The sequence below is a fragment of the Cohnella sp. GbtcB17 genome, from assembly GCF_019091135.1.
Lineage (GTDB): Bacteria > Bacillota > Bacilli > Paenibacillales > Paenibacillaceae > Cohnella.
The window spans coordinates 1-47039 of sequence record NZ_JAGXJW010000062.1 but is presented as its reverse complement, the minus strand read 5'-3'; the positions used below and the strand labels follow the sequence as shown (position 1 = coordinate 47039).

Annotated in this window: 42 protein-coding genes and 1 pseudogene; 36 read left to right on the top strand and 7 right to left on the bottom strand. The window is 60.9% G+C overall.

Features of this window, described 5'->3' with window-relative positions; genetic code table 11:
- The 23 genes and pseudogenes from KVT38_RS27200 to KVT38_RS27090 form a co-directional block, all read left to right on the top strand.
- Nucleotides 1–224: pseudogene (locus KVT38_RS27200) on the top strand (phospho-N-acetylmuramoyl-pentapeptide-transferase); the annotation flags it as partial.
- Nucleotides 221–1660, top strand: a complete 1440-nt coding sequence (gene murD, locus KVT38_RS27195) for a UDP-N-acetylmuramoyl-L-alanine--D-glutamate ligase (protein ID WP_217596890.1) — start codon at nucleotides 221–223, stop codon at nucleotides 1658–1660. The pseudogene KVT38_RS27200 and the gene murD, both read left to right, overlap by 4 nt.
- A 46-nt stretch (nucleotides 1661–1706) precedes the next feature.
- Nucleotides 1707–2804, top strand: a complete 1098-nt coding sequence (spoVE, locus tag KVT38_RS27190; RefSeq protein ID WP_217596889.1) for a stage V sporulation protein E — start codon at nucleotides 1707–1709, stop codon at nucleotides 2802–2804.
- A gap of 4 nt (nucleotides 2805–2808) precedes the next feature.
- On the top strand, nucleotides 2809–3927 hold the full coding sequence (gene murG, locus KVT38_RS27185; RefSeq protein WP_217596888.1) for an undecaprenyldiphospho-muramoylpentapeptide beta-N-acetylglucosaminyltransferase: 1119 nt from the start codon (nucleotides 2809–2811) through the stop codon (nucleotides 3925–3927).
- A 180-nt stretch (nucleotides 3928–4107) separates the two neighbouring features.
- Nucleotides 4108–5013 carry a UDP-N-acetylmuramate dehydrogenase gene (gene murB / locus KVT38_RS27180; protein WP_217596887.1) on the top strand — a complete coding sequence of 302 codons (906 nt, stop codon included), beginning with the start codon at nucleotides 4108–4110 and terminating at the stop codon, nucleotides 5011–5013.
- A 17-nt stretch (nucleotides 5014–5030) separates the two neighbouring features.
- Nucleotides 5031–6290, top strand: a complete 1260-nt coding sequence (murA, locus tag KVT38_RS27175) for a UDP-N-acetylglucosamine 1-carboxyvinyltransferase (RefSeq protein ID WP_217596886.1) — start codon at nucleotides 5031–5033, stop codon at nucleotides 6288–6290.
- Nucleotides 6291–6462: 172 nt separating this feature from the next.
- Entirely contained in the window at nucleotides 6463–7221 is a 759-nt protein-coding gene (locus tag KVT38_RS27170; protein WP_217596885.1) for a cell division protein FtsQ/DivIB, read from the top strand.
- 316 nt (nucleotides 7222–7537) lie between these two features.
- On the top strand, nucleotides 7538–8785 hold the full coding sequence (ftsA, locus tag KVT38_RS27165; protein WP_217596884.1) for a cell division protein FtsA: 1248 nt from the start codon (nucleotides 7538–7540) through the stop codon (nucleotides 8783–8785).
- 49 nt (nucleotides 8786–8834) lie between these two features.
- Nucleotides 8835–9968 (top strand): cell division protein FtsZ, encoded by a 1134-nt coding sequence (gene ftsZ / locus KVT38_RS27160; RefSeq protein ID WP_217596883.1) that lies wholly within the window; start codon nucleotides 8835–8837, stop codon nucleotides 9966–9968.
- A gap of 184 nt (nucleotides 9969–10152) precedes the next feature.
- Nucleotides 10153–11424, top strand: coding sequence for an HD-GYP domain-containing protein (locus KVT38_RS27155; protein WP_217596882.1), 1272 nt, complete (start codon nucleotides 10153–10155; stop codon nucleotides 11422–11424).
- A gap of 348 nt (nucleotides 11425–11772) precedes the next feature.
- Nucleotides 11773–12633, top strand: coding sequence for a transposase (locus tag KVT38_RS27150; RefSeq protein WP_254639596.1), 861 nt, complete (start codon nucleotides 11773–11775; stop codon nucleotides 12631–12633).
- A gap of 463 nt (nucleotides 12634–13096) precedes the next feature.
- Nucleotides 13097–14068, top strand: coding sequence for a sigma-E processing peptidase SpoIIGA (locus tag KVT38_RS27145; protein ID WP_217596880.1), 972 nt, complete (start codon nucleotides 13097–13099; stop codon nucleotides 14066–14068).
- Between the two features lie 36 nt (nucleotides 14069–14104).
- Nucleotides 14105–14806 (top strand): RNA polymerase sporulation sigma factor SigE, encoded by a 702-nt coding sequence (sigE, locus tag KVT38_RS27140; RefSeq protein ID WP_254639594.1) that lies wholly within the window; start codon nucleotides 14105–14107, stop codon nucleotides 14804–14806.
- Between the two features lie 86 nt (nucleotides 14807–14892).
- Nucleotides 14893–15675 (top strand): RNA polymerase sporulation sigma factor SigG, encoded by a 783-nt coding sequence (sigG, locus tag KVT38_RS27135; protein WP_217596878.1) that lies wholly within the window; start codon nucleotides 14893–14895, stop codon nucleotides 15673–15675.
- A 188-nt stretch (nucleotides 15676–15863) separates the two neighbouring features.
- A complete protein-coding gene (locus KVT38_RS27130) occupies nucleotides 15864–16139 on the top strand; it encodes a YlmC/YmxH family sporulation protein (protein WP_217596877.1) in 276 nt (91 codons plus the stop codon).
- Between the two features lie 55 nt (nucleotides 16140–16194).
- Nucleotides 16195–17034 carry a peptidoglycan editing factor PgeF gene (pgeF, locus tag KVT38_RS27125; RefSeq protein WP_217596876.1) on the top strand — a complete coding sequence of 280 codons (840 nt, stop codon included), beginning with the start codon at nucleotides 16195–16197 and terminating at the stop codon, nucleotides 17032–17034.
- A gap of 14 nt (nucleotides 17035–17048) precedes the next feature.
- Nucleotides 17049–17744 carry a YggS family pyridoxal phosphate-dependent enzyme gene (locus KVT38_RS27120; protein ID WP_217596898.1) on the top strand — a complete coding sequence of 232 codons (696 nt, stop codon included), beginning with the start codon at nucleotides 17049–17051 and terminating at the stop codon, nucleotides 17742–17744.
- A 13-nt stretch (nucleotides 17745–17757) separates the two neighbouring features.
- A complete protein-coding gene (locus tag KVT38_RS27115) occupies nucleotides 17758–18216 on the top strand; it encodes a cell division protein SepF (RefSeq protein WP_217596897.1) in 459 nt (152 codons plus the stop codon).
- 17 nt (nucleotides 18217–18233) lie between these two features.
- Nucleotides 18234–18518 (top strand): YggT family protein, encoded by a 285-nt coding sequence (locus KVT38_RS27110; protein WP_483298196.1) that lies wholly within the window; start codon nucleotides 18234–18236, stop codon nucleotides 18516–18518.
- 20 nt (nucleotides 18519–18538) lie between these two features.
- Nucleotides 18539–19324 carry a YlmH family RNA-binding protein gene (locus KVT38_RS27105; RefSeq protein WP_217596875.1) on the top strand — a complete coding sequence of 262 codons (786 nt, stop codon included), beginning with the start codon at nucleotides 18539–18541 and terminating at the stop codon, nucleotides 19322–19324.
- Between the two features lie 99 nt (nucleotides 19325–19423).
- Nucleotides 19424–19942: a DivIVA domain-containing protein gene (locus tag KVT38_RS27100; protein WP_217596874.1), complete on the top strand. Its 519-nt coding sequence runs from the start codon at nucleotides 19424–19426 to the stop codon at nucleotides 19940–19942.
- A gap of 434 nt (nucleotides 19943–20376) precedes the next feature.
- A complete protein-coding gene (gene ileS, locus KVT38_RS27095; protein WP_217596873.1) occupies nucleotides 20377–23478 on the top strand; it encodes an isoleucine--tRNA ligase in 3102 nt (1033 codons plus the stop codon).
- Nucleotides 23479–23641: 163 nt separating this feature from the next.
- Nucleotides 23642–24007, top strand: a complete 366-nt coding sequence (locus KVT38_RS27090; RefSeq protein ID WP_217596872.1) for a DUF5665 domain-containing protein — start codon at nucleotides 23642–23644, stop codon at nucleotides 24005–24007.
- Nucleotides 24008–24048: 41 nt separating this feature from the next.
- Here KVT38_RS27090 and KVT38_RS27085 read toward each other — a convergent pair whose 3' ends face one another.
- Complete coding sequence (locus KVT38_RS27085; RefSeq protein ID WP_254639592.1) at nucleotides 24049–24792, bottom strand: TraR/DksA C4-type zinc finger protein; 744 nt, start codon at nucleotides 24790–24792, stop codon at nucleotides 24049–24051.
- 220 nt (nucleotides 24793–25012) lie between these two features.
- Here KVT38_RS27085 and lspA point away from each other — a divergent pair, with 220 nt between their 5' ends.
- From lspA to KVT38_RS27020, 13 genes are all read left to right on the top strand, one after another.
- Nucleotides 25013–25543, top strand: coding sequence for a signal peptidase II (gene lspA / locus KVT38_RS27080; protein WP_217596871.1), 531 nt, complete (start codon nucleotides 25013–25015; stop codon nucleotides 25541–25543).
- A gap of 52 nt (nucleotides 25544–25595) precedes the next feature.
- Complete coding sequence (locus tag KVT38_RS27075; RefSeq protein ID WP_217596894.1) at nucleotides 25596–26546, top strand: RluA family pseudouridine synthase; 951 nt, start codon at nucleotides 25596–25598, stop codon at nucleotides 26544–26546.
- Nucleotides 26547–26664: 118 nt separating this feature from the next.
- Nucleotides 26665–27918, top strand: coding sequence for an LL-diaminopimelate aminotransferase (locus KVT38_RS27070; RefSeq protein WP_217596870.1), 1254 nt, complete (start codon nucleotides 26665–26667; stop codon nucleotides 27916–27918).
- A gap of 240 nt (nucleotides 27919–28158) precedes the next feature.
- Entirely contained in the window at nucleotides 28159–28761 is a 603-nt protein-coding gene (pyrR, locus tag KVT38_RS27065; RefSeq protein WP_217596869.1) for a bifunctional pyr operon transcriptional regulator/uracil phosphoribosyltransferase PyrR, read from the top strand.
- Between the two features lie 53 nt (nucleotides 28762–28814).
- Nucleotides 28815–30134 carry a dihydroorotase gene (locus KVT38_RS27060; protein ID WP_254639591.1) on the top strand — a complete coding sequence of 440 codons (1320 nt, stop codon included), beginning with the start codon at nucleotides 28815–28817 and terminating at the stop codon, nucleotides 30132–30134.
- Between the two features lie 5 nt (nucleotides 30135–30139).
- A complete protein-coding gene (carA, locus tag KVT38_RS27055; protein ID WP_217596868.1) occupies nucleotides 30140–31285 on the top strand; it encodes a glutamine-hydrolyzing carbamoyl-phosphate synthase small subunit in 1146 nt (381 codons plus the stop codon).
- On the top strand, nucleotides 31272–34487 hold the full coding sequence (gene carB, locus KVT38_RS27050; protein WP_217596867.1) for a carbamoyl-phosphate synthase large subunit: 3216 nt from the start codon (nucleotides 31272–31274) through the stop codon (nucleotides 34485–34487). Before carA ends, carB begins: the two co-directional genes overlap by 14 nt.
- Before the next feature lie 128 nt (nucleotides 34488–34615).
- Nucleotides 34616–35359 carry an orotidine-5'-phosphate decarboxylase gene (pyrF, locus tag KVT38_RS27045; protein WP_217596866.1) on the top strand — a complete coding sequence of 248 codons (744 nt, stop codon included), beginning with the start codon at nucleotides 34616–34618 and terminating at the stop codon, nucleotides 35357–35359.
- Nucleotides 35356–36009 (top strand): orotate phosphoribosyltransferase, encoded by a 654-nt coding sequence (gene pyrE / locus KVT38_RS27040; protein ID WP_306795367.1) that lies wholly within the window; start codon nucleotides 35356–35358, stop codon nucleotides 36007–36009. The genes pyrF and pyrE overlap by 4 nt, the downstream gene beginning before the upstream one ends.
- Before the next feature lie 222 nt (nucleotides 36010–36231).
- The gene (locus KVT38_RS27035) at nucleotides 36232–36477 is read left to right on the top strand and encodes a hypothetical protein (RefSeq protein WP_217596865.1); all 246 of its coding nucleotides are present in this window, start codon (nucleotides 36232–36234) and stop codon (nucleotides 36475–36477) included.
- A gap of 366 nt (nucleotides 36478–36843) precedes the next feature.
- Nucleotides 36844–37887, top strand: a complete 1044-nt coding sequence (locus tag KVT38_RS27030; protein WP_217596864.1) for an ABC transporter ATP-binding protein — start codon at nucleotides 36844–36846, stop codon at nucleotides 37885–37887.
- Complete coding sequence (locus KVT38_RS27025) at nucleotides 37884–38702, top strand: ABC transporter permease (protein ID WP_254639590.1); 819 nt, start codon at nucleotides 37884–37886, stop codon at nucleotides 38700–38702. Before KVT38_RS27030 ends, KVT38_RS27025 begins: the two co-directional genes overlap by 4 nt.
- Nucleotides 38703–38706: 4 nt before the next feature.
- Nucleotides 38707–39492, top strand: coding sequence for an ABC transporter permease (locus KVT38_RS27020; protein ID WP_217596863.1), 786 nt, complete (start codon nucleotides 38707–38709; stop codon nucleotides 39490–39492).
- A 53-nt stretch (nucleotides 39493–39545) separates the two neighbouring features.
- Here KVT38_RS27020 and KVT38_RS27015 read toward each other — a convergent pair whose 3' ends face one another.
- The 6 genes from KVT38_RS27015 to glnS form a co-directional block, all read right to left on the bottom strand.
- On the bottom strand, nucleotides 39546–41501 hold the full coding sequence (locus tag KVT38_RS27015) for an FtsX-like permease family protein (protein ID WP_217596862.1): 1956 nt from the start codon (nucleotides 41499–41501) through the stop codon (nucleotides 39546–39548).
- Nucleotides 41476–42252: an ABC transporter ATP-binding protein gene (locus tag KVT38_RS27010; protein WP_217596861.1), complete on the bottom strand. Its 777-nt coding sequence runs from the start codon at nucleotides 42250–42252 to the stop codon at nucleotides 41476–41478. Before KVT38_RS27010 ends, KVT38_RS27015 begins: the two co-directional genes overlap by 26 nt.
- Before the next feature lie 109 nt (nucleotides 42253–42361).
- On the bottom strand, nucleotides 42362–43477 hold the full coding sequence (locus KVT38_RS27005) for a sensor histidine kinase (RefSeq protein WP_217596860.1): 1116 nt from the start codon (nucleotides 43475–43477) through the stop codon (nucleotides 42362–42364).
- On the bottom strand, nucleotides 43470–44201 hold the full coding sequence (locus KVT38_RS27000) for a response regulator transcription factor (RefSeq protein WP_217596859.1): 732 nt from the start codon (nucleotides 44199–44201) through the stop codon (nucleotides 43470–43472). Before KVT38_RS27000 ends, KVT38_RS27005 begins: the two co-directional genes overlap by 8 nt.
- A 67-nt stretch (nucleotides 44202–44268) precedes the next feature.
- Nucleotides 44269–45672: a beta-N-acetylhexosaminidase gene (gene nagZ / locus KVT38_RS26995; RefSeq protein WP_217596858.1), complete on the bottom strand. Its 1404-nt coding sequence runs from the start codon at nucleotides 45670–45672 to the stop codon at nucleotides 44269–44271.
- A gap of 105 nt (nucleotides 45673–45777) precedes the next feature.
- Nucleotides 45778–47039 (bottom strand): glutamine--tRNA ligase (glnS, locus tag KVT38_RS26990; RefSeq protein WP_217596857.1); only part of this gene is annotated, 1262 nt, incomplete at its 5' end.

Genomic DNA, 47039 nt, shown 5'->3' with positions numbered 1-47039 from the left:
TCATCGTCATCGGCGGCGTGTTCGTGCTCGAGATGCTGTCGGTCATCATCCAGGTCGGGTCGTTTAAGACGCGCGGCAAAAGGGTATTCAAAATGAGTCCCATCCATCATCACTTCGAGCTGACGGGCTGGTCCGAATGGCGCGTAGTGACGACCTTCTGGCTGGCCGGGCTCGTTTTCGCTGCGATCGGTCTGATTTTGTATAAGGGGATTGGGAACCTATGATGCCACTTGCAGATTACCGCGGCCGCAAGGTCGTCGTGCTGGGCCTCGCCCGCAGCGGCGCCGCGGCCGCGAAGCTGTTCCATCAGGCGGGCAGCGCCGTGACGGCGAACGACCGCAAGGAAAGGGATGCCTGTCCCGAAGCCTCGGAGCTCGAGGCTTTGGGCATTTCTGTTGTTTGCGGCGGCCATCCGGACGATCTGGTGACGCCGGACACGGCGCTGCTCGTGAAAAATCCGGGCATTCCGTATACGGCCGCGCCGATCCGGCAAGCCGAGGCGCTCGGCATCGAGATCGTGACCGAGGTCGAGGTGGCGGGACAGTTGTCGCCGGCTCCCATCGTCGGCATCACGGGCTCTAACGGGAAAACGACGACCACGACGTGGACGGGCGAGCTGCTGTCCGCAGCCGGATTGTCGCCGATCGTCGCCGGCAACATCGGTCGTCCGCTCGTCGACGCGGCGCAGGAGATCGGCCCGGACGGGTGGCTCGTGGCCGAGCTGTCGAGCTTCCAGCTCAAAGGGACGACCGATTTCCACCCGCGGATCGCTTGTCTGTTGAACCTCGCGGAGACGCATCTGGACTATCACGGCACGATGGAAGACTATGTGGCCTCGAAGGCGAAGCTGTTCGCCAACCTGACCGAAGGGGATACGGCCATTTTTAACGCGGACGACGCCGTCTGCGCGCAGATCGGGCGCGCGTCCGCCGGGCGTCAATGGCCGTTTTCGCTCACGAAGCGGCTGGAGGTCGGCGTGTCGGTCGAGCCGCCATATCCCGCGGATGCCGGCGGCGAGGCTGCCGGATCGCCCGCCGTCGAGCGCTGGATCGTCGCGCGCGACGAGGGTGGCACGGAGACGCGGATCGCGTCCGTCGACCGGCTCGGCATTCCGGGGCGACACAATTGCGCCAACGCGCTCGCCGCGGTCGCGATCGCGCTCGCCGCAGGGGCCGAACCGTCGGCGCTGCGGGAGCCGCTCGAAAGCTTCCATGGCGTCGAGCATCGTCTGGAATTCGTCGGCACGTTCCGCGAAGTCCGCTACTACAACGATTCCAAGGCGACCAATCCGACGGCGACGATCATGTCGGTGTCCTCGCTGCCTGCGCCGCTTATCCTGATCGCGGGCGGGCTCGACCGGGGCTCCGACTATCGCGAGCTCATTCCGCTGTTCCGCGATCGCGTCAAGGGCGTCGTCGCGCTCGGGGAGACGCGGGAAAAGATTCGCGCCGTTGCGGAGGAATCCGGTTTAACTCGCGTTGCGGTCGTCGAACCTGTAGAGGATGCCGCCGAGACGCTGAAGAGAGCCGTGCTCGAAGCCGCCGCCATGGCGGGGCCGGGAGATATCGTGCTGCTCTCGCCCGCGTGCGCAAGCTGGGACATGTTCCCCTCCTACGAGGTAAGGGGGCGCATTTTTAAGCAATCGGCGCATACGCTGTAAGAAGGGGGCTTGTCCCCACTTCTTCGTCTGGCGAGGTGTCCGGTTTATGGCCAAGGTCCGCAAGGCCCCCGATATTTGGATGATCGCGGCGACGCTCGGCATTTTGGCGGTCGGCATCGTGATGGTATACAGCGCGAGCGCGGTAGCCGCCTTCCACGATTACGGCGACAAGTTTTATTACGTGAAGCGGCAGCTGCTGTTCGCCGCGCTCGGCATTTGCATGATGTTCGTTACGATGAACGTGGACTACAGCCGCTGGCGGCGCTGGGCGCTGCCCGGCCTGCTGCTGTGCTTCGGCCTGCTGCTGCTCGTGCTCGTGCCGGGCGTCGGCGTCGTGCGCGGCGGCGCGCGCAGCTGGCTCGGCATCGGCAGCTTCGGCATTCAGCCTTCGGAGTTCATGAAGCTGGCGATGATTCTGTTCCTCGCCCGGTTTCTTGCCGAACGGCAGCAAAAGCTCGTGTCGTTCACGAAAGGGCTTCTGCCGCCGCTCGGCATCCTTCTCGGCGCGTTCGGGCTGATCATGCTGCAGCCCGACCTCGGCACGGGCGCCGTCATGATCGGCGCCGCGCTGCTCGTTATCTATGCGGCGGGCGCGCGCATCGGTCACCTCGGCGGGCTCGCGCTGCTGGGCGTCGTCGGCCTCGTCGGCCTGATCGCCGCCGCACCCTACCGGCTGCAGCGGATCACGGCGTTCCTCGACCCGTGGCAAGACCCGCTCGGAGCGGGCTACCAATCGATCCAGTCGCTGTACGCGATCGGGCCGGGCGGCCTTGTCGGGCTCGGCCTCGGCATGAGCCGGCAGAAGTACAATTATTTGCCCGAGCCGCAAACGGACTTTATATTCTCCATCCTGGCCGAAGAGCTCGGCTTCATCGGGGGCAGCCTGCTGCTGATCCTGTTCTTGCTGCTCATCTGGCGGGGCATGCGGACGGCGATCGCCATCGACGATCCGTTCGGCAGCTTTCTGGCGGCGGGCATCGTCGGCATCATCGCGGTCCAGGTGCTTATCAACATCGGCGTCGTTATCGGACTCATGCCCGTTACGGGCATTACGCTGCCGCTCGTCAGCTACGGCGGCTCGTCGCTGACGCTGCTTTTGACGGCGCTCGGCATTTTACTGAACTTATCCAGATTTGCGAGGTGACGCTATGCGTATCGTGTTGACCGGCGGCGGTACCGGCGGCCATATTTATCCCGCGCTCGCCATCGGCCGCGAGGCCGGGCGGCGCGATCCGGGCAGCGAGCTGCTGTACATCGGCACAAAGCGGGGGCTCGAGAGCCGGATCGTGCCCGAGCGGGGCGTGCGGTTCGAGAGCATCGACATTACCGGCATCCGAAGATCGTTGTCCCTGGAAAATGTTCGCACCGCCCTGCGGTTCGTCCGCGGGGTGCGGCGCGCCAAAGCGCTGCTGCGGGAATTCAGGCCCGACGCGGTCGTCGGCACCGGCGGCTACGTATGCGGGCCTGTCGTCTATGCGGCGGCCAAGCTCGGCATCCCGACGCTGCTGCACGAGCAAAACGTTGTTCCCGGCCTGACGAACAAATTCTTAAGCCGCTATGCGGACGCGGTTGCCGTCAGCTTCGCCGACTCCAAGCCGCATTTCGCCAAGGTGAAAAGCGTAGAATACGCCGGCAATCCATGCGCGACTGCGATCCTTGGAGGAGACCCATTGCGCGGCTACGAATCGCTCGGACTGGCGCCGGGCACGCGGTTCGTGCTGATCGTCGGCGGCAGCCGGGGCGCGCAGACGCTGAACCGGGCAGCAGCCGAAGCCGCGGCCAAGCTGGGCGGGCTGCCGGACGTGCACTTTGTGTTTGCCTCCGGCGAGCGGTATTATGAGGAACTGAAGGCGGAGGTCGAACGAATCTCCGACCCTTCGGTCGCAGGCAGACTCCATGTCAAGCCGTACATAAGCAATATGGCGGAAGTGCTCGCCGCCACGTCGCTCGTCGTGGGACGCGCCGGCGCTTCGTTTATCGCCGAGTTCGCCGCGCTGGGCGTGCCGGCCATCTATGTGCCTTCGCCGAACGTGACGAACAACCATCAGCAGGCGAACGCCGAGAGCGTCGTCCGCGTCGGCGGCGGCGTGATGATTCTTGAGCGGGAACTGACCGGCGCCAAGCTATATGAGGCGGTCGCAGGCATCATGGGCGACGAGGCCCGCCGCGTCAAGATGGCGGAAGCGGCCAGGTCGATCGGCATGCCGGAGGCGGCCGGCGTCATTTACGAGCAATTGCAACGAATCGTCCGCAGCTCGCGGGCTTGACCAGCATAACGGGACTGCGGGACTGCCGCCGACGCGTGCGGCGGCGACGGCAGCTGGGCGTTTGTCACCATGCCGGGCGGCGCGACATACGATAGGGTGTGGTCGCGGCTGTCCGCAATGATGAACCAGGCGCCCGCGCCTAACCCGCAGCTCCTTAGATTGAATTGGAGGAGATATTGGATGGAGCAGTTGATCGCGGACCTGGAACGGTCGTATTCGGGAGTCGTCAAGCAGGGCGAGCCGCTCGCGCCCCACACGACGTGGAAGATCGGCGGCCCCGCGGACCTGTTCCTCGTGCCGTCCGACGCGGAGCAGCTGGCGTCGGCCATCGCCGTCCTTAGCCGGCACGGCGTTCCCTGGACCGTTCTCGGACGCGGGTCCAACACGCTCGTTTCCGACCGCGGCGTTCGCGGCGCCGTGATCAAGCTTGGGAAAGGATTCGACCAGCTGCGGTTCGAGGGCAACCGCGCGATCGCCGGCGCATCGTATTCGTTTATCAAGCTGTCGGTCATGGCGGGCAAGGAAGGGCTGACCGGCCTCGAATACGCCGGCGGCATTCCAGGCACCGTAGGCGGAGCGGTTTATATGAACGCGGGAGCGCATCATTCGGACGTGTCGCGCATCTTAAAGTCGGCCGACATCGTCTGGGAGGACGGTTCGAAGGGGACGTACAGCAACGAGGAGCTTCGCTTCGGCTACCGTCATTCGATTTTGCATGAAAAAAGGGGCATCGTCACCGAGGCGGTGTTCGCCCTGGCGCCGGGAGACCGCAAGGAGATCGCCGCCATGCTGGCCTCCTACAAGGACCGGAGACTGCGCACGCAGCCGCTGCAGCTGGCATGCGCGGGCAGCGTTTTCCGCAATCCGGACGGAGACCACGCCGCGCGATTGATCGAGGCTGCGGGATTGAAGGGCGCCAGGGAGGGCGGAGCCGTCGTGTCGGAGCTGCACGCCAACTTCATCGTTAACGAGGACCATGCGACAGCCGAAGACGTGCTCGCCTTGATGGAACGCGTGAGACGGACCGTGAACGAACGGTTCGGCATTTTACTCGCACCCGAGGTGCTCCTGATGGGCGAGCGGTAATTCCGGAGGTGAATTCCTTGGACAAACTGGTGATTGAAGGCGGCAAACCGCTTTCGGGCACCATCCGCATCCATGGAGCCAAGAACGCCGCCCTGCCGATCCTGGCCGCGACGCTGCTCGCCAGGGAGCCGGTAACTCTTCGCAACATTCCGAAGCTGCTGGATATCGAAGTCATGCTGGACATCATGCGAGATCTGGGCTGCGCCGTGCTCCGCCACGGAGACGTAGTCACGATCGACGGCACCGTCGCGGACTCCTCGCATGTGCCCGAACGATTGATGCGCCTGATGCGCTCTTCCGTCTTTTTGATGGGCCCGCTGCTAGCCAGATTCGGCGAAGTGCAGGTTTATCAGCCGGGCGGGTGCGCGATCGGCGAACGCAAGATCGATCTCCATCTGCGCGGCCTGGCCGCGCTTGGCGCGGAGATCGAAGAGACGGGCAGCCGCATCGTATGCAAGGCCGCTCGTCTGACCGGCGCCGAGATCAGCCTGGATTTTCCAAGCGTCGGTGCTACGGAGAACATCATGATGGCCGCCGTCATGGCGGACGGACGCACGACGATCATTGGCGCCGCTCGCGAGCCGGAGATTCAGGATTTGCAGCGGTTTCTCAACGCGATCGGCGCCAAGGTCCGGGGCGCGGGCACGGACACGATCACGGTCGACGGCACGCGTAACCTTGGCGGCTGCGATTTTCAGATCATTCCCGACCGGATCGTGACGGGCACGGCGATGGTAGCCGCTGCGGCGACCCGCGGCGAGGTCACGCTCGAGGGCGCCGAATCCGCCCATCTGATCTCTCTCATTCATGTCATGCGCCGCGCCGGTGTTCACATCGAGACCGAGGATGGTATAATAAGAGTCGGCGCCAAAGGCCGGCCGCGAGCGGTCGACCGCATCGTCACTTCTCCTTATCCCGCTTTTCCGACAGATATGCAGGCACAGCTTATGGTGCTGCTGTCGCTGGCGGGCGGCGTCAGCGTCATTAAGGAGACGGTGTTCGAGGGACGCTTTAAGCATGTAGACGAATTATGCCGCATGGGCGCGGATATTCGCATCGACCTGAACTCCGCGATCGTGCGGGGCGTGCCGAGACTTTACGGGACGGCGGTCGAAGCGACGGACCTGCGCGCCGGCGCCGCGCTCGTCATCGCCGGCCTCGCCGCGCAAGGCAGGACGACCGTCGAGCAGGTTCATCATATCGATCGGGGTTACGACGAGATCGAGCGAATGTTCGCGAGCTTGGGCGGCGATATTACTCGCGTCTCCGACAGCTAGATTAGCGAAGCGACGATCGACCGGGAGGGATAAGCGCTTTTCGCTTATCCGCTTCCGGCCGGCGGGGACCGAAGTGTTCGCTTTCGATCGGCCGTCCGGCGGGCCGCCTTTGCTTTTCGTAATTGGGACAGGCTATGCGTTTGTGCCGGCTGTCGAGAGGAGTGCGCGCAAGATGATAGAGCGAATTCCCGCTTTGCCGCGGGAACAGACGGGAACGAGACGCCGCGGCGGGAAGCTGCTGTGGATCGTCATTGCCTTGTTTGTCGCGGTGTTGATCGTATTGTTTTTCAGATCCTCTCTTTCCCGCATCAGCGTGATCGAGATTCAGGGCTTGACGTATTTGAAACGGGATCAGGTCGAAGCCCAGCTCGGCATAGGAATCGGAGACTCTTTTTTTATGCCGGCGTCGGACAAGCTCGCTCAGCGCGTCAAGCGGCTGCCTCAGATCAAGGACGTCCGGGTCGCCAAGCATTTTCCTGGCAAGCTGGAAGTCACGGTAAAAGAATATGAACCGGTCGCGATCGAAATGGACGGCAAAGGCGGCGTCTCCGTCGTGCTGGCCAACGGCATCGGCGCACAGCCCACCGCCGGCAGCGGGCTGCCGGCCAAGCCCGTGCTCACGGGCTGGTCGAAGGACGACCCGCAGCGGGCCGCACTGTGCCAGGTGCTGGGCGGCTTGACTGCCGGAGGAATCGCCGACTTCTCGGAGATCGCGCCCGATCCTTCGAGCGCGTATCCCGACAGAATTCGCATTTTCACCCGCTCCGGATTCGACGTGCTCACGACCGTCGGCAAGCTCAAAGACAAGATCGCGATACTGAGCGAGCTCGTGGAGAATAGGGAGCCGGGAACGGTCGTCCTGCTCGATTCGGACACATACTCGCCATATTCGGCACAAACGGACTCGTCGGTCGATGAAGAAACCCCTTAACTTAAGGAAAAGGACTCTACTCAACCGCGCGGTTTAATGCTAGAATTTTCGTAGGCTTTTACCGTAAGATTCTGGGCAGTGAAGCGGAATTTCCAGCATAATTGCTAGAATGAGGGAACTAAAATTTTTGTTGAAAAAAGAGGGAAAATCCCGTCTGCGTTGAATAAGTACTGAATGTGTACCGATTTGGCTTCGTTCGGAACCCCTTGAACAACTCCTCATTCCGCAACGGATTTCAATAAGTCGCGACCAAACTAACGAATGGCCGGACGGCCGGATTGCAAAGTTTTGATGTATTCACGGGAGGTGCCACCGGTTGAGCAACAACGACCTCATCGTCAGTCTGGACATCGGAACCTCTAAGGTTCGGGTGATTATCGGAGAAATAAGCAACGGAGCGATCAATATTATCGGCGTAGGATCGGCGGACTCGGACGGCATCCGCAAAGGCGCCATCGTCGACATCGATCAGACGGTCCAGTCCATCCGCAACGCCGTAGACCATGCCGAGCGCATGGTCGGCATCACCATCGGCGAAGTGTACGTCGGCATCGCGGGCAACCATATCGCGCTGCAGAGCAATCACGGCGTCGTTGCCGTTTCCAACGAAGACCGGGAGATCGGCGAAGACGATATCGAACGCGTCCTGCAGGCTGCCAAGGTCGTCGCGCTGCCGCCGGAGCGGGAGATCATCGGCCTGCTGCCCAAGCAGTTCCTGGTGGACGGTCTGGCAGGCATTCAGGACCCGCGCGGCATGATCGGCGTGAGGCTTGAAGTCGAATGCACGATCATTACCGGGACGAAGGCCGCCGTACATAATCTCATGCGCTGCGTCGAGAAGGCCGGCCTGCGCATATCCGGCATCGTGTTGATGTCGCTCGCTTCGGGCATGATGGCTTTGACCAAGGACGAAAAGCAAATGGGGACCGTGCTGGCCGACATCGGCGCCGGCTCCACGACGATCGCGGTGTTCGAAGGCGGCAGCCTGGCCGCCGTGTCGACGCTGCCGATCGGCGGCGACTACGTGACGAGCGATATTTGCTACGGCCTCAAGACGCAGACCGAGCACGCCGAGAAAATCAAGCTGAAGTACGGCTGCGCGCGTCAAGACGAGGCGGCGGACGATGTTCGCTTCAAGGTGATGCGGGTCGGCAGCAACGTGGAAAAGGAATTTTCCCAGGTTGATCTGGCCAGCATCATCGAGCCGCGCATGCAAGAGATTTTTCATATGATTCGTCAAGAGGTCAAACGTCTCGGCCACTTGGACAAGCTCAACGGTTACGTTCTGACGGGCGGCTCCGTGTCCATGCCCAGCGTGCTCTCCCTCGCGCAGATCGAGCTTGAAGCGAGCGTCAGGATTGCGGTTCCCGATTTTATCGGGGTTCGGGATCCTTCGTACAGCAGCGGCGTAGGCATGATCCAATACGTCATGAAGTACGTGCGAACCCGGGGAGCTCCGCCGGCCAAACGGCCGGCGAAGAGCAAGGCGGCTGCGGCCAGTGCGCCGGCCGGCAAGACGGGCGTCATGGAATGGTTTAAGAATATGTTCAAGGAATTCATATAAGCCGCCACTGACGAAGATTCACCAGCGAAGCGAGGAGGAGTATTGAGATATGTTGGAATTTGATTTTGAAATGGAACCGCTCGCGAAAATTAAAGTGATCGGGGTCGGTGGCGGTGGCAGCAACGCAGTTAACCGCATGATCGAAAACGGCGTAAAGGGTGTCGAGTTTATTACCGTCAATACCGACGCCCAAGCGCTGCACCTGACCAAGTCGGAGCAAAAGCTGCAAATCGGCGACAAGCTGACACGCGGACTCGGCGCGGGCGCGAACCCGGACGTCGGCAAAAAGGCGGCCGAGGAATCCCGGGACGGCATCATGAACACGCTTAAGGGCGCGGACATGGTGTTCGTTACGGCCGGCATGGGGGGCGGCACGGGCACGGGCGCTGCGCCGGTCATCGCCGAGCTCGCCAAGGAATGCGGCGCGCTGACCGTCGGCGTCGTGACGCGGCCTTTTACGTTCGAGGGCCGCAAGCGTTCCGGACAGGCTGAACTGGGCATCGAGGCGCTCAAGGAAAAGGTCGATACGCTGATCGTCATTCCGAACGACCGGCTCCTCGAGATCGTCGACAAGAAAACGCCGATGATGGAAGCGTTCCGCGAGGCGGACAACGTCCTTCGCCAGGCCGTTCAAGGCATCTCCGATCTGATCGCCGTGCCCGGACTGATCAACCTCGACTTTGCGGACGTGAAGACGATCATGACGGAGCGCGGCTCCGCCCTGATGGGAATCGGCGTCGCCTCCGGCGAGAATCGCGCGATGGACGCAGCGCGCAAGGCGATCATGAGCCCGTTGCTCGAGACATCTATCGAAGGCGCGCGCGGAATTATCATGAACATTACGGGCGGCTCGAACCTGTCGCTGTTCGAGGTGAACGAAGCGGCGGAGATCGTCATCTCGGCCTCGGATCCCGAAGTGAACATGATTTTCGGCGCCAGCATCGACGACAGCATGAAGGACGATATCAAAGTTACGGTCATTGCAACCGGCTTTGAACACAAAGGACCGGTACGCCGGCCGATCTCGTCCGCTTCGCCGCAATCGAATCCGCCGTCCCAGACCGAACATCAGGACAGCCGCGCGAGCAACCACAACCTGCGTCCGTTCGGCGGCGGCTCGACCTCCGGCGAGCAGCTGGACATTCCGGCATTTTTGCGGAATCGTCCGCGCGGAGACCGTTAACGATCCGGATTTCAATCCGATCCAATTGCCCGTTCCGGCGGCGACTTTAACCTTAATAGCACCCATTCATGTCGAGGACCGGCTTATTATGCGGTCTTCTTTTTTTGGTTTTGCAAAGCAGGTAAACGCCGTTTGCCTGTCGAACTCACAGCACAGGTCGCAGTATCCGCACAGGAGGCACATGATGACCAATCCCTATCGTTCCTTTACAACTATGCTGGCGTCATTCGTGGTCATCATCGGCGTGCTTCTTTCCGCCGTCACCTATTGGTTTATCGCTCACGAGCTGATCCGGGAGACGAGCGTCTCGACACGCAATGCGGTGGTGAATTACATCAATGGCTTGCCTGATATGAAGATGCTTTTCGAGCCATCCGATTCAGATGAAGCGAGGCTTGGGGCAGACATTCGCACAGCCCTCGATTCTTACGGAATCAGATATGTTCGATTCGTGGGCCTCGACGGTCAGGTAGGGTTCAACGACATTCCAGTTAAAGCCGGCGGCGCTCTGACTGCACGCGAACGAGAGCGATTCGAGAAGACCATGGACGTCAAAGAGATGCTGACGGATAAAAGGGCCGGGAATCTGGAGCTTTGGATCCCAATTTCCTCCGAAGAAGGAACGTGGAAGGGTGCTGTCGAAGTATCCAAAGATTGGTCTTCACAGAGGGCTAAAATACTCCGTATCAGTTTAACGATCGTCTTCTTGCTGACGGCTGGAATGGCGTTGCTTTTCTTTAGCCTGCGTCATGTCTTTTTACGTTCGTCGCGCGTCATCGAGCATCAGAACAAAGAGCTTAGCGAGATGCTGGAGCGCGTGCATCGCACCTATGACGAATCTTTGCAGGCGATGAGCAGCGCGTTGGACAGCAGAGATAACGAGACGCAAGGCCATTCCCTGCGCGTCACCGCCTATTCCTGGCTGCTCGGTAGGCAGATGGGCATCGAAGGCGAGCAATTGGAAATGCTGTATCGCGGCGCCCTGCTGCATGACGTCGGCAAGATCGGCATTCCGGACGCTATCCTGCGCAAGGAAGGGCCGCTGGACGAGATGGAGTGGGCCATCATGCGAACTCACGTGAATATGGGCGTGCGAATGCTGGCGCATATCGAATTTCTGGGACCGGCGCTGGACGTCGTCCGCTACCACCATGAGCGATGGGACGGTCTCGGTTATCCCGACGGTCTGCGAGGAGAACAAATTCCGATTTGCGCGAGAATTTTCGCCGTTTGCGACACCTACGATGCGATCACGTCCGAACGTCCGTATCGTCCTTCCAAGTCGCATGAGACGGCAATCGAGGAAATAAAGAAATGCGCGGGAACCCAATTTTGCCCTGCGGTCGTGGAGGCGTTCATGCAATTGCCCGAAGAAACGCTGCAGCGCGTTCGAGAACTGTCGCAGCAAGATATCCAGTTTCTGTCGCTGGACGAATTGCTGCCCAAAGTCGTTTAAGGGGCCGTGCTGCGCTTGACTGCACCAAATTCAACTAGTACATATGGATTTAGCCTTCGCTGACGGCGAGGGCTTTTTGATTGCCACGCAAAGTCGGGCAGAGGCACAATACCTGCGTTTTACCCTTTATCGACCTTATCCCTCTCGCTCAATTCGGCCAGGCGATATCCGCATTTTTTCTCTTTACCAACCTCATCCCTTTCGCTCACTGCGTTTTTGCTCAAAGTGTTTTCACGGCCTTATTGACCTTATCCCGTACGCTCATTTTTTGTTAAGGAAAAGATTGACTCCTTCGGTTACACACTTTAAAATAGGAACAAACGTTCTTATTTGGAGGGTTGGAAAGTGATGCACTTTACACTTCCGGAAGGCTCCTGGGAAACTTGGACAGAAGAACAATGCATGGAAGCTCTATACAATGCGCGCTGGCCGGACGGTTTCCGCTGCCCGCGCTGTTCCTATGCGCATTGCTCCGTATTAAGATCGCGCAAGAATCCGCTTTACGTATGCGCTTCTTGCCGACATCAAACCTCGATAACCGCCGGCACTGTTTTTCACGGTACGCGCACGCCGCTCCGAATGTGGTTCAGGGCCATGATCTGGCTTGTTGAAGAGGCAACTTCCGTCGAGCTTTCCGAAATATTGGGGGTAACGTACAAGACGGCTTGGCTCATAGGCCACAAACTCCGAGATGCACTGACGCAACAATCGTACGATCAGCTTTTATCGGGATTAGTCGCCGTCACCGGCGGAATCTATGGTTGGCGGAGAGCCTCAAGCAGCCTGGTTATGGCGACGTCAGACCAGCCCGTGGCTATCGGTGGAACGGTAGAGGGGGACGAAGACATTCGCGAGATTAAGATGGAGCATCTAAGCAAGCGCGAGGCGGGGAGCTCGCGTTTAATCAGCCGATTTGCGCATATGAAGTTCTCGGATGCTCATGTATCGGAGGAAGTTAAAGCGGTCAGAGCTTTTCCTTATTTCGGAATGAACAAGCTGGCCCCTTTGTCGGCTATATTGACGCATACGCTCCGTTGGTTCGATCATACGCTGCGGGGTATCGGACCTAAACATTTGCAGGCTTATTTGAATCATCAATCTTTCGCGTTTAATATTGCAAAAAAAGCGTTGGCGGTTGTTCCTTATATGCTGCATTTATGCGCGACGAGAAAAAGGATAACGTATCGCGAACTCATATGGGCAAGCTGATGGGGCACGTCTGCGCTAATCCGAAAATGTGTTTTGGGTATTGTTAAGCTTTTTTTGATCCAAGGGGATAAGGTTACTTAAGAAAGGTAGCATGACTTTAAATGTAGACCGATTAATTCCTCCAGATAGGCGCCTCAGAATTCCACCCCTCATTTCTCTATTATTTTTAAAACAACAGCATCATTTCGCGGAAGTTGATTGACATATTACGTCAAAGTGAGCGAAGGGGATAAGGCCGATAACGCGCCGGAAACCTTATTGCGATGCCGGAGTGGGATAATTTTACAGCGTCTGAAGGTCCGGTTCACCATGAACGCAGCCCGATTTTGCTCGACAAAAAAACAGCCGAACCTGCGGCGCGATTAGACAGACACCTCGCAGGCGCCAATTTATACTGAGAACAATCCATTTCGTCAGCGGACAAACGTAAGCGATGGGTTTGCATGGAAGGGTGTGGCGCGATGTGACGGTGTATGTGGACTTGGTGTTTCTGTCCAATCTGACAGTCGACGCGTCCATTCTGATGACGACAGCGAAGGTGAGGCATCTACGGCCCCGCCGAAGACGGATCGCGCTGTCTGCCAGCGTCGGGGCGGCTTACGCGGCCGCCATGTTCGTGACGTCCGTACCTTATCTGTATTCGTTCGGCGTCAAGCTCATGATTTCCGCTTTGATGGTTTTTTTAACGTTCGGCTATGGCGGGCCTCTCAAGTTCGCAAGGACGATCGGATCGTTCTACTTGGTAAACTTTGCGACGCTTGGCGCGGTGATCGGCGTATCTTCGCTCGCGAAGTGGTCGGGTTCGCCTTGGAGAGGGATCGCCTTCACGGACGACGGGGGGATGGTACTGTCGTTTGACGTACAGGTCGTTTTGCTCGCAGTGACCTTGATCGTGGCGATCTGGTTGTACAGAAGCGAAGCCGAGAGCAGGGAAAGCAGAAAGCGATTGGAGGCGCTCTTCGTCGACGTAAGCATTCGTATCGGAGATCGGGAATGGTCGTGCAGAGGGCTCGTCGATACGGGCAATCGCCTGTACGATCCGCTGACTCGGATTCCGGTGATGATCCTGGAAGCTTCCATGTGGCGAGACGAGCTTCCGAAAGGCTGGGCAGACCGATTGAAGTCCGAATCAGCGGATCGCTTGATCGGCGAGCTGGAGGAGGCCGAGGGCGGATTGCCTTCGTTTAGGGACCGATATCGCCTCGTTCCTTACCGGGCTGCCGGTGGGAGCTCGAAGCTCATGCTGGCCGTCAAGCCGGACAGCGTCACGATTGCGGATCCTGCCGGGAAAGAGGAGCCATGCGTGCAGCGCAGAGTGCTCGTCGGGCTCGACGGCGGATCGCTGTCCTCGGAAGGCGCATATCGCGCGATCGTTCACTCCGATCTGACGATAGCGAGCGTTGAAATGCCGGCATCATCAACCCAGACCGCTTAACAGGAGGTTGTGCAAGTGCCCGTAAAATTAAGATTGATGTATCAGCTGACGTACTATCGCCTGTTGTTCTGGCTGGGCTGGAAAAGCGAAGAAGTGTATTATATCGGCGGCAGCGAAGCGCTCCCGCCTCCCCTGACGCGGGAAGAGGAGGAGTATCTGCTCGAGCGTCTTCCTTCGGGCGACGCCGCGATCCGCGCGATGCTGATCGAGCGCAATCTGCGGCTGGTCGTCTACATTGCCCGCAAATTCGAAAATACCGGCATTCATATTGAGGATCTCGTATCGATCGGGGCAATCGGTTTGATCAAGGCGGTCAATACGTTCGATCCGGAAAAGAAAATCAAGCTCGCCACCTACGCCTCCCGGTGCATCGAAAACGAAATTTTGATGTATTTGCGCCGCAACAGCAAAACGCGGACCGAGGTATCCTTCGACGAGCCGCTTAATATCGATTGGGACGGCAACGAGCTGCTGCTGTCCGACGTGCTCGGCACCGAGAACGACACGATCTATCGCAATATCGAAGAGCAGGTCGATCGCAAGCTGCTTCACAAGGCGCTCGACAAGCTGGCCGATCGCGAGCGCACGATTATGGAGCTTCGGTTCGGCCTTGCCGATGGCGAAGAAAAGACGCAAAAAGATGTCGCCGATCTGCTCGGCATCTCGCAATCTTACATTTCCAGATTGGAAAAAAGAATCATTAAACGGCTCCGCAAGGAGTTCAATAAGATGGTTTGATCGACGCATATGCGACCGGGCTTCGGAATAAAAAGCCCATCCCAGGAGATACTTTACAGTAATGCTGCTCCCGGGAGGGAAACAACTTGACCCGCAACAAAGTGGAGATTTGTGGAGAGGACACCTCAAAGCTGCCCGTCCTCACCAACGCCGAAATGAGGGAACTGTTCCTAGCTCTGCAAACCCGCGGTGAACTCGAAGCCCGGGAAAAACTCGTCAACGGAAACCTGCGCCTCGTGCTCAGCGTGATTCAGCGCTTCAACAATCGCGGCGAATACGTGGACGATCTGTTCCAGGTCGGATGCATCGGCCTGATGAAAGCCATCGACAACTTCGATTTAGGTCAAAACGTCCGTTTTTCCACCTATGCCGTGCCCATGATCATCGGCGAGATCCGCAGATACTTGAGGGACAACAATCCGATCCGCGTGTCCCGCAGCCTGCGCGATATTGCCTACAAAGCGCTGCAGGTCAGGGACCAACTGACGAACCGTCATTCCCGCGAACCGACGATACTCGAAATATCGCAAGTACTCGGCGTCCCCAAGGAAGATATCGTGTTCGCCCTGGATGCGATTCAGGATCCCGTATCACTCTTCGAACCGATCTATCACGATGGGGGCGACCCGATCTACGTGATGGATCAGATCAGCGACGAACGCAACAAGGACATTCAATGGATTGAAGAGATCGCCCTCAGGGAAGCGATGCGCAAGCTGAACGACCGGGAGAAAATGATCTTGTCCATGCGATTCTTCGAAGGCAAGACGCAAATGGAAGTGGCCGACGAGATCGGCATCTCGCAGGCGCAGGTGTCCCGGCTCGAAAAGTCGGCGATCCAGCAAATGCAAAAGCACGTCAAGACTTGATCGCGAGCCTGAAGGGGCTTGCGGGACCGGAGGAGACTCCGGTCTTTTTGACGTTTGCGCACTTCCGCTCAAAGCCGGGCGTCTTCGGTCAACATTTCCGGGCATGGCTCATATATTGAGTTATGGGCGGTCGACCGGGCCTGCGATCTTAATTCGTCCCGGGCCGCGGAAAGCGGGGGAGTACCGGCATGAAAATATCCGATTTTCAGGCGAAGGACGTCATTAATATCGTGGACGGCAAAAAATTGGGTCATGTGGCGGATCTGGAGCTCGATCTCAGGCAAGGCCGCATCGATGCGATCGTCGTGCCGGTCGGCGGTCGCGTGCTCGGTATTTTCGGCGGCGGCGAGGATGTGGTCATTCCCTGGCGAAGCATCGTCAAGATCGGCACCGACGTCGTGCTGGTCCGATTAGAGGAGGCCAGTCCGTACAAGAGCATCGAGGCGGAAAACGGCGGGCGCTGACGAATATCGCCTCGGCGGTCTTCCTGTGTTAAACTTGTTGCGGAGGTGGAGCCTGATGGAACCGTTCGCACACCATATCGCAAAGTCGGCATCCGAGCGGCAAGCGCCGGGACTGCTGTCTCTGGCGCCCTGGTCGGGCTTCGAAGGCTTGACCGCCGGGTTCTCCACTCGGCTGGGAGGAAGCAGCCTGCCGCCGAGAGACGGCCTGAACACGGCGCTTCATGTCAGCGACGACGAGTCTGCGGTTATCGCTAATCGCCGCGCAATCGCGAATACGCTGGGTTGGCCGTTCGAGGCTTGGACATGCGCCGAGCAAGTGCACGGCAGCCGCGTCGTCCGGGTGACCGGCGATGAGCAGGGCATGGGGAGACTGTCCCGCGAGAGCGCAATCCAGGATGCGGACGCGCTCATAACGGACGAGCCGGGCATTTTACTGACGATGTTTTTCGCGGACTGCGTGCCATTATATTTTTACGGTCCCGAGCACGAAGCGCTTGGCCTCGCGCATGCGGGCTGGAAGGGAACGGTAGCCGACGTCGCAGGCGAGACGATCCGCGCGATGGGCAAAGCGTTCGGCACCGCGCCGGAGCGATTGTATGCGGCGATCGGACCGTCAATCGGCGCCTGCTGCTATGAAGTCGACGATAACGTCATGAACCGCGTGCGCGACGTCGTGCCCGATGACGAGAGCTTCCATATTCCGTCTTCCGAAGGCAAATCTCGGCTAAACTTGAAAGAAATCAACAAGCATCTTATGATTAAAGCAGGAATATTGCCGAGCCGCATCGAAATGTCTGGGTGGTGCACCAGCTGCAGCACGGATTTGTTTTTCTCCCATCGCAAGGAACGGGGACAGACCGGGCGAATGATGAGCTGGCTGGGTAAGAAGAAATAGAGGTGAATGCCGCGATGGCGTTGGAGCAGCGGCTCAAGGACGTAGAGCGTCGCATTGCGGAAGCTTGCGCGCGGTGCGGGCGGGATCCCGATAGTGTGAACGTCGTTGCCGTGACGAAGTACGTATCTGCTGCCACGGCCAAGCGCGCAGTCGAGGCGGGCATGCGCCATATCGGCGAAAACCGCTGGCCCGCCGCGGAAGAGAAGTGGCGACTGCTCGAGGGACAGGCCGTTTTTCACTATATCGGCTCGCTCCAGAGCAGGAAGGTTAAGGATGTGGTCGGCAAGTTCGACTACATTCATTCTTTGGACCGGTTGTCGCTCGCCGAGCAGATACATATGCGCGCCGAAGCGCTGGGCATCCGGGTGCCTTGTTTCCTGCAGGTGAACGTGTCGGGCGAGGATTCCAAGCACGGACTGGCGCCGGAGGCGGTTCCCGCGTTCGTCTCTTCGCTTAAAGAGCTGTCCGGCATCCGGCCGATCGGACTGATGACGATGGCGCCGATCGTTGACGACGCCGAAGAGGCAAGGCCTGTATTCGCCGGTTTGCGCAAGCTGCTGATGGAGATCAACGGCATGTCGTTGTCGGACGAGCCGTTGACGGAGCTGTCGATGGGCATGTCCGGCGACTTTGAAGTCGCGATTGAGGAAGGCGCCACTTGGGTGCGTCTGGGCAGCATTCTGGTCGGGCACGAAGAGAACGACGGATAACGGAGGGATCATGATGGGCGTGGTGAACAAGTTCTTGAACTATCTCGGCCTTCAGGACGAACAAGAGCGGGATCGGGAGCGCGAAGAGCCGATGGGCTACGAGGATGAGCCGGAAGTTGAAACCTCCGCCTTCGAACCGCGTAAACCTACGGGGAAGAATAATATCGTTAGCATCCATTCGCAGAAAAATGTTCGGGTCATTTTGACGGAGCCGCGGACGTACGACAACGAAGCGCAGGAGATCGCGGACCATCTCAAATCCCGGCGCTCCGTGGTCGTTAATCTGCAGCGCGTGCGACGGGATCAGGCGATCCGAATGGTGGACTTCCTGAGCGGTACGGTTTACGCGCTCGGCGGTCATATTTCCAAGCTCGGTCCGAACATATTTCTGTGTACGCCGGACTCGGTCGAGATCACGGGCACGATCTCGGAGCTTATGGCAGAGGATGCAGATTACTCTAAAATGAGGTGACAGCAGCATTGACGGCTTTGGATCAGGTCATTGGTTACCTGTATAACTTGCAGTACATTTACAGCTGGCTCATCCTCATTTATGTGCTGATGTCCTGGCTGCCCAACGTCAGGCAGAGCTATATTGGCGAGCTGCTGGGAAAAATCGTTGAGCCTTATCTGAAGCCTTTTCGCAGAATCATTCCGCCGATCGGCGGCGTGCTGGACATCTCGCCGATCATCGCATGGTACGCGCTTCGATTTTTGATGAAAGGCCTCGAAGAGGTCATTCGCTTCGTCGCCGGCCTGTTCGGCGTGTCCTAAACGGAAAGGATCGAACCAGCATGAGCAAGAACGATATTTACGCACACTTCCTTCCTGAAGAAAAGTCCTTCGTGGACCGCGCCTGGGAGTGGGTCGAGCGGGCCGCCGAGCAGCATGAGCTCCGGCGCACCGATTTTCTCGACCCGCGCCAGGCGCATATTTTGTATGCGCTGGCGAATCGGCACCCCGACGCCGCGATTCGGCTCGAGGGCGGCTATGAAGGCGCGGAGCGGGTCAGGGCGCTCATCGCCCCGGATTACCGCCCGCTCGAAGACGAGGATACAGGTATCGCCGTGCTCGACATCGCAAGCGAAGACCGTCGCCAATCCGAGCTCGACCACGGCGACTATCTTGGCGCGCTGCTCGGACTTGGGATCAAGCGCGAGAAGATCGGCGACATCCATGTCCGGGAGGACGGCTGTCACGTGCTGATCGTCAGCGAGATCGGCGATTTTCTGCGCACGCACCTGAGGCAGGTGCATCGAATCGAGACGACGGCCTCGGTGCAGCCGGTCGAACGGCTCCAGGCCGTCCCGGTGAAGCTGGAGGAGACGTCCATCTCTGTCGCCTCGATGCGGCTCGACGGCATTGCGAGCGACGTGCTGCGCGTCAGCCGCGCGAAGATCATGGATCCGATCCGCGCGGGGCGCTGCCGCGTCAACTTCAAAACGGTCGAGGACCCTTCCGCGCAGCTGCGCGAAGGTGACATCGTGTCGTTCAAGGGATTCGGACGATTCCGTGTGATCGAGGCCGAAGGCGTCTCCAAAAGCGGCCGGATCCGCCTGCGGATCGGCAAATATGTGTAGAATCAAGCAGGAATTCCGCGTCTCGCGTCGAATCTGCCTTACATAGCGATCTTGCGACCTGTCGCGAATCAAGAACTCGATGCACGGGAGGTACGGCCAATGCCATTGACGCCGTTGGATATTCATAACAAGGAATTCGGCCGCAGATTGCGCGGTTACGACGAAGATGAAGTGAACGAGTTCCTCGACCAGATCATCAAGGATTACGAAGCGATGATCCGCGACAACAAAGAGCTGCAGAACCAGATCGCCGGTCTTCAGGAGCGGCTCGGCCACTTCGCGAACATCGAAGAGACGCTGAGCAAGACGATCATCGTCGCGCAGGAAGCGGCCGACGAGGTGAAGAACAACGCGAAGAAGGAAGCCCAGCTGATCGTCAAGGAAGCGGAGAAGAACGCCGACCGTATCATCAACGAATCGCTCTCGAAGTCGCGCAAGTACGCGCTCGAAGTGGAGGAGCTGAAGAAGCAGGCGGCGATTTACCGGGCGCGCTTCCGTACGCTCGTCGAGACGCAGCTCGACCTGCTCACGCAGGACGGCTGGGAGAAGCTCGAGCCGCCGGAGTCCCGCGCGCGGGACCGCGACAGCGAGCCTCGTGTTCGCGAGATCGTCGAATAGTCGAACGCGAAGCGCGAACGGGATAGGCGAACGCCGATTTGACAAATCGGCTTCTTCGCCGTATAAATGGGTTATACGCGTTAACGTCGATGACGGGAACGGCGTGCGGATGAACCATCCCAGAGAGTTGGCGGCTGCTGCGAGCCAACGTTGGACGCCGCGTCGCCCATCCTCCCCGAGACGCCGATCCGAACGTCCGGTCATTGCGCCGGATCATTAAGACCGGCCGAACGTCCCTCGTTAAGGGATACCGGATCGACCGCCATGCCGATTGCATGCCGGGCCGTCCGGCTTGAGCGCCGCTCTTTTCCCCATATGGGCGAGATTGCGGCTGAACAAGGGTGGTACCGCGAGCGATGTCTCGTCCCTTTACGGGACGGGGCTTTTTTTATTTTCAGACCGCAGTAAATCCGACGAGAAAAGGAATGATGGTCATGCGTCGCGTGGACGTAAAAGAAAAAGCCCGCAGCCGCGAGCTGCGCGTATTGGAGCAATGGAAGGCCGAGGACACGTTCCGCCGGTCCATCGAAAACCGCAACGGCAAGCCGAACTTCGTCTTCTACGAAGGCCCGCCTACGGCGAACGGCAAGCCGCACATCGGGCACGTGCTCGGCCGCGTCATCAAGGACTTCGTGAGCCGCTACAAGACGATGTCCGGCTATCGCGTCACCCGCAAGGCCGGATGGGACACGCACGGCTTGCCCGTCGAGCTCGGCGTCGAGAAGCAGCTCGGCATCTCGGGCAAGCAGGAGATCGAGAACTACGGCGTCGAGCCGTTCATCAAAAAGTGCAAGGAGAGCGTGTTCGAGTACGAACGCCAGTGGCGAGAACTGACCGAGGCGATCGGCTATTGGACCGACCTCGACAATCCGTATATCACGTTGGAAAACAAATACATCGAGAGCGTGTGGCATCTGCTGTCCACGATCCACGGCAAAGGGCTGCTGTACCGCGGCCATCGCGTCAGCCCGTATTGCCCGGACTGCCAGACGACGCTCAGCTCGCACGAGGTCGCACAGGGCTACGAGGACGTCAAGGACCTGACTGCAACGGCGAAGTTCAAGCTAAAGGACAGCGGCGAATTCGTCCTCGCCTGGACGACGACGCCTTGGACGCTGCCGTCCAACGTCGCGCTCGCCGTGCATCCGGACATCGAATACGTGCGCGTCGTCCAAAACGGCGAGACGTTTATCGTAGCCGGCACGCTGGCCGACAAAGTCATGAAGGGCGAGTACGAGACGCTCGGCACCGTGCGGGGCAAAGACCTCGTCGGCCTGGCCTATGAGCCGCTGTTCCCTTACGCGGGAGGTCCGCTCGACGGCGCGTACCGCATCATCGATGCAGCGTTCGTCTCCGACTCGAGCGGTACGGGCATCGTCCATATCGCGCCGGCGCACGGCGAGGACGACTATCGCGTCGCCCGCGAGCACGGCGTACCGATGCTGCAGCTGGTCAACGGCCAGGGCCGCTATACCGACGAGGTGAAGGGCTTTGCCGGACGCTTCGTCAAGGATCCGGAGGTCGACATCGACATCGTGAAGTCGCTGTCCGAGCGCGGCCTGCTGTACCACAAGGAAAAGCACGAGCACAGCTATCCGTTCTGCTGGCGCTGCAAGACGCCGCTGCTGTACTACGCGACCGAGAGCTGGTTCATCAAGACGACGGCGGTCAAGGAGCAACTGATCGAAAACAATAAAGACATCGCCTGGTATCCCGAGCACCTGCGCGACGGCCGGTTCGGCAAGTTCCTCGAGGACCTGGTCGACTGGAACATCAGCCGCAACCGCTACTGGGGCACGCCGCTCAACGTATGGACTTGCGACGACTGCGGCGCGGAAAAATCGCCGGGCAGCATCGCGGAACTTCGCGCGGCGGCCGTGGGCGAGGTCGCCGAGGACATCGAGCTGCACAAGCCTTACGTCGACGCCATCGAGCTGCGCTGCGCATGCGGCGGCACGATGCACCGGACGCCGGAGGTGATCGACGTCTGGTTCGACAGCGGCTCGATGCCGTTCGCGCAGCAGCATTATCCGTTCGAGAACAAGGAGCGCTTCGAGGAGCAGTACCCCGCCGACTTCATCTGCGAGGGGATCGACCAGACGCGCGGCTGGTTTTTCAGCCTGCTGGCCGTCTCGACGCTGTACAACGGCAGAGCGCCGTACAAATCGGTCATCTCGACGGGGCACGTGCTCGACGAGAACGGTCAGAAAATGAGCAAATCCAAGGGCAACGTCATCGACCCTTGGGACATCATCGAGGAGTTCGGCACCGACGCCTTCCGCTGGGCGCTGCTCGCCGACAGCGCACCTTGGAACAGCAAGCGCTTCTCAAAAGGCATCGTCGCCGAAGCGAAGTCGAAGGTCGTCGACACGATCGTCAACACGCATGCGTTCTACGCGCTGTATGCGACGATCGACGGCTACAAGCCCGAGGAGCATGCAGCGAAGCGTTCCGAGAACAAGCTGGACCGCTGGATTCTGTCGCGCCTCAACTCGCTCGTTGGCGCTACCGTCGAAGGACTCGATGCGAACGACTTCCTGAATCCGGCGAAGCGCATCGAGGCGTTTGTCGACGAGCTGTCCAACTGGTACGTGCGGCGCTCCCGCGACCGCTTCTGGGGAAGCGGCCTCGGCGAAGACAAGGTCGCAGCCTACCAGACGCTCGGCACCGTGCTGCTGACGCTGGCGAAGCTGATCGCGCCTTACCTCCCGTTCCTTGCCGAGGATCTGTACGGCAACCTGGGCGGCAAGGGCAGCGTCCATCTGGCCGACTATCCGGTCGCCGACGCCGGCGCGATCGACGCCGCGCTCGAGCGCGACATGGAGACGGCCCGCGGCATCGTCGAGCTCGCGCGCAACGTGCGCAACGAGACGGGGCTCAAGACGCGCCAGCCGCTGTCCGAGCTGCTCGTCGCGCTGAGCGTGCCGTTCGACGCCGCCGAATACGAGGAGATCGTCAAGGACGAGATCAACGTCAAAGCCGTCACGCTCGTGACCGAAGACAGCGGCTTCGTCGACTACACGCTTAAGCTGAACCTGAAGCTGGCGGGCAAAAAGTACGGCAAGCATGTCGGCCCGATCCAGGGCAAGCTGAAGTCGCTGTCGGCCGAGGAGGCGCGCGCGATCGTGTCGTCCGGCGAGCTGTCATACGTTTCGCCCGAAGGAGAGGCTCTCACGGTGACGCTCGACGAGCTGCTCATCGAAAAGCAGGCGAAGCCGGGCTTCGCTTCGGCCTCCGGCGGCGGCGTCACCGTCGCGCTCAACACCGAGCTGACGCCGGCGCTCGTGCAGGAAGGCATCGTGCGCGAAGTGATCCGGGCCGTGCAGGACCAGCGCAAAAAGCTCGATCTGCCGATCGAGCAAAGGGTCGGCCTTGTGCTCGAGGCGGACGCCGAGACCGAAGCGGCGCTCCGCGCCTTTGACGACGTGCTGCGCGACAACGTGCTCGTCAACGACGTATCGTTCGGCCGCACCGACGCGACGGAGACGGTGCAAGCCGGCGAGCTGCGGATCGGCATCGCGATCGTGGCAGGCTGAACGCCGGCCGTTCCGCATCGATCGGGTATGAACCGTCGCGATTTGAGCCAACCTGAATAAGAGCAGGAAGCGATAACGAGTCCTGTCCGCAAGCGAACGACAGCCATTTGGCCGGTGTTCCCGCGGCAGGGCTCGTTTTTGCGCGGGGAGGCGAAAGAGCGGCATGAGCGAGAACAAGCCCGGCGCGAGGCCGGACACGCGGTTGAAGACGCTGGCGGAGGAGGCGGGCGCGCTGCGCCGCTTGCTCGAGGGATTGTCCAAGCGGCTGGACGAGCTGGCGGTGCAGATGGAAAAAGCGCAGCTGAGAGATTACGTCAATCTAATGAGCAGACCCTGGCAGCTCATCTGGCGCAACTGGCTGTCGGGCATCGCAAGAGGGATCGGCATTGCGCTCGGCTTTACTTTTTTCGCGGCGACGATCGTATGGCTCCTTCAAATCCTCGGCGCGCTGAATTTGCCGATCATCGGTGACTATATCGCCGAGATCGTCAAAATCGTGCAGCGACAGCTGGAAATCGAGCATTATTAGCTGAGGCAAAAATAAACGCCCGCCCGAAGGCAGGCGTCCGTTCAATCGCCGGTTTGACCGTCCGACCAGTCGTCCGGTTCGAGCAGCCCCTCGCCCTCGTGCGCTTCGAGATATCTGCGATAGGCGCTATTGCGTACGATGCCGCTCGAGTGGCCGGTAATATCTGCCGCAAGAAAGCTCTCGATCGGCTCGACGAAGCCGTCGTTTTCGTCCGACTCGATATAAATGGCATTGTAATCGTCGTTATTGTTGCCTTCGGCCATCGCGGGACTGTCCGAATTGCCCCACGATTCGACGATTTGCCAGGCGTCTTCGCCGTCGAAGCCGTTCTGCTCGTCGCTCTCGTCCATGCTGGTGCGCCCGAACGGCGGGTGCAAAAAGAGTTCCTCCGCCGGCCGTCCTTCTTTTTCGGCCTGAACCGGTTCGTGCTCCACGCAGTAAACCGCCGTAGGCATCGCCAGCAGCCGCTCTGCCGGAATGAACTTGCCGCACGCTTCGCAAATGCCGTATTCGCCCGTTTCCATGCGGCGTATGGCGGCTTCCACCTTTTCGAGCGTCAGCGCTTCGCGTTCAAGCAAGGCGATGTCCTTGGCCCGCTCGAACGTCTCCGTGCCGGCGTCGGCTGGGTGATTGTCGATGCCGCTCAGCTCGCCCGTCGCGTCGCGGTAGCTGTCGACGAGGCCGAAATGTCCGTTCGCGCCGACGCGGCTCTCGATGTCGGCCCGAAGCGCCAGCAGGCGCCGGCGCTGCTCAAGCATAAAGCTATCGGACAACGTGCGATGCATGCCGATCCCTCCTTGATTGTCGCGAAGCGACGTAACGTTCCATACGACAGCTAGTTTGTGCGCAGGGGCGAAAAATCATGTCGGGCAGGAGCAGGGCATGTACTGGAGATGCTGCCGCGATTTGGGGGAAGACGTTGGACGCCCGCTCCGGCGGTATGTTAAAATCAGTGCATTCGGCCAAAGCGGTCAGAATCATTCGCGGAAGGGCGGCAATCCGGACATGCAACGACGTCAAATCGGCTTATGGGTGTACTATCTCGCAGCTGCGGTCGTATTCGCCATCGATTACGTATCCAAGAAGATCATCGAGCACAACCTGGAACTGAACGAGCAAATCAAGGTCATCGGCAACTTTTTCCTCATCACGTTCATTCACAATCGGGGAGCGGCCTTCGGCATCTTGCAGGAGCAGCGCTGGTTTTTCTTGCTCATCACCGTCGTCGTCGTGGGCGCCATCGTCATCTATTTGAACCGGTCGCACCGGAACAACAGAAGGCTGATGCTCGCCGCGCTGTCGCTCATCCTGGGCGGAGCGCTCGGCAACTTTCTCGATCGCGCGATTTACGGACAAGTCGTCGATTTCCTGCAGCTCAACTTCGGATCTTATACGTTCCCGATTTTTAATATCGCCGATTCCGCAATTGTCGTCGGCGTATGTCTGATCATTCTCGATTCGCTGCTCACGCCCGCATCGACACAGGAGACCAACAATGAAAAACCGAACGAACCGAGCGAACATCAGCCGGTCTGAACAAGATGATTTGACAGCGGCGGCGCTTCCGGTAGGGGAGCGTCCGTTCGCGATGTCCGACGAGGACGAAGAAGGCGCTTCGAACGCGATGTCCTGGGAGATCGGCGAGGAGGTCGCGGGACAGCGGGTCGACAAGTTTCTCGCCGGCGCGATCGAAGACGAGTCCGTGTCCCGCTCGCAAATTCAGGATTGGATCCGCGACGGCCATGTGCGAGTAGGTGGCTTGCAGGTGAAGCCCAACGCCAAGCTGCCATCCGGCAGCGTGCTCACCTTGAACAGGCCCGACGCCGCGCCGATCGAGGCGCAGCCCGAAGACATTCCGCTTAACGTCGTCTATGAAGACGGGGACGTCATCGTCATCGACAAGCCGCGCGGCTTCGTCGTCCACCCTGCGCCTGGACATGCCTCAGGCACCGTCGTCAACGCACTGCTGCATCACTGCGGCGACCTGTCGGGGATCAACGGGAGTCTGCGGCCGGGCATCGTGCACCGCATCGACAAGGATACGTCCGGCCTGCTCATGGCGGCGAAGAACGATCTCGCGCATGCCTCCCTCGCCGAGCAGCTCAAGGATCACTCCGTCACGCGGCGCTATACGGCGCTCGTGTACGGCAACGTGCCGCACGACCGCGGCACGATTGACGCGCCGATCGGGCGCGACACCGGGGACCGCAAGCTGTTCACGGTCACGGAAAAGGGAGCGAAACGGGCCGTCACGCACTTCACCGTAATCGAACGGTTCGGGGATTATACGCTGGTCGAGCTGCAGCTCGAGACGGGCCGCACCCATCAGATTCGGGTGCATATGAAGTACATCGGCCATACGATCGTCGGCGATCCTTTTTACGGCGGTCGCTCCGGGCGAACTCTCGGCATGCAGGGACAAGCGCTGCACGCCGGCGTGCTCGGCTTCGATCACCCGCGCTCCGGGGAGCGGCTCTTGTTCGAGGCGCCGCTGCCCGAAGACATGGAGCACGCGCTGCACATGCTCCGCACGCGCTAGAATTTCTGCAAATGATCGACGGATTTGTCCATGGCGGCGAGGGCCCGTTTTAAGGCATAGTGGTACCATAGCAAGCGATCCCATCACACGTCCGCCATCGGACAAGGAGTGTCTTCCAGTGAGCGTCGAACAATATCAAGGAACGTTTATTCAACAGCAATTCGCGGACCGCATCGGCGGCGCGAACTATGGCAAGGATACGAACATCTACAAGTTCGAAAAGATCAAGCGCGCCAAGGCTGCCGCCAAAGCGGCGTTCCCGGACATCGAGCTGATCGACCTGGGCGTAGGCGAACCCGACGAGAAGGCCGACGACGGCATCATCGCCAAGCTGGCCGAAGAAGCGGCCAAGCCGGAAAACCGCGGCTACGCTGACAACGGCATTCCCGAATTCAAGGCTGCGGCCGCGAAGTACCTGAAGGAAGTTTTCTCGGTAGACGGCATCGACCCGGTCAACGAGATCGTCCACTCGATCGGCTCCAAGCCGGCGCTCGCGATGATGCCTTCGGCGTTCATCAACCCGGGCGACGTCGCGATCATGACGGTACCCGGCTATCCGGTGCTCGGCACGCATACGAAGTATTTGGGCGGCGAAGTGTACAACGTTCAGCTGACGAAGGAAAACAACTTCCTGCCCGATCTGTCCGCCATTCCGGCCGGCATCGCGAAGAGCGCCAAGCTGCTGTACCTGAACTACCCGAACAATCCGACCGGCGCGGCGGCTACCCCCGAATTTTTCGCGGAAGTCGTCGAATGGGCGAAGAAAAACGAAGTCGTCGTCGTGCACGACGCGCCGTACGCCGCGTTGACCTATGACGGCGTGAAGCCGCTCAGCTTCCTGTCCGTGCCGGGCGCCAAGGATGTCGGCGTCGAGCTGCATTCGCTGTCCAAGTCGTACAACATGACCGGCTGGCGGATCGGCTTCGTTGCCGGCAACCCGCTGATCGTGAAGGCGTTCAGCGACATCAAGGACAACAACGACTCCGGCCAGTTCATCGCGATCCAGAAGGCCGCTGCTTACGGCCTTGCGAATCCGTCGATCACCGAAGCGATCGCGCAGAAGTATTCGCGCCGTCACGACCTGCTGGTCGCCGCGCTGAACGAGATCGGCTTCAAGGCCGAAAAGCCGAAGGGCTCGTTTTTCCTGTACGTCGAAGCCCCGAAGGGCATCAAGGGCGGACAGCGCTTCGCGACGGGCGAGGATTTCTCCCAATTCCTCATCCGCGAGAAGCTGATCTCTTCCGTACCTTGGGATGACGCGGGCCACTTCGTCCGCTTCTCCGTCACGTTCCTTGCCGCCGGAGAGGAAGAAGAACGCCGCGTCATCGGCGAGATCAAGCGCCGTCTGACGGACGTCGAATTCGAGTTCTGATCGTCGCACATGCGGGAGCCCGAGGGCTCCCGCTTTTTGTTGACAGTCCCTGTCGAAAATGAGATAATAGGCCTCAATGAACTCGTACCTTTAATTCAGTCCCGTGAGACTGGCAAGGTGGCGCGAATACTACGGATAAGATCCGACGCGGATTGTACCTGGACCGGCTATGAGGTCCGCTTTCCCGCCGTCATCATCTTCGTGTGTCCCGACCTCCTTGGCTGCCAAGGAGGTTTTTTGATGCCGTCTTACCGAGAAGGAGGAGGCGCACCCGTGCAGGAATCCCCGAACATCATTATGGACGAGGCTGCGATTCGCAGGGCGCTGACGCGGATCGCGCACGAGATTTTGGAGAAAAACAAAGGGATCGAAGGTTGCGCCATCGTCGGCATCCGAACGCGGGGCGTGTACCTGGCCCGAAGAATCGCCGAGCGGATTCGCGAGATCGAAGGGAGTCCGATCGCGGCATGCGAGCTGGACATCACCCGGTATCGCGACGATCGCCCGCTCGTAGACGGGGCGTCCGTCGGCGTCGTGTGCAGCGACGGAGACCGCTCTTTCGACGTGAAGGACAAGCGCATCATCCTGTTCGACGACGTACTCTATACGGGCCGCACGATCCGGGCCGCGATGGACGCGCTTATGGATTGCGGACGGCCGCAGTCGATCCAGCTGGCCGTGCTCGTGGACCGCGGACACCGCGTGCTGCCGATCCGGCCCGATTATGTCGGCAAAAACGTGCCGACGTCGAAGCACGAGCAGATCGAGGTGTCGCTGACGGAGATCGACGGCGACGATCGCGTGATGATCAAGCACCCGCGTGAGGCCGAAATCGGCGGCTGAGCATATCGTAATGAGCTGGGCTTTTTTACTAGCAAAAGGAGGAAAATAATCCTTTGACGACGACCTGGATACTTAACGGACTGACGATCGATCCCAAGACCGGACAGACGGTCAAGAAGCATTTGAAGCTGGACAATGGCCTGGTCGCCGAATGGCTCGACGGGTCCGCTTCGCCGGACGTCGGCGGCGCGGAAACGATCGATGCCGAAGGCAAGCTCATATCGCCCGGGCTGATCGACATGCATGTCCACCTGCGCGAACCGGGCTTCGAACATAAAGAAACAATCGCGACCGGCACGGCGTCGGCGGCGAAAGGCGGCTTCACGACGATCGCCTGCATGCCGAACACAAGGCCTGTCATCGACACCCCGGAGACGGTGAAGCTGGTGTTGGACAAGGCCGAAGCCGCTTGCGGCGTGCGCGTCCTGCCGTACGCGGCCATCACCAAAAACGAGCTCGGCCGCGATCTCACCGACTTCGAGGCGCTTAAGGACGCGGGCGCGATCGGCTTCACCGACGACGGCGTCGGCGTACAGGACGCGCAAATGATGAAAAACGCAATGACGCTGGCCAAGTCGATCGATATGCCGATCATCGCGCACTGCGAGGACGATTCGCTCGTCGTCGGCGCGGCGGTAAGCGAGGGCGCTTTCGCGAAGAAGCACGGCCTGAAGGGCATCCCGAACGAATCCGAAGCGATCCACGTCGGCCGGGACATTCTGCTCTCCGAAGCGACCGGCGTGCACTATCACGTCTGCCACGTCAGCACCGAGCAGTCGATCCGGCTCATCAAGCTGGGCAAGTCGATCGGCGTGAACGTGACCGCCGAGGTGTGTCCGCACCACCTGCTGCTGTCGGACGAGGATATTCCGGACAGCATGGACGCCAACTGGAAGATGAACCCGCCGCTGCGAACGCCGCGCGATGTGGAGGCTTGCATCGGGGCCTTGGAGGATGGGACGATCGACATCATCGTCACCGACCACGCGCCGCACAGCGAGGAAGAGAAGGCGAAGGGCATGGAGCGCGCGCCGTTCGGCATCGTCGGCTTCGAGACGGCGTTTCCGCTGCTGTATACGAAATTCGTCAAGACGGGCCGCTGGACGCTCGGCTTCCTGCTGAGCCGGATGACGAGCGATCCCGCCCGGGTGTTCGGACTGAACACGGGGTCGCTCGAGGTCGGATCGCCGGCGGACATCACGCTGATCGATCTCGATAGCGAACGCGAGGTCGATCCGGCGAGCTTTCTGACGAAGGGACGCAACACGCCGTTCACGGGCTGGAAGCTGTCGGGCTGGCCGACGCTTACGATAGTCGCGGGCCAGACGGTCTGGAGCGAAGAGCAAGGCATACTTAAGAGCAGCGAGGAGTGATCGGGATGCAAGCGAGACTTTTACTTGAAGACGGCACCCTGTTTACGGGGCAATCGTTCGGCGCTGAGGGCGCTTCGGTCGGCGAGGTCGTATTTAATACAGGCATCACAGGATATCAGGAGGTCATCTCGGATCCTTCCTACTGCGGGCAGATCGTCACGATGACGTTTCCGCTGATCGGCAACTACGGCATTACGCGCGACGACTTCGAGTCGGTGCGGCCGTTCATCCACGGCTTCGTCACCCGCCGCTACGAAGAAGTGCCAAGCAACTGGCGCGCCCAGGATTCGCTCGGCCATCTGCTCAAGGAGTACGGCATCATCGGCATCACCGAAGTCGACACCCGGATGCTGACGCGGATCATTCGCCGCCACGGCGTCATGAAAGGCATTTTGACGACGGGCAGCGAGCGCGTCGAGGAGCTGCAGGAGCGCATGGGCACGACGCCGCTGCCGCGCAACCAGGTCGCCTGGACGTCGACCAAAAACGTATTTTCGAGCCCCGGCACCAAGGAGCGCATCGTGCTGATCGATTACGGCGCGAAAAGCGGCATCCTGCGCGAGCTGACGCAGCGCGGCTGCGACGTCATCGTCGTGCCGCACAACACGACGGCCGACGAGATCCGCCGCCTGCACCCGGACGGCATCCAGCTGTCCAACGGCCCCGGCGACCCCAAGGACGTGCCGGAGTCGGTCGAGACGGTCCGCCAGCTGCTCGGCGAGTATCCGATCTTCGGCATCTGTCTCGGCCACCAGCTGTTCGCGCTCGCTTGCGGCGCCGACACCGAGAAGCTGAAGTTCGGCCATCGCGGCGGCAACCATCCGGTCAAGGAGCTTGAATCCGGCCGCTGCTACATCACTTCGCAAAACCACGGCTACACGGTCAAGGAAGAGTCCGTCGCGGGCACCGACCTCGTCGTGACGCATATCAACAACAACGACAAGACGATCGAAGGCCTGAAGCACGCCAAGTTCCCGGCCTTCAGCGTCCAGTACCATCCGGAAGCCGCTCCCGGACCGTTCGACAGCAGCTATCTGTTCGACCAGTTCCTGGAGATGATCCGCGAGCACAAGCTGAATAACCCCGAACGCCCGCGGCAAGCGCAACTGTCGGAGATGCTGAGAGGAGAACTGCAGTATGCCCAAAAATAATGAACTCAAAAAGATTCTCGTCATCGGCTCGGGTCCGATCGTCATCGGCCAGGCGGCCGAGTTCGACTACGCCGGCACGCAAGCCTGCCAGGCGCTGAAGGAAGAAGGCCTCGAGGTCGTCCTGATCAACAGCAACCCGGCGACGATCATGACCGATACGAACATGGCCGACAAAGTTTACATCGAACCGATCAACCTCGAGTTCGTCTCCCAGATCATCCGCCAGGAGCGTCCGGACGGCTTGCTGCCGACGCTCGGCGGCCAGACCGGCCTCAATATGGCCGTCGAGCTGGCGCGCGCGGGCGTGCTTGAAGCCGAAGGTGTCAAGCTACTCGGCACCCAACTGACCGCGATCGAGAAGGCCGAGGACCGCGATCTGTTCCGCGAGCTGATGCGCGAGCTGGAGCAGCCGGTGCCGGAGAGCGAGATCGTCACGACCGTGCAGGAAGCGGTCGACTTCGCCGACACGATCGGCTATCCGGTCATCGTACGTCCGGCCTATACGCTGGGCGGCACGGGCGGCGGCATCGCCGGCAGCGAAGAGGAGCTGCGCGAGATCGTGGCCAACGGCCTTCGCTACAGCCCGATCGGGCAATGCCTCATCGAGAAGTCGATTGCCGGCATGAAGGAAGTCGAATACGAAGTCATGCGCGACGCGAACGACAACTGCATCGTCGTCTGCAACATGGAAAACTTCGACCCGGTCGGCGTCCATACGGGCGACTCGATCGTCGTGGCGCCGAGCCAGACGCTGTCCGACCGCGAGTATCAGATGCTGCGTTCGGCTTCGCTCAAGATCATCCGCGCGCTGAACATCGAAGGCGGCTGCAATGTGCAGTTCGCGCTCGATCCGCACAGCTATCAATACTACGTCATCGAAGTCAACCCGCGCGTCAGCCGTTCTTCGGCGCTCGCCTCCAAGGCGACGGGCTACCCGATCGCCAAGATGGCGGCGAAGATCGCGGTCGGCTACACGCTCGACGAGATCGTCAACCCGGTTACGGGCCAGACGTACGCTTGCTTCGAGCCGACGCTGGACTACATCGTGAGCAAGATCCCGCGCTGGCCGTTCGACAAGTTCACGGACGCCAACCGCAAGCTCGGCACGCAAATGAAAGCGACCGGCGAAGTGATGGCGATCGGCCGCACGTTCGAGGAATCGATCCACAAAGCGGTCCGCTCGCTCGAGATCGGCGTGCACCGCCTGCTGCTCAAGGGCGCGGAAGAGCTTGACGAAGAGACGCTGACGACTCGCCTGGCCAAAGCCGACGACGAGCGCCTGTTCCTCATCGCCGAAGCGTTCCGCCGCGGCTGGAGCCTGCAGAAGATCCAGGACACGACGAGCATCGACTGGTGGTTCCTCGACAAGATCGAGCGCATCGTCTCGTTCGAGGACGTCATTCGCCGCGAGCCGGGCCTCACGCCCGAGACGCTGTACAAGGCGAAGCGCATGGGCTTCACGGACCGCGCGATCGCCGAGCTGCGCCGCGAAGGCCAGGGCGCGTCCGCCGCGCTGACGGTCGAAGCCGACATTCGCGCGCACCGTATCGAGCAGGGCCTGAAGCCCGTATACAAGATGGTCGACACCTGCGCGGCCGAGTTCGAAGCGACGACGCCTTATTATTACTCGACGTACGAGACCGAGAACGAAGTCATCCCGAGCGACAAGCAAAAGGTGATCGTGCTTGGCTCCGGTCCGATCCGCATCGGCCAGGGCATCGAGTTCGACTACTCGACCGTGCACGCCGTATGGGCGCTCCGCAACGCGGGCTACGAAGCCGTCATCATCAATAACAATCCGGAGACGGTATCGACCGACTTCAACACGTCGGACCGCCTCTACTTCGAACCGCTCTTCTTCGAAGACGTCATGAACGTCATCGAGCAGGAGCAGCCGCTCGGCGTCATCGTTCAGTTCGGCGGCCAGACGGCCATCAACCTGGCGGGTCCGCTGTCCAAGGCCGGCGTGCGCATCCTCGGCACCTCGCTCGACAGCATCGACGAAGCCGAAGACCGCAAGCGGTTCGAGGCGCTGCTGCGCGGGCTCGACATCGCCCAGCCGAAGGGCAGCACCGTCACCTCCGTCGACGAGGCGGTCGGCACGGCGCAGGAGCTCGGCTATCCGGTGCTCGTACGTCCTTCGTACGTCCTCGGCGGACGTGCGATGGAGATCGTCTACTCCGACGAAGAGCTGCTGAGCTACATGAAGGTCGCGGTCAAGATCAATCCGGAGCATCCGGTGCTGATCGACCGTTACATGCTCGGCAAGGAGATCGAAGTCGACGCGATCTGCGACGGCGAGACGGTGCTCATCCCGGGCATCATGGAGCATGTCGAGCGCGCTGGCGTCCACTCCGGCGACTCGATCGCAGTGTATCCGCCGCAGACGCTGTCGGACGACATCAAGCAGCAGGCGGTCGACATCACGATCCGCATCGCCAAGGCGCTCAAGACGGTCGGCCTGGTCAACATCCAGTTCGTCGTCTGGCAGGATAAAGTGTACGTGATCGAGGTCAATCCGCGCTCCTCGCGTACGGTGCCGTTCCTGTCCAAGGTAACGAACATCCCGATGGCGAACCTGGCGACCCGCGCGATCCTCGGCGAGAAGCTGGCCGATCTCGGCTACAAGGACGGTCTGTGGCCGGAAGACGAGCACGTGTCGGTCAAGGTGCCGGTGTTCTCGTTCGCCAAGCTGCGCCGCGTCGACCCGACGCTGACGCCGGAGATGAAGTCGACGGGCGAGGTCATGGGCCGCGACCGCCACTTCGCGAAGGCGCTGTTCAAGGGACTTATCGGCTCGGGCATGAAAATTCCGCAATCGGGCTCGATCATCGCCACGATCGCCGACAAGGACAAAGACGAAGCGATCGGCATTTTGCGCGGCTTCTACAACCTCGGCTACAAGCTGATCGCGACCGGCGGCACCGCCGATGCGCTCGAGGCGGCCGGCATGCGCGTCAAGCGCTGCGCCAAGCTGAGCGAAGGCTCGCCGAACATCGTCGATCTGATCCGCACCGGCCAGGCGCAGTTCGTCGTCAACACGCTGACGAAGGGCAAGACGCCGGAGCGCGACGGCTTCCGCATCCGCCGCGAAGCGGTCGAGAACGGTGTCGTGTGCCTCACGTCGCTCGACACGGTGAGCGCGCTGCTGCACATGCTGCAGGCGCTGCGCTTCTCGAGCGAACCGATGCCGGTTTATTAATAAATAGCGCGCCATGCCCGGTCTTCCGCTAGCTTCATCGGCGGCGGATCGGGCTTCTATATGGGCGAAATGCCACAAAAACGCACCATCATGCGTTTTAAAACCGAAACGGGAGGCGGAAATAGACGATGACGTTAACGCTGACGCGCAAGGAAGCGGCGGCCAAGATCATGGTCGGGCTGGACAAGCCCGACGCGCAGGCGGCGCTTGAGGTCGCAGCAAGGCTCGAAGGTACAGGCTGCTGGGTCAAGGTCGGCATGGAGCTGTTCTACGCCGCCGGCCACGAGATCGTGCTGGAGCTGAAGAAGCGCGGCTTCAGAATCTTCCACGACCTGAAAATGCACGACATCCCGAACACGGTGCGCGGCGGCGCGCGCAGCATCGCGCGCATGGGCGTCGATATGTTTAACGTGCATGCGGCCGGCGGCAGCGCGATGATGCAGGCGGCCATGCAGGGCGTGAACGACGCGGTGGCGGCCGGCGAAGCGCAGGCTGCGCCGCTCATCATCGCCGTCACCCAGCTGACGAGCACGAGCCGGGAGACGCTGAACGGCGAGATCGGCATCGCGGGCAGCGTCGAGGAAGCGGTCGTGCGCTACGCCGTGCTGGCCAAGCATGCGGGACTGCAGGGCGTCGTCGCCTCGCCGCTTGAGGTTGAAGCCATCAAGGCGGCCTGCGGCGAGAGCTTCCTCACCGTGACGCCGGGCATCCGCCCGGCCGGCGCGGCGCTCGGCGACCAGGCGCGCGTGACGACGCCGCGGGAAGCGGTGGACGGCGGCACGGACTACCTCGTCATCGGCCGTCCGATCGTAGCCGCGCCCGATCCGGCGCAGGCGCTCGAATCCATTTTGAAGGAGCTGACCGAAGCATGAGTGAGTCTGTAAACCTTGCGCAGCTGCCGTCCGTCATCGCGGGCGCGCTGCTCGACATCGGCGCCGTATCGCTACGCCCGCAGGACCCGTTCACCTGGACGAGCGGCATCAAGTCGCCGATCTATTGCGACAACCGGCTGACGATGTCGTACCCGGCGATCCGCCGCACGATCGCGGAGGGCTTCGCAGCCGTCATCCGCGACAAGTATCCGGACTGCGAGGCCGTCGCCGGCATCGCGACAGGCGGCATTCCGCATGCGGCGTGGATCGCCGACATTCTCGGCCTGCCGATGCTGTACGTGCGCGACAAGGCCAAGGGCCACGGCAAGACGAACCAGATCGAAGGCAAATTCAAGCCGGGACAAAAGGTCGTCCTGATCGAGGACCTCATCTCGACCGGCGGCAGCTCGCTGAAGGCGGCTGTTGCGGTTCGCGACGCGGGCTGCGAGGTGCAGGGCGTCATCGCCATCTTCACTTACCAGTTCCAGAACGCACTGGACGCGTTCGCCGCCGAGTCGGTGCGGCTCGATACGCTGTCGAGCTATAGCGCGCTGATCGACGTCGCGCTCGCGCGCGGCGCGGTCCGCGAGCAGGACGTGGCGCTGCTGCAGGAGTGGCGCAAGGATCCGAAGGCGTTCGTCTGGGCTTAATCCCACGCAGCTAAATAAGCCCGGCCTTTCGTCCGATCGGACGAAAGGCCGGGCTTTTCGGCATTAAATCGGCCCATGGAGCCGCAGATGACAAATTGTTACTGCGTTGCTTTCCTTGTCGTTGATTCAATCTGCGCTCACCGGGTTAATGAACATCAATACGGTGCAAACGAGACGCTGGAACGAATAGATAACAACGACAAAGAGAGGTTGATTTGAATCATGAACACGGACATCTACCAACAACTGCTGACCGAGACCGAAGATTTGCTCTACCGGGTACGCATTTACGATCGCGACATGGTTCACACCGACGAGATCATCGAAATGGATCAGACGCACGAGATGATCAGCAGCCTGCGCTGGATGGGCGAGAGCGAGATGTTCCGCACCAAAGCGATCGAGAAGCTCATCCGCATGCGCCACCGACTGATGACGATGATGGAGGATCTGCTGTTTACCGCATAACAAAAAAACCTTCGGCATTCCGCTTCGACAGCGGACGTGACCGAAGGTTTTTTTTGCGGAGACGAATCCGCCGCTTCGATGAAAATATTCGATACCGGCCATCGGTAACGTTGATTGGAAAAAACGGCGAAAACGGTTGTTCGAAATCGGCCCGGCTGGTAATATCTATCATCAAACGGAAGGGTTTCTAGGGAGCCGACGCCTCGCAGCCAGCCTGGCGGTCGAACCGAGCGAGACCGATGAGGCGATAGCCTTCTTACACCGTAGGGATAAAAGACCTTCGGCAAGTTCCGCCACTAGGCGGGTTTGCCGCGGGTCTTTTTTGGCTTGGAACGCGGCTGCGCCCTATCATAAGGAGGGAAAAAGATGAAGCTGGCACTCGAGACGAGGGCGCTCGGCAAGACGTTTAAGGTGAAGGAAAAGCAGGCGGGATTGCGCGGGAGCTTGAAGTCGCTGTTCGCGCCACAATGGAAGGAGAAGACCGCGGTCGACCGCATCGATCTGTCAGTGAGCGCGGGAGAGACGGTCGCCCTGCTTGGTCCGAACGGCGCGGGCAAGTCGACGACGATCAAAATGCTGACCGGCATTTTGCATCCGACCGCCGGGGAGGCGACCGTGGCGGGACTTGTGCCATGGCGCGAGCGGACGAAGCTGGCGTATCGGATCGGCACCGTCTTCGGGCAGAAGTCGCAGCTGTGGTATCATTTGCCGCCGGTCGACACGTTCGAGCTGATCAGCCGGGTCTACGAGCTCGATCGCGTCGATTATGCCAGGCGAAGGGATCGGCTGGTCGAGCGGTTCGAGCTCGGCCCCTATATGCATACGCCCGTGCGCAAGCTGTCGCTCGGCGAGCGCATGCGCTGCGAGATTGCCGCGTCGTTTCTCCACCGCCCGCAAATTTTATTTCTCGACGAACCGACGCTCGGGCTCGACGTCGTCGTCAAGGAACGGATTCGCGAGATCATCCGGGAGCGCAATCGCGAGGAGGAGACGACGGTGTTCCTTACGTCCCACGACGCGGGAGACGTCGAACGGCTCTGCTCGCGGGCGATCGTCATCCATCACGGCGGCGTGCTGCTCGATCGTCCGGTCGCGCTGCTGCGGCGGGAGCTGCTCAGCGGCAAGACGATCACGGTGACGCTGGCGGACGCCGAGGACCCGGCTTCTGTCGCCGAATGGTTCGGCCGGCGCGCTTGGTCGCCGATGCCAGAGGGCGTGGAGCTGGCGGCGATCGAAGGAAGGCGCATCCGCCTTGCGATCGACCTGGCGCGAACGGATATGAACGAGCTACTCGCCTCGCTGACGCAAGCGGCGCGCATCGCGGATTTGACCGTGGAGGACCCGACGCTCGAGGACATCATCAAGCACATCTACGGCATGGAAAAGACGAAGGGAGGCGAGCCGACTTGAACCGAACTTACGGCTACATCTCAGTCGCAGGGCGCAAGCAGCTGGCCGTCGTGCGGATCGCCCTGCGTCAGCAATGGGCATACAAGACGGATTTCCTGCTCCGGGCCTGCCTGCTGCTGCTCCTGCTGTACGTTCTCGGGCAGCTGTACGGCGCCGCCTATGCGGGCGACTACGACCGGGCGATCGGCGGCTTCACGCTCCGGCAGGTCGTCTGGTACCTCGTATTCACCGAAGCGATCACGATGGCGGGGCCTCCCGTCGGCGCCAGAATCGAAGAGGAAGTCAAAAACGGGGACATCGCTGTCCGCCTGACGAGACCGCTGTCCTACGTCGGCTTTCATTATGGCTCTTATATGGGCGAAGGCGTTTTGCGTTTTATCGTCCTGCTGGTCGCCGGCGGGATGGTCGCCTGGCTGACGGTCGGACCGCCTGCGCTTGGCTATGGCCCGATCGCTTATTTACCGCTGGCTTTGCTCGGCTTAACGTTATCCTTTTTGATGACGGCGGCCGTCGGGTTGTGCGCATTCTGGGTGGAGGAGACGCGCGGGCTGGAGTTCGTGCTGCAGAAGCTGACGTTTACGGCGGGCGGCTTGCTCATACCGATCGATCTCATGCCCGAGTGGCTGCAGCGCGTATGCGCCTGGCTGCCGTTTCAGGCGGCGCTGTACTTGCCTGCCCGCCTCGGCGTCCGGTTCGACGGCCAGGAGCTGCTGCGTGCCTGCTCGCTTCAGCTCGCGTGGATCGCCGCGCTTTCGCTGCTCGTCGCTTTCATTTTCAGGAGAGGGGCGGGGAAGCTTCATGTCAACGGGGGGTAAACGAATGTCCGGCACGGCTCGCTTCCTGCTCGCGAGCTGGAAGGTCAATCTCGCTTCGGCGCTGGAATACCGGCTGAGCTTCTTTTTGCTGGCGGGCATGATGTTCGTCAACAATATGATTTGGCTGTTTTTCTGGTATTTGTTTTTCGGCCGGTTTCCGGTCGTGAGCGGCTGGGAAATGGGAGACGTCATGCTGCTGTGGGCGGTGTCCGCAGGCGGCTTCGGGTGGGCGAGCGTGCTGTTCGGCAACTTTCCGCGTATCGCCGCGATCGTCTCGTCCGGCCAGTTGGACGTCTACCTGTCCCAACCGAAGCCCGTGCTGCTGAACGTGCTGACGAGTCGCATGTCGGTGACGGGCGCAGGCGATTTTATTTTCGGCATCATCGTCTTCCTGTGGGTCGGCGAGCTTACGCCGAGAGGCTGCTTGCTGTTCGCCTGCGCGCTGTTCGTTTCCGGCGTTTTGTTTATCGGCGTCATGGTGGTCGCGGGCTCGCTCGCTTTTTGGATCGGCAATGCAGAAGGCATTGCCGGCCAGGTATTCGGCAGCTTTATTGCATTGACGACTTATCCGACCGGCATCTTCCGCGGCGCCGCCAAGATCATTTTGTTCACGGTCGTACCCGCCGGCTTTATCGGTTATATGCCGATCGGACTTATGCGCGATTTTAATCCGGCGTTTGCCACCGCCGCTTTCGGCGCCGCCGCGTTCTTTGCCGCCTTCGGTGCGCTGCTTTTCCGGGCGGGTCTTGCCCGGTACGCTTCCGGCAACGCGCTGGCGATGCGAAGCTAAAAAACAAGCGCCCTTCGGACGCGATGCCGAGGGGCGCTTTGAGTGCAGCTGCGTTATTCGGTCGCCGTGCGGCCGCCGCTGCGGATGCTCCGCAAATAGGTGGCGCAGGTGACGGCGAAGTAGGCAGCCTGCATGGCCAGGTAGATGCCGAATACAACGGCTGCGTACTTGAGGATCGGGCTGCCGAGCAGATTGCCGAGCGCCTGGATGGCGAACAGGGCGTGTACGCTGCCGACGACGCAGGGGATGAGGAAGACGAGGCCGACCTGCGTGACGACGATGCGCCTGATCTCGGCGGCGGTCATGCCGATACGGGACAGCGCCTTGAACTGGGCCTGATCGTCCTGCAGCTCCGTGAACAGCTTGAAGTAGATGAGACTGCCCATCGCGATAAAAAACAGCAGGGAGATGAACAGGCCGATGAAAAGTGTCAGCGAGATCGATTGGTTGGTGGAAACGTAGCTCGGCACTCTGTACGTCTGCGCCTGCGATTTGAACGCCGGATCGATCTCCTTCTCAATTTTGCTTACCGTGTCCTCGCTATGCTCCCAGTTCGACCATTCGTAGCCGTAGCTGACGAGCCGGCTCCCGGAAGGCGCCGATGCGCTCAATTGCGCGAAGCTGGCGTCGTCGACGACGAGCACGTAGGTTGCGAAGGAGACGGGGCTTGTGACCGCCCCCGCATACTGGTCGGTCAATTGCAGCTTGACCGTATCCGTGCCGAGCGCCAATCGAATCGCACCGTTCTGGATAGGACGGTAGCTCTCCATTTCTTGATAGGGCAGAATCAGCACGGCCTCGTCGCCTGCCGGAGCCGCGGTCTTGCGGCCAAGCAGCTTGGCTTCGCGGTTGTAGTCGCTCTCGGACACGATCATGGCTTCCAGAGGGCTGTTTATGGCGGCCGCATCGTCCTTCGCGATACGCTCGCCGAGCAGACCGGACAGCTTCTGCTCACGGGTGATATGCAGGCCGTCGTCGCGGGCGATCCGCGTCACCTCGGCGGGATCGATGACCTGGTGCGCGCCTTCGCCTCGCTCGACAAAGCCGATCGCGAACGGCGCATGATCGAGGATTTGCGATTTTTGAAGCTGCTGCAGCACGTAGACGGTGCCCGAGGCCGACAGAACGACCGCGCTCATGACTGTGATGACGAACAGGAGCCGCGCGTTGTCCTTCATCTTATAGACGAGCTGGGAGACGGACAGCATGTTCGTGCGATCGTAGTAGAACCGCTTGCGGCGCATGAGCAGCCGCAAAATCGCAACGCTGCCTTGGGCGTACAAAAAGTAGGTGCCGACGACGGTAAGGCCGACGACCGGCAGCGTGAGCAAGAGAAAGGAGCGCGCGTTCATCGTCATCGCGAGGGCGTACCCGCCTCCCAGCGTCAGGAAGCCGACGACGGCGGCCCAAACGGACAGGCTCGGCTCGGGCTTCGGCTTGCGCGCTTCGCGCAGCAGCTCCACGATCTCGGAGCGGCCGACCCTAAAGAGCGTGAGCAGCGTGATGATCATGAACAGGGCGAAAAAGCCGGCCGCCGTCATCCATAGGGCGGCGGGGGGCGCCGCGAAGCGAATCGTCTCTCCGCCGTCCAGCAGCGCGCCGAGCGCCAGGAAAAATAGCTTGCTGAACAGCATGCCAAGACCGATGCCGGCCGCGATGGATACCGCCGCGATGAACGCGCTCTCGTACAGCACCATTTTGCGGATCTGGCCGCGCGTCATCCCGAACAGCGTGAACAGGCCGAATTCCTTTTTGCGCGTCTTCATAAAGGCCGAATTCGAGTAGAGAACAAAGAAAAAAGAGAAGATGATTATAAGAAATTCGCAGGCCAGCATGCCTTGCTTCACCTGGAGCGCGCCCTTGATCTCGCCGCTCTGAACGTCGGGATGAAGCAGAAACGCGGCATAAAGGTAGAAGATGAGCACGGAGAACACGCTGCTTAAAATAAAGGCGCTGTACGCGCGCCAGTTGCCGCGGACGTTGCTAAGCGCGAGCGAACGGAATGTCATCGAAATTCCCTCCCAGCACGCTTAAAGCATCCAAAATTTGCTGGAAAAACGCCTGCCGGTTCACGCCGCGGCGAATCTCCGAAAACAGCTTGCCGTCCTTGATAAACAGGACGCGCTTGCAGTAGCTCGCGGAAAACGGGTCATGCGTAACGAGCAGTACGGTCGCGGACAGGCGCTCGTTCAGATCCTGCAGCGCATTCATGACGTCCTTGGCGGACTTCGAGTCGAGGTTGCCGGTCAGCTCGTCCGCGAGCAGCAGGGACGGCTCATGGATGATCGCTCGTGCGATCGCCGCGCGCTGCTTCTGGCCGCCCGATACTTCGTAGGTTCGCTTGCCCAGAATGCCTTGAATGCCGAGCAGCTCGGCGATCGAGCGCAGCTTCTGCTCGATGACCGCCGGCTTCGCGCCTTCGAGCACGAGCGGCAGGATGATGTTTTCCTTGATCGGAAGCGTGTCGAGCAGGTTGAAGTCCTGGAAGACGAAGCCGAGCTCGCGCCGGCGGAACAAGGCGATGTCGCGTTCGCTCAAGCTGACCGGGTTCGTGCCGCCGATCTCGAGCGTCCCGGACGTCGGCTTGTCGATCGTGGCGAGCAGATTGAGCAGCGTCGTCTTGCCGCTCCCCGACGGGCCCATAATGCCGACGAATTCGCCCTTGTCGACGGAAAGGTCGATCTGGTCGAGTGCATGGTAGGCGACGCCGCCCTTGGCGCCGTATACTTTGGACAATCCTTGTGTTTTAAGCACTTGCATGCGGGTGAACCCTCCTGCCTGTTGTCTTTATAGCTCAAGTATAGCGGCGCCCGGAGGGTGGGCCCATCGATTAAGCTTTCAATTCGGGCGCATGAACCTTACAAAGTTGTCACGTTCGGCCGCGCTCGCCGTTCAAGCGGTGGATGCCGGACGGGCGAAACTCCAGCGTAGCCGTCGTGCCTTCGCCCTGCTCGGAGTCGATGCGAAAACCGATGCCGAGCCGCGCGCAGGCTTGCTTGGCAAGGTAGAGTCCCATGCCCGTCGACTCGCCGGTCAGCCGGCCGTTGCTCCCGGTAAAAAAGGGCTCGAACAATCGAGGCAAATCCTCGGCCGCGATGCCGATTCCTTCGTCGGTCACGCGAAGCAGCGCCGCCCCTTCCGGTCTTTGTTCGATCCGGATCAGAAGACGCTGCGGGTCTTCGCTTTTTTTGGCGTATTTGATCGCGTTGGACACGAGCTGGCCGAGGATGAATGCAAGCCACTTGGCGTCCGTCTCCACCGTAGCTTCACCTTCGAGCGATGGGAAGATCGAGCGCCTGATAAAAGGACGTTTATATTCGCCCAGCACCGCGCGCGCGATCTCGGACAGCGAGACTGCGCGAAACGACGCGTCCAGCTCGAACTTGTCCAGCCTTGACGTATGCAGCATCGTATCGAGGCCGTGCCGCAGCCGGTCGGTCTCTTCCAGGACGCTGCGTTCCGTATCGCCGGACCTCGCGGCACCCGCAGGATCGGGATGCCGCTGCATGAGCAGCTCGATGACGGACAATGGGGTTTTCATCTGATGGACCCAGCGCGCCGTGAAGTGGCGGTGGAACTCCTGCTGCCGGCGCAAAGCGCTCAGCTCGTTGGCGTGGACTGTATACAGCCGCGCCATCAGCTCGGCTATCGCCCTTTGCTCGCGCGTGACGGGAGAAGCGAGCGCGAGCGAGGCGGAGGCTTCGCCCGCCGCCGCCTGCCGCCACGCTTCGGCCAGCTCGCGCGCGAACGCCTTGCGCCGCAGCCAGCCGGCGGCGAGCCATACGGAGATGACGAGCGCGACGAGCAGGGCAATGTAGGCATCGTCGGCCCAGGATAGGGGTAGGCCGACGTTCCACAGCAGGAGCTGGACGAACGACAGCGCGAGCACAACCGCCACGACGATGACGACGATCACGGGGATTCGATCGACGAAGTAGTCCTTGAACGTATAGGGCGCCTTGTCTTCCTTGTCGCGTTCACTCATGGACGGCCGCCGATCCGCCGCTGTCTTCTGCGTACGGCCGCAGGCGGTAGCCTTGACCCCGCACCGTGTCGATCGCGCCGCAGAGGCCCAGCTCCTCAAGCTTGCGGCGAAGCCGGGTGACGTTAACCGTCAGCGTATTGTCGTCCACGAACTGGACGTCGTCCCACAGCGCCTCGAGCAGCTCCTCGCGCGAGACGATGCGGCCGGCCTGGCGGAGCAGGGCGTGCGCGAGCTGCCGTTCGTTTTTGGACAGCGGCACCCGCGCCCCCCGCCACGACAGCTCGCTGCGGCCGATGTCGAGCGCGAGATCGCCGGCGGCGACCGTGTCGGCGCTCGGCTGCGCCTGCCCGCCGGCGTATTCGCCGTAGGCGCGCCGCAGCGCGCTTTTGATTTTCGCCATGAGCAGGTCGAGCGGGATCGGCTTGGCGACATAGTCGTCGCCGCCGTTTTCGATCGCCATCACCTGGTCCATCTCGCCCGAGCGCGCGGACAGGAAGATGATCGGCGCGTTCGAGCGCAGGCGAATCTGCCTGCACCAGTAGTAGCCGTCGAAGTACGGCAGGTTGATGTCGAGCAGCAGCAGGTGGGGCTGCACGTCCTCGAATTCGGCGGCGAGATCGCGGAACCGGCTCGCGACATGCGTATTGAAGCCGTACCTTTCTATATAATCTCGCAGCAGCGCGCCGATTTTTTCGTCGTCCTCGACGATCATGATGCGGTACATGCGGCCGGAGCCTCCTTGTCGAATCGGATTGTTTAAGTTAGATATGGCTGTCGCACGGCTTCTTCCGCTAGCGGTTCGCGTTCGCCACGTCGGCCAGCCAAGATCCGATATCAGCGTTCAGCTTTTGCAGCTCCGGCATCGCTGTCGCCGCATCGCTTAATTTGTAGCGCGACTTCAGCGTCAGAATACGCGTAACGCTCTCGTCGATTCGCGCCTCCGTCAGTTTTCCCCCCTTTACGGCGTTCAGCAGCGCCTTGTACACTTTGCGTTCGACGTCGTAACCGTGCGCGACAAGCAGAATGTCGCTGCCCGCCGACACGCTCTTGACGGCGGCGTCCGCCAGATCGTAGTGCTTGGCAATCGCGCCCATCGTCATATCGTCGGTGATGACGACGCCTTTGTAGCCGAGCTTGCCGCGCAGCTGATCACCGATGATCACCTTGGAAAACGAAGCGGGCGCGTCCGGATCGATCTCCGGAAACAAAATATGCGCGACCATGACGGCGTCCGCCTGCTCCCCGATCGCCGCCTTGAACGGCACCCATTCCAGCTTGGCCAGCTGGTCGGCCGTCTTGTTCAGCACGGGCAGGTCCAGATGCGAATCGACCGCCGTATCGCCGTGGCCGGGAAAATGCTTGACGACGGAAACGACGCCTTCCTCGCGCAGGCCGCGCATGGCGGCCAGACCCATGCGCGTCGTCAGCTCGGCAGTCCCGCCGAACGAGCGGGTGCCGATCACCGGGTTGTCCGGATTGCTGTTAATATCGAGCACCGGCGCGAAGTCGACGTTGAAGCCGGCCGAGCGCACCTCGCGCGCCAGCAGCTCGCCCATGCGCGTCGCCAGCTTTTCGTCGCCGGTTTTCCCGACGACGGCCGCCTCGGGAATCTTTTTGTAGCTGGACGGAAGGCGGCTCACCTTGCCGCCCTCCTGGTCGACGCTGACGAAGATGGGCGCGTTGCCCGCCTTGACGTTCGCTGCTTTGATCGCGTTGATGAGCTTGACCGTTTTCGACGCGTCCGCGATGTTGTCTTTGTACAGAATGACGCCGCCGATACGGTCTTCCCGGATCATTCGCAGCGTCGAGGCATCCGGCGCCGCGGTGCCTTCGAAGCCGGCCAGAATCATCTGTCCGACCTTCTCCTCAAGGCTCATTTTTGCGATCCGATCCTTGATCGGATCGGAAGAAGCGGAGCCTTCCGTCGGCTTGGCGGTAGGCGAAGCGGACGCAGAGGGGGAGGAGGAAGCGGACGCGGATGGCGAAGGCTCGAGCGACGGAGATGCGGAAGGGGATGCGCCAGGCGTGGCCGCCGGCGCCGAGACCGAAGGGCTCGCCGGCGCGGTCTGGGAGGCCGAGCCCGATGGGCCGCCGCAGCCGGCCAGAAGCGCGATCGCTGCAGCGGATATGGCGACGGCGCGCAGCGATTGAAGGGGTAGAGACAGCGGCGCGCGGATGACTTTGTTGCGGGACATAATGAACCTCCTTTTTGATAGGACCGGCTGAGTGAAAAAGCCCCCGCCGCGGCTGCGGCGAAGGGGCTGGATCGGGATATGGATGCGCCAAAGCGGCGCTTCGGATCAGGCTTTGGCGGCGTCGAAGGAGCTCTTGAGCGACACGATCCGGTTGAACGCCGGCCGCCCCGGCACGCTGTCCTTCGGATCGACGTTGAAGTAGCCGTGACGGAAAAACTGGAATTTCTCCTGCGTGGCCGCGTCCTTCATGCCGGGCTCGACGAACCCGGACAGCGTCTCGAGCGAATGCGGGTTGATACGTTCGAGGAACGTCTTGTCCTCCGCGTCGTCCTCGTCCGATTCGTCCATTATGAGCGGCTCGTAGAGGCGGAAGTCGGCGGGCACGGCGTGCGCCGCCTCGATCCAATGGATTGTGCCCTTGACCTTGCGGCCGGTGAAGCCGGAGCCGCTCTTCGTCTCGGGATCGTACGTGCAGCGCAGCTCGACGACTTCGCCGGCTTCGTTTTTGACGACTTTCTCGCATTTAATGAAGTAAGCGTGCTTGAGGCGCACCTCGTTGCCCGGGAACAGGCGGAAGTACTTGGCCGGCGGCACCTCCATGAAGTCGTCCTGCTCGATATAGATCTCGCGGGAAAACGGAATGCTGCGGCTGCCCATCTCTTCGTTCTCGGAATTGTTCTCCGCGTCGAGCCATTCCGTCTGTCCTTCGGGATAGTTCGTGATGACGACCTTGAGCGGCCGCAGGACGGCCATCGTGCGCAGCGCCTTGAGCTTCAGGTCCTCGCGGATAAAGTGCTCGAGCATGCGCTCGTCCACGACGCCGTAGCTCTTGGCGACGCCGATCTCGCGGCAGAAGGCGCGGATCGCCTCGGGCGTGTACCCTTTGCGGCGAAGGCCGGAGATCGTCGGCATGCGCGGATCGTCCCAGCCGTCCACGACCTTCTCGTCGACGAGCTGCTTGAGCTTGCGCTTGCTCATGACTGTGTTGGTCAGGTTCAGGCGGTTGAACTCGTACTGGCGCGGCACGCTGGGCATCTCGCACTCGGCGACGACCCAATCGTAGAACGGGCGCTGATCCTCGAATTCGAGCGTGCAGATCGAGTGGGTGACGCCTTCGATGGCATCCTCGAGCGGATGCGCGAAGGCGTACATCGGATAAATGCACCAGGCGTCCCCCGTGTTGTGATGATGCGCGTGCACGATCCGGTAGATGACCGGGTCGCGCATGTTGACATTCGGCGACGCCATGTCGATCTTGGCGCGCAGCACCTTTTCGCCGTTGGCGAACTCGCCGTTTTTCATGCGCGCAAACAGCGCGAGATTGTCCTCGGGCGAGCGGTCCCGGTAGGGGCTCGGCTTGCCGGGCT

What these genes read in the sequence shown, in the direction of transcription:
- murD (WP_217596890.1), top strand. Translation starts at nt 221, where the DNA reads ATGATGCCACTTGCAGATTACCGCGGCCGCAAGGTCGTCGTGCTGGGC.
- spoVE (WP_217596889.1), top strand. Translation starts at nt 1,707, where the DNA reads ATGGCCAAGGTCCGCAAGGCCCCCGATATTTGGATGATCGCGGCGACG.
- murG (WP_217596888.1), top strand. Translation starts at nt 2,809, where the DNA reads ATGCGTATCGTGTTGACCGGCGGCGGTACCGGCGGCCATATTTATCCC.
- murB (WP_217596887.1), top strand. Translation starts at nt 4,108, where the DNA reads ATGGAGCAGTTGATCGCGGACCTGGAACGGTCGTATTCGGGAGTCGTC.
- KVT38_RS27170 (WP_217596885.1), top strand. Translation starts at nt 6,463, where the DNA reads ATGATAGAGCGAATTCCCGCTTTGCCGCGGGAACAGACGGGAACGAGA.
- ftsZ (WP_217596883.1), top strand. Translation starts at nt 8,835, where the DNA reads ATGTTGGAATTTGATTTTGAAATGGAACCGCTCGCGAAAATTAAAGTG.
- KVT38_RS27155 (WP_217596882.1), top strand. Translation starts at nt 10,153, where the DNA reads ATGACCAATCCCTATCGTTCCTTTACAACTATGCTGGCGTCATTCGTG.
- KVT38_RS27150 (WP_254639596.1), top strand. Translation starts at nt 11,773, where the DNA reads ATGCACTTTACACTTCCGGAAGGCTCCTGGGAAACTTGGACAGAAGAA.
- sigE (WP_254639594.1), top strand. Translation starts at nt 14,105, where the DNA reads ATGTATCAGCTGACGTACTATCGCCTGTTGTTCTGGCTGGGCTGGAAA.
- KVT38_RS27130 (WP_217596877.1), top strand. Translation starts at nt 15,864, where the DNA reads ATGAAAATATCCGATTTTCAGGCGAAGGACGTCATTAATATCGTGGAC.
- pgeF (WP_217596876.1), top strand. Translation starts at nt 16,195, where the DNA reads ATGGAACCGTTCGCACACCATATCGCAAAGTCGGCATCCGAGCGGCAA.
- KVT38_RS27120 (WP_217596898.1), top strand. Translation starts at nt 17,049, where the DNA reads ATGGCGTTGGAGCAGCGGCTCAAGGACGTAGAGCGTCGCATTGCGGAA.
- KVT38_RS27115 (WP_217596897.1), top strand. Translation starts at nt 17,758, where the DNA reads ATGGGCGTGGTGAACAAGTTCTTGAACTATCTCGGCCTTCAGGACGAA.
- KVT38_RS27105 (WP_217596875.1), top strand. Translation starts at nt 18,539, where the DNA reads ATGAGCAAGAACGATATTTACGCACACTTCCTTCCTGAAGAAAAGTCC.
- KVT38_RS27100 (WP_217596874.1), top strand. Translation starts at nt 19,424, where the DNA reads ATGCCATTGACGCCGTTGGATATTCATAACAAGGAATTCGGCCGCAGA.
- ileS (WP_217596873.1), top strand. Translation starts at nt 20,377, where the DNA reads ATGCGTCGCGTGGACGTAAAAGAAAAAGCCCGCAGCCGCGAGCTGCGC.
- KVT38_RS27090 (WP_217596872.1), top strand. Translation starts at nt 23,642, where the DNA reads ATGAGCGAGAACAAGCCCGGCGCGAGGCCGGACACGCGGTTGAAGACG.
- KVT38_RS27085 (WP_254639592.1), bottom strand. Translation starts at nt 24,792, where the DNA reads ATGCATCGCACGTTGTCCGATAGCTTTATGCTTGAGCAGCGCCGGCGC.
- lspA (WP_217596871.1), top strand. Translation starts at nt 25,013, where the DNA reads ATGCAACGACGTCAAATCGGCTTATGGGTGTACTATCTCGCAGCTGCG.
- KVT38_RS27075 (WP_217596894.1), top strand. Translation starts at nt 25,596, where the DNA reads ATGTCCGACGAGGACGAAGAAGGCGCTTCGAACGCGATGTCCTGGGAG.
- pyrR (WP_217596869.1), top strand. Translation starts at nt 28,159, where the DNA reads ATGCCGTCTTACCGAGAAGGAGGAGGCGCACCCGTGCAGGAATCCCCG.
- carA (WP_217596868.1), top strand. Translation starts at nt 30,140, where the DNA reads ATGCAAGCGAGACTTTTACTTGAAGACGGCACCCTGTTTACGGGGCAA.
- carB (WP_217596867.1), top strand. Translation starts at nt 31,272, where the DNA reads ATGCCCAAAAATAATGAACTCAAAAAGATTCTCGTCATCGGCTCGGGT.
- pyrF (WP_217596866.1), top strand. Translation starts at nt 34,616, where the DNA reads ATGACGTTAACGCTGACGCGCAAGGAAGCGGCGGCCAAGATCATGGTC.
- pyrE (WP_306795367.1), top strand. Translation starts at nt 35,356, where the DNA reads ATGAGTGAGTCTGTAAACCTTGCGCAGCTGCCGTCCGTCATCGCGGGC.
- KVT38_RS27035 (WP_217596865.1), top strand. Translation starts at nt 36,232, where the DNA reads ATGAACACGGACATCTACCAACAACTGCTGACCGAGACCGAAGATTTG.
- KVT38_RS27030 (WP_217596864.1), top strand. Translation starts at nt 36,844, where the DNA reads ATGAAGCTGGCACTCGAGACGAGGGCGCTCGGCAAGACGTTTAAGGTG.
- KVT38_RS27020 (WP_217596863.1), top strand. Translation starts at nt 38,707, where the DNA reads ATGTCCGGCACGGCTCGCTTCCTGCTCGCGAGCTGGAAGGTCAATCTC.
- KVT38_RS27015 (WP_217596862.1), bottom strand. Translation starts at nt 41,501, where the DNA reads ATGACATTCCGTTCGCTCGCGCTTAGCAACGTCCGCGGCAACTGGCGC.
- KVT38_RS27010 (WP_217596861.1), bottom strand. Translation starts at nt 42,252, where the DNA reads ATGCAAGTGCTTAAAACACAAGGATTGTCCAAAGTATACGGCGCCAAG.
- KVT38_RS27005 (WP_217596860.1), bottom strand. Translation starts at nt 43,477, where the DNA reads ATGAGTGAACGCGACAAGGAAGACAAGGCGCCCTATACGTTCAAGGAC.
- KVT38_RS27000 (WP_217596859.1), bottom strand. Translation starts at nt 44,201, where the DNA reads ATGTACCGCATCATGATCGTCGAGGACGACGAAAAAATCGGCGCGCTG.
- nagZ (WP_217596858.1), bottom strand. Translation starts at nt 45,672, where the DNA reads ATGTCCCGCAACAAAGTCATCCGCGCGCCGCTGTCTCTACCCCTTCAA.